The organism is Thiocapsa roseopersicina (assembly GCF_900106925.1).
GTDB classification, from domain to species: Bacteria; Pseudomonadota; Gammaproteobacteria; order Chromatiales; family Chromatiaceae; genus Thiocapsa; species Thiocapsa roseopersicina.
The window spans coordinates 1-56,658 of record NZ_FNNZ01000014.1; the positions used below are offsets into that span (position 1 = coordinate 1).

Here is a 56,658-nt window from a genome sequence, read left to right on the forward strand (position 1 = left end):
TGTTGTTCAAGCACCCCGAGGGAGGCCCACCGCTCTCCCTCATACAAGTTGACGATTTAAGAGGAAAAACCCATCAGGGAAGGTGGCCGTACTCACGTTGCGCCCGCCGACGATGGCCAGGGCGTTGTCCATCACCAGGGTCTTGTTGTGCATGCGGTGATTGAGCCGCCTGAAGTTCGTGAGGAACTCCAACCCCCGCGCACCACGCTGGGCAAAGGGGTTGACCATGCGGATCTCGATGTTCGGGTGGGCATCCAATGCGGCGAGGACCGGATCCCGGCCCTTGAAGCTGATGTCGTCGAGCAGCACGCGCACACGCACCCCGCGGTCGGCGGCATGCACCAGACGCTCGGCCAGCAGCCGGCCGGTGGCGTCGGGCTCCCATATGAAGTACTGCATGTCGAGCGTCTTCTCGGCAAGCTCCGCGAACGCGGCGCGCGCGGTAAAGGCAATTTTCCCGCTGCGGATGATCGCGAAGCCGGACTCGCCGGGGTGGCGCGCGGCGGCCTTGTCAACGTAGCGACCGAGCGCGGTGCCGGCGTGGTCCTGGAAGGCTTTGGACGCGGTGCGGGGGTAGTCCTTCGGCACGCCGGCACAGCCGGCGAAGAGGATGCCCGTCAGGCCCAGACAGAGAGCAACCGCACGCAGGCGCTTACCTGGACCGGTGCAATGGTGAGGAGCATCGTTGTAACGGTGCGGCGTGTGCGTTGCGCGCATGGCTCGGGCTCCGGGTGCTGGGGTGGCAGCCGATCGTATGCGTGCGGCGGCGGCCTCGGATCGGGAAGCAGCAGACCGTGGCCGAGGCGACCTCGGAAGCGAGCCCGTGCGAGGTCGACCTCGCACGGGCTCACGCGCCACACGCGGCTCGCCAGTGGTTCGGAACCGCGGCAATCGACGACGCCGAAAAGGCTAGTTGCGCCGGGCCGTGCGTCGTGAAACCCCGGCTACGCTGACCGGCGTGAGCGGCCGCCCGACCACAGCTTCGGCCGTCGGGATGAGACTGTGCATCCCGGGAATCGCAAGCCGATCTCCCACTTCGGATCCAGCAATCAGAACGATGCTGGCCGCCAGAACGATGCTAAACCGCTTCGATCGGGTCATTGTGCACCTCCTGTCATGAAATTCGTCGGAAGGTCGGCTGAGTCCTGAAGATTCGTCAGGTCGACCTTCGCGGCGTTGGTCGGGTTGGTGAAGACGAAATCGGTCGGCGCGACCTCGGCTCCGGTCTTCCAGTTGCGAATCTGGATACTGTACTGAGGCTGGCCGGTCATGCCCTTGGTGGTAATGATATAGCGGCAGGGATAGGGATGATCCCCTTGCGCGATCCAGATCTGCCAGTCGACCTCGTTGCTCCGAAACGCCAGAGAATCGCACTCGACACCGCCGACCACGCCGCTTCCCAGATCCTTGGCGTCGACCACGTTCTCCATCACCTCGTCGTAAACGTTCGACAAGAGGATGTCTGCCCCGGGGAGAGGCCGATCGTATTTCACCCTCAGCTCGTCGATCAGGTGATCGACCGTGCCGGGCACGGCGACCTGAGCGTAGAGGTTCTTGTTCTTGCCGAGCACGGTCAGCGTTTCACCGTCAAAGAGCATCTCCACATCGGCAAAGCCCCCGGCGCGCCTCGCATGAACCTTGTCCGGCCGGTTCAGTGCGATCGTTCCCGAGCTCGCCAGGGCGAGCTTCTGGTCCTCCTTGGTGATGACCTCGAGGATGGCGTCGTAGTCGAATGAAATCGCCTGCTGAGCTGCCAGATAATCGGACATGGCCTTGACCAGCCGCTTGGCATTGGCCGCATCCGCGCCGAGCCTGACGAGCTCGACCCGGCGGTTGAGTGCCTGGCCCTCGGCCGTGTCGTTACTGGCGACCGGCTGACTCTCGCCGGCACCGGCCGTGTCGAGTCGGGTCGCGTCGATTCCCCGTCCGACCAACGCCGCCTTGATGGCGTTGGCGCGCTCGAGCGAGAGCGTCTCGTTATAGACCGCATCGCCCGTCGCATCGGTATGGCCGACGATCCTCAGGCTCCAATCCGGGAACTGGTTGAGCGTGGTTTCAATATCGTCGAGCAGCGACAGCGTGTCGGGCTGGATGGTCGCCTTGTCGACATCGAAGTGGATGCCATAGAGGTCATAGCGCTGCTTCGTCTGAAGCGCCTGCTCCATGGCCTCCCGTCCATACTGGGCCGCAAGATCCTCGGCGGTCTCCGCCAACGCAGGACGCGGTGCTATGAAGACCAGGGCAAGGGCAAGTGCGCCGCAAACGGCCCAAACCCCACTCCCGACTAGCCGCTTGATGGACGCGAAACACATTGAGTGACTGATTGACTGCATGGTGCACCTCCGTCTGTTGGAAGAGCGGGCAATGGAAAGACCAAGCGGTTCACACCCTGCATGCGCACCCACGCCCCCGGGGTGTCGAGCACGCGGCCGTCGGCTTGGGCCCCGGGTGCCGGGGTTGCCGCCGCGCGGATACGCGCGGCGGCGGCCGGCCTCGGATCGGGACGCGGCAAGCCGTGGCCGAGGCAACCTTGGCTCGCACACCGGGGCCGCCGGGATCGGGCACCGGCGCGCGGTCCCTTCAACCCGCGTCAGCGCGGCTCCAGCGAGACGGCAAGCGCGTCGGTGAAGGTCACGAGCACCGTGTCACCTTGCTTGAGCTCGTCGAGGAGGTGCCGCAGCGAAGGATCCTTCACCGAGACCTCCCGGACGCGCCCCTCGGGGTCACGGAAGTGGATCGTCTTCTTGTACGGATCGACGTCGAGAATCTCGACGATCGAGCGCATCTGGCGAGCGGCTGTTCCCGGCGTGGCCCCTTCCTCGACCGAGACGCTGCGTTGGCGTTCAGGCGCCGACTCGTCCCCCTCGTGGGCCACGACATCGATCGCCACGCTCCGATAATACTTGACGTTGATTGCATCTCCGGGCTTGACCTGGTCGAGATTCGCGACGCGATCGCCGGCCCGCACGACGATCAGGTTGCCCTCCGGACCCTTGAGGGTAACGTAGCGGCTGGACTGGTCGACCGCCTCGACGGTCGCCGTCGTCTCGATCAGCTCCGCCCCGGCCATGCCCGGCGGGGGTTCTTCGATGTCCGCCCACACGGGCAAGGCTACGGCCAGAACGACGGCTGCAATGAGTGGCTTCAGGGTGTTCATCTCGTCTCTCTCCTTGGTTATCGAAGTGTCTGGGGTGACCAGACGGGTTGCGACGCAACAACAGGGACCGGCCAATCAGCCTGTCCCTTGAAGCCGGTCGGCCTCCAACAACATCAAGGCCCATGAATACGGATGGCCAGTGTGGGGGTCGCCGAGCATAGGCGGTCTGCGCGACCCACCGTGACCTGGAGCGGGCAGGCCACTTGCCACCGACTTGCCGGACAGTCCTTTGCTCAGTCCGGGCGAGAGGGCCGCGCGGGAAAGGGGGTGCGACACCGCACCGTTAGATGTCGACGGCTTGGTCGGCGGCGCACCCCGACGTCTCTGCTGCTTCCAGTCCCGTTTGTCCTTAGGGGGTACGCATCTTGGTCTCGGCAGTCCTGACGGGTGTCGCGGTGGCCCTGCCGGTCATCCCGCAGCAGATCCATCCTTACGGGTTTCTCCTGGAGTCAGCGGGGCCTCCAGGTCTGTGCGGGCGCGGATCAGGGCATTGCCAAGCCTCGACGCCCCGGCGCTCGGGACAACCAATGGCGTAGACGAAGAGGCAATGCTTCGACAAATCCTTAGTCAAAAGGTAGTACATTCCCGCGCTTTTTCCATCAGTACAAATACGGCCGGCATCGCCCCCGCGGGTTGGCGGGCGCTTAATTGGGATCAGGACGTCACTTGACGTCGAGCTTCTTGAAACGCGATCGTCGATGCCCCGCGGCGCTGGATGATCGTTTCTACCGGCCCGGATCCGGCAATCGAGGCTGGCCATCAGGCTTTGCTGCCTGCTGCATGGGTGGGGTCACCACGCGGGTCGAGCGATTGTCCAACCGGGCGTAACCCGTGCGTCATCCCCCTGCATCCACCTTCCCGCTGTCGGCCACTGGCCCCTCCGGCCGCTCATACACCCAGGCGAGAAGCAGCTTGTAGCCGAGCACTAGGACCACCGCGCCCACGAAGAGTCCAATGATGCCGGAGGTGATGAAGCCGCCAATGGCGCCCATGAAGATCACCGCCATGGGCACCTCCACGCCGCGGCCGAGCAGGATGGGCTTCAGCACGTTGTCCAGGCTGCCCACGACGAGGCTCCAGACAAGGAAGAGCACCGCCGGCACCGGGTCGGCCGTCGCGAAGACGTAGATCAGGATCGGCAGGGTGATGGGAAAGATGCCGATCTGCACCGTGCTGAGCAGCAGACACAGCAGCGCCCAGAGCCCGGCAGCGGGGATCCCCATCACCATGAAACCGATCCCCGCCAGGATGGCCTGGATCAAAGCCACCCCCAGGATGCCCTTGGTGACGCTGCGCACGGTGGCCTCCGAGAGCTTGGCGAACTCCTCGCCCTTCTCGCCGGCCAGTCGCACGGCGACCGCCCGAGCGAATTCCACCGAAGCGTCCGAATGGGCCAGCAGCGCGCCGGCGATGATGATGGCGATGATGAACTGCAGGACGCCGAATCCGGCCCCGGCGGCCGTGGACAGCAGCCAGCCTCCCGCCGCCTTGAGCTGGGGCGCGAGCTTGACCGCCGTCCCGGCCAGATTCTGAGACGCCTGGACCCAGAAGGCGCTGAGGCGCTCACCGATCAGAGGCCAGCCCTGCACCGACTCGGGCGGCGGCGGCACCGCGAGGGTGCCTTCCTGCAGGCCCTTGGCGAGACCCTGGGCCCCGTCCAACAGGGTGCCGCTCAGCATCACCGCCGGGACAAGCAGCACCAGGAGATCGAGCACCGCCAGCAGGGTGGCCGCGGTTGTAGCGCGTCCGCCGAGCCAGACACGCAGCTTGAGATAGCCGGGGTACTGCGCCACCGCGATGATGATCCCCCAGACGATGGGGATGACGAATGGCTGGACGATGCTGAAGCACCAGGCCGCCAGCAGCAACAGGATGCCGATACGGACGGTGGCCTCGAGCGCATTGGCCACAAACTCTCTTTGCCGGGGCACGTGGATCTCCTCCTCGAGGACGTTGGGGCCAGTGCGGCCAGGCAATGCCGCGTTCTTTAGCGGGTGGGAATCCCGTCCGGGGTGGACGACGATCTCGACACCCAAAAACCGACGAGGCCGAGACGATCCGCAGATCGCCCGGCCCCGAACCTTGGTGCGAGCTGGCCCGACCGATTACTTGGGGGTCACGCCATCGACGGTGACTTCTACCCGTCGGTTCGGCTGATAACACTCGATGAGCGCCTCTCTGCTCGTGGAGCCGGCGCATTCCGCCTCGCTGACCTTCAGGTTGGTCTTGCCGAAGCCTTGAGTCCGAATCCGGTCGTTCGGGACGCCATCGGAGACGAGTTGATTCGCGACCGAGTTGGCACGCCGCTCCGACAGATCCTGGTTAAAGGAAGCCGAGCCGATCGGGTCAGTATGACCGTCGACCTGAACGCCGGTGTAATTGACCGTGTCCAGTTCCCGCGCCAGGGTGTTGACATTGCTGACGCCGGTCGGGGACAGGGTATCCTTGTTGAATCCGAACAGCGCATCGGCCGACAGCTCGTACTTACGGGTTACCGGCTTGGCGACCCCCCGGGTACCGATCGCGATGGAGACGCCCGCGGTTACGATCCAGTCGCCGAAGTCGGACTCGTTCCTGATGATCGGCCCAGGTGTACGCGGCGAATGGGGCGATGTACCAACGGTCATCAAAGCTTGGAAGGACCTGGTCCGTTCCATACTCCATTCCCTGGGCGGTGACGACGATCGGGCTTGCGACCAGCACGGCAGAGAGCGCGGCGAGTGAGAAGGTCTTCATGCAAGATCTCCCCCTGGAAAGATACCGAAAGTACAAGGATGCTCGGCCGGCCCCATTCTCCGATGAATTGATCGATCGCGCGTTTTCGCCACGCCACACCAACCTGCAAGTGCAAAAATAGCACATGTCTCGTGTTTGCAAAGAGCACCGTAGGAATTCGCGAGCCCTGAACGGCTCCCGACCTGGAACGACGCGAAGGATCAACGGCCTAATCCGACGAACGGTAGCTTCTTGATGTCAAAAGCCCAAAAAAATCCGCCTCATCAACAGCGGGCAACCGGTCCGCAGTGTTGCGAATAGCCTACGCTTTGGCAATCGGCTTACCGACAGCGAAGCCATAACCGACGCCATCGTCCGTTCCCCTGTCCTGATCGGCCCAGGTGTACTCTGCTTCGATCCCGGGTTTAACCTCAACCAATTGGAAGCCGTCCGCTTCCGTGGCACGCATTAAGATGCGCGCTGCCGGGTCTATAATCGGGCCAGCACCAGCCGCCGCAACGATCCGCAGGAGGTTGTGATGTCCGCAGCGTCGGACGAGCGACGGTATCTCGTCGGGCGCCGAACCGAGGGTTAGCGCGGGACGCCGTCAAGGCTTCGGGAGATAGGGCACTAACTGCTCCACGGCCGCTGCATCGTCGAACTCGGTCCCGCCGACGGCACGGAGGATCACCCTGCCTTCCGGGTCGATCACGAAGCTGGTGGGAAGGCCCTTCACACCCCAGTCCTGCGCGGCGCGTGAATCGGTGTCGAGCAGGAGCGGAAAGGTCGGCGCCGGATCCAGCTGACCGGTGAAGGCGAAGACGGTGTCCATGTCCTCGCCGACGGCCACCGCGAGGACCGTCAGACCGCGCTCCTTGAACTGCTGATACAACCGCTCCATGGACGGCATCTCGCGACGGCACGGCGGGCACCAGGTGGCCCAGAAGTTCACCAGAACCAAGCGGCCTTTGAGGTCGGCAAGGTCGTGCTCGACCCCGTCGATATCCTCCAGGCGCAACGGCGGCGCCGGTGCGGGATCCTCGATCAACGTGAGTCGGTGGCTCAGGGGCGGCAGATCGGCGGCGCCGCCGGTGCCGACGGCTCCGACGGTGCCGAAGCAGAGGAAAAGGGCCGGCAAAACCGACAGGCCTGCGCGGATCCGGTCAATCGGTGCAACGAACATCGTCGAGTCTCCCCTCGTAAGTCTGGTCCGCGATCGTCCAACGAGCAATCAGATCGAAGCGACTGCCGGGCGGCAGCCCCATGGCCAACATGCCTTGATTCCACTCCCCGGGCGCATAGGACTGCTCCGAGGGAAACTGGGCCCAGCGGAAGGCGAGACGCGCCGAATCGGGCACGCCACGCGCAGCCCATTGCGCCAGCCAGTCGTCCAACGGCGGAAGGGGCCGGACCTCTTCGTCGTGGTGAATCGACCATTCGGACAGGCGAAAGTCGAGCTCGCCCGGCGCCGTGTCGTTGCGCAGCACGGTCATGTAGACGCAGGCATCCGCGAAGACATCCGCATCGGCCAGGTCGAAACCGCGGGCGACATAGAAGGCGCGGACCTGGTCGGGCAGGAGTTGGGTGAGCGAGAGGCCTACGCCGTGGGCTTGGGTTTCGTAGGTGGCTGCGCCTGTTTCGGGATCGCTACGGACGGGCTCCGCGCTGATCGGGGAACCGCCGAGGACAGCAACGACGGCGGCGGCCGCAGCGGCGCAACGGAAGGACAGGCGGCAGGAATGCGTGCCGTTCGGACCGGTTTGGGGGGTGAATCGCACAGGCTAACGCTCTCCGTATTCGGGCCGATCGGCCCGGTGTGGCTGCGGCGCAACCCGGCGTCGAGTCCGCCGGCGGGACGGTCTGCGGCGGACCGAAAGAAGCAGGCGCCGCATCATCGCGGAGTCGTCCGTCGCACTCGTCGGCCGTCCGGGAAGTATACTGACCGCTCGTCGAACCTCGAACAACCCCGCCGTCGAGCCTTCATCTGCATCGGAGCACGTTGGACATGCCCACAGCCCGTATCCCTCATCGGGCCGCCAAGCCACCTGTCGAGCCGATTCCCGAGCCGATCGCCGAGAAGGCCCCCAAGCAGGCCCTGCTCGAGCATCTGGCGCTCATCGCCCGCGGTCTCGCCAGCGCCGCACGCCTGGAGCTGCTGGATTTCCTGGCGCAGGGCGAACGCAACGTCGAGGATCTGGCGCGGGCCGCAGGTCTCTCGATCGCGAACACCTCCAAGCATCTGCAGCAGCTCAAGGGCGCGGGTCTCGTGACCCCGCGACGCGACGGCAAACACATCTACTACGCGCTGGCGGACGAGCGGGTGCTGGATGCGGTCGCCACGCTGCGTCTGCTCGCCGAGACCCATCAAGAGGCTGTCGCCGAGCTGATCGCGAGCTACCTCAAGCAGCGCGATGCACTGGAGCCGATCCCGGCGGACGAGCTGCTGGCCCGCGTCCGCGACGGGCTGGTGACGGTCGTCGACGTCCGCCCCCCGCAGGAGTATGCCCAAGGGCATCTGGTAGGTGCACTGAACGTCCCGCTCGATCAGCTGGAGAGCCGACTCGGCGAGTTGCCGCAAGACCGCGAGGTGGTCGCCTACTGCCGGGGGCCCTGGTGCGTCCTGTCCTTTGAAGCCGTGGCGCGCCTGCGCGAAGCCGGGTTTCAGGCAAGACGACTGCAGGACGGCCTGCCCGAGTGGCGACGGGCCGGATTGCCGGTCGACGGAGCCTGAGAGCCCATTGGCGTCATTGCCGCCGGAAAGAACGCATCCAATTACGCGGTCGTCATCTGCATGACGATTCGAAACGGAGCCTCTCGACGGTATGACTTCCGAACCCTACCCCATTCACGGCGCCGGTCTCGGCCTGCGGCGTTCTTTTTTGGCCGCCTTGGCCGAGATGCCTGGCTGAGGAGGTCGTGCTCTGGTGTGGCGTCTTCGACACCGCGCTCTATGTCGAGCGCGGCGAGCAACGCTTCGGCCCTTACTCCCCGGTCGGTGGTCCGATTCCTCGACCCGGACGGTCGGCTGCGTTCGGGGCCGACAGAGACGGCGCGGCGTTGCTCACCCGACCCGTCATAACTCGTTCGCGCGCGGCGACGGGTCAACCGCTGCGAAGCCCTCGTGGAACGCAACACTGCCTCGCGGCATCGTCCCGTCGAAGGACACTGCGAAGACGACCTCCGGCGGGACGCATCCGAGAACGAGCTGCGGGCAGTTCTCGAACCCGAACCTCCTGTCATAATCCGGACGCGTCGCCCTGCCCGCTCCGTGCGGGATCAATTGAGCATCGGACCCGACTTGATCGGCTCCGAACCGCCGCCCGCATGTTCAGCGAAGGCTTGCACCAGGTCCGAGAGCTCCAGATCACCGTACCGAACCAGTGCACGGGCGAGCTGGCGCCGACGAATGCGCTGCGTGCGCGCATCGATGAGCTCAAGATAAGCAGCCGCGGCTGCACGATCGTCGCGGAGCATGGGCGAAGGGTCGGCTGCATCATCGGGCCAGAGGACCAATGCTGCCGTGCGGATTCCCAAGACAACCCGACGTGCAGCGGGATCCCTTCGTCCCTTCGCGAGTCGATCGATCTCCACCAATCGGGTCAGAGCATCGGCGAATGCTCCTGTCGGATCGGCAATGCGTCGTTGCAAACCATGCAGGAGCGCTGTCTCGCGGGCGGAGGGCACCAGAATCGAACCCTTGCGCTCGATGACGGCGAGCAGTGCATCGACCAGCTCGGGTCGCGGATCGAGTCCGCGGGTGTCCAGAAATCCGAACTGATCGACCAAGCCGCTCTCGGTCTCGACATGGCACGACCACTGGTACGGTATGGGTTCGAAGTGGCGTGACCCGGCCATGGCCGGTGGCGGGACTTCCAGAATGCCGAACCGCAGGTAGTGGCGCGGGAAGGCGATGTCACGCGGGCGGGCAGGTTTGGGGGGCTGGCGAGCAGTCATGATCCTTGGGCTCCGGTCCGTTGTTCGGGGGTGGCGCGCCCGCCTCGATCCGAGGCGTTTTCGCTCGGCAGGCGTGCGCGATGAACCTAGAGTGAACCCATGACGCGACAGGTCTTGTCGCATCTCCGATAGGTAGGTGAGCCTGGGTGGCGAGTGGCAATCAGCTAGCTCAGGGCGTTCGCTTTGCTCACCCCGTAAACCTACAGACGTCGGCTGCTCCGGCGACCGCGCTTGTGCCAAAGGCATCCGTAGAGAAGCCCGTTGCCGATCATAAGCGCGAGGCCGAGCAGGATTTGGGTTCCGCGGGTCAGGCCGGGGGGGTAGATCAGAGGCATGATGTAATGGTCGATGAAACCGCCGCTGTAGCCGCCCTCTCCTGCTGCGAGTCGCCATTGGATCTCAAGCGGCGTTAGCGGACAGATAAAGCCGCCAAGCACGATAAGGATACCCCAGAGGAGACACGGCAGATGCAGGTACGCCACCGCTGGCCAGCGCAACGTCAAGAACCCGCCGAAGGCGACGAAGGCGATGAAGAAGGCGTGCAGCAGGACGAGGCTATCGGCGACGAGGCTCGGGTTCATGAGACCGCGGCTCGCTTGAGGGTCACGGGGCAGACGCCGACGGGCTGACCTTTCAACGCCGCCAGAGGAGCTGATCGACGTATCGCTTCACGAGACGGTGCCCGGGCGTATCGATCGTGGTGAACTCGAGGTTGGTGCGGTGGAATCCCTCGCTCGGCTGGGTTCGCAGGACCCGCGCATAGACCTCGGTCGCCGGATCGGCACCGAATTCGGGTACGAAGGTCAGGATCACCTCCGAATAGGGCGGCAGAATCAGAGGCAGATCGGCGTTCATCCCGTAATAGCTCAGATCGTTTGCCTTGCCCATGAAGCGCTGTGACAGGATGCACTTGGACTCGACCCGACGGAAGGCGATCGGAAAGTCAACCAGAACGCGCGGCGAGCGACGGATCTCGACCTGCGGAACCACCAGTCGCTCCGGCCCTTTGACGGCGAGCAGCTCGTAGAGGGTGATCTCGCGCGCCTTGCCCTTCACGAAGAGCGAGTTGGCGCTGCCGATGTCGATGTAGTCGCGCGCGGACGCATAGCTGGCATCGCTGAGCAGCACCTGCCCCCGCAGGCTGTAGCCCTCCATGCGGGCCGTCAGATTGACCGTGTCGCCGATCACGGTGTACTCGTTGTAGACCCGCGAGCCGAAGCTGCCCGCCATCACGCTGCCGCTGTTGACGGCGATACCGGCATAGATGTTGGGCTCTCCGATCAGTTGGCTTTCGCGGTTGAGCTCGAGCATCGCCTGCTGCATCTCGACCGCACAGGAAAGCGCACTCTTGAGGTGATCGTCGCGACGGACCGGCGCGCCGAAGAGCGCCATCACGGCGTCGCCCATGAACTTGTCGACGACGCCCCCGTGACGGTGGACCAGCTCCACCATCCGCGCGAAGTACCGATTGAGCAGCCTGATGATGGTGTGAGGGGGTTGGGACTCGGTCAGCGCCGTGAAGCCGCGAATATCGGCAATCAAAATGGTCGCCTCGACCGCTTCGATCGGCTGAGATTCAAGCAAAAAGGCATCGAGCAGCGGGTTGAGCCGCTCGACCATCGCCTCTTGTTGTCGGTTCGGTGCCTCGGTGTCGTAGACCTGTTGCGCCAGACCGGAGATACCCGCAACCAACGACTGTCTGTCTCTGTGCTGCATTGGACGAGACTGCCTCTAGATCCCTGTTGACAAGCATGGCACAGGTTGGACGAAGGTGGAGCAGAAAAACCCTGCGGCCATCGAGAGTGATTGACGTTTTTCATGGGACAAATGGTGCGAGCGGAGCAAGCTGCTCCTTTTTCGGGGACGTCTCGCCGTGTCCTCGTCATGCCATGCACCGACCTCAGGAGACACCCCCGGATGGATCGTTTCACCCGTATCTACAGTATCGCAATCGGCGTCGTCGTCATCGGCGCCCTGGCCGTTTGGATTGCCTCGGCCTGGAAGCCGCAGGTTTGGGAGCTCGATCAAGTCCTCGAAGCAGATCCGCTGGTTTCGTCCTACCCCTATCGTTTCCGGGTGGTCTCGTTCGAAAACGGCGTCGCGACGATCTCGACACCGCGCTCCTTCGACGTACCGGCCTACCGTTTCCTCGCCATCATCCACCCGAATTTGACCAACAAGGCGGACAATGATCCGCAGGTGATCGCCGCACAACAGGAGCTGATCGATCACCAAAAGCGTGCCCAAGGTCTGATTCTGGCGCAAGCGCAGGTCGAATCCGTTGAATGGCAGCTCGATACCCAGTGGCTCGCGGCGCGCGGAATTTCCGTCTCGCCCACGCCTTGAGACTGCCGTCTATACCAAGCGCGCGTGGGTTCTTCGGTAAGCAGGGTGCGTCTCGCGCGTCGGGACGAGGCGTAGCGGCCCCTAAGGCGAGGAGGCGCAACGTCGGCCCGGCGTGCGCGGGGCATGCAATGCGGCGTAAAACCCACGGCACACGGGATGCCCTGCTTCCTCCCCGGCGTGTCCCGCTCCGGAGCCGATCGGCGGGACCGCTCTGTTGTCGCGGCGTCCGTCGATCGTCACTTCCCCTTCCGGCCGATGGGCGTACCGGGCGAGAGCCGCTATACTCTCGGCCTCGCAGTCAGTCGGGCCGTTGTGGGGTCCTTCTGGATGGAGCGGAGCCGCAGGGGAATCTATCCCGGATTCGGGTAGTCGAACCTCGATGTCCCTTCGGAAGTCGACCCTCAGCCTGGAGCATCCGATGCACGGCAATATCCCCGAACAAGACCCTCTTGTCGCAAACGTTGGCCTACGTCGGCGCCGGGTTTACAACCTGTTGGGCTGGCTATGCTTCGGATTGGGCTTTCTCGGGATGGTGTTGCCGCTGATGCCGACGACGGTATTCTGGATCTGTGCGACCTGGCTGTGGCTGCGCAGCTCGCCTAAACGGGTGCGCTTCTTGGTCGAGCACCCACGGTTCGGCGAGTCGATTCGTGGCTTTCTCGAGCGCGGCGAGATGTGCCGAACCGGCAAGACCGCGGCCATCGGCAGCATGGCGATCAGTTGGTCGGTCTGGTACGGACTCGCCACCCCCGGGCATGTGCTGGCGCTGTCGGTGGCAGCCATTCTGGGCCTGGTGGCACTGTGGATCGGAACACGGCCAGAAGGCCACAAGCCGCAGACCCAGGTGCGGGTCAGTTTGGATCTCGGCGGGTTCTCGCGCGCGCAAAGTCCCGCGAAATCGCCGGGGAATCCGCCGAGTTGAGCCGCGTCCAGCCCTGTCGGTGACGCGGCTTACTCGGCCTCTCTGCCCCTTCAATCAGCTCTTTTCAGTCCCTTCGGTCAATCCCCGCGATCAATCCCCGCAATCAATCATAGATCAGCTCGGACCAACGTCCCTCGTCGATCATCTTCTCCTTGACCGCCTTCCAGTCTTCGGACGACCCTACCCGGTCGGCCATAACCTTGTCGAAGACCGCTGCAATTTTGCCCAGTCCCGAGAGGAAGACATGCGTCGTGGGCTCGTTGATGAGGTGAAATGCCTCGTCGGCGTTGTCGGACAGGCCGCGCTCCAGCGCCTGCGAAGACGTCATCATCGGACGCGTGCCGAGCGCCCTGAATGCCTTGAAGGTCTTCTCGTCGTAATAGTTGGCGAGATCGCTGGTCTCGTCGTTGGTATACATGAGGTCCAGTCCGCTGCGGCCGCCGTAATACAGCCGGACCTGCCCCTTCCAGTCGCCGCGCCGCTCGTAGATCAACTGTGCGAAGGCCCGAAACGGGGCGATGCCGGTCCCGGTCCCGATCATGAGGAGGTTGGCGCGGTTGTCCAACGGCATCTTGAAAGGACTGAGATAGGGGCCGCTGATGGTCAGCGGGGCACCCGGCTTCGCATCGCACAAATAGTTCGAGGCAATACCCGGATAGCGTTCTCCGCTGACCTCGTCGATATAGAAGCAGCGACGGACCAGAAGATCGAGTGCAACACCGGAGTCGAGCGGGATGCTGCGCGCGTTGGCAATCGAGTAGCGCCGGACATGGTAGGGATTTCCGAACGGATGCGGTCCCGGCACCACCACGCCAATGCTTTGGCCTTCGACGAATTGAAACGCCGGGTCGACCACCTGCAGGGTGATATGGCGGACCTCTTCCGAGCTCTCGGGGGTGATTCGCCTGGAATCCTTGATGAATGCCTGAGTCGTCGGACCCAAATCGGCCGTGGCTTCACTCATGGTTTACGCGCTCCTTATACTCTTGCGGGCTCCACCGGAGCCGAGACGAAATGGATGTGATGACTCGCCGTCGAACGAGCGACGACGAATCTGAAAAAGAACTGCGCTTATTCAGGTGCCGCAGGAGGCTCCGTCCGAGCGCCGTTCGCAGCTTCCGCTGCCGCAGGAGCACCCGCCGTCGTTGCGGCGGAAGGGCCCGAGCTCAGGATGACGGACTGCGAAAGCCGCATAGAGGCGCTCCACCATGACCCAGGCCGCGAGCACCAGAAAGATGATCAGCGAGGCCAAGAGCACCTTAGCCATGCGAGCCTCCGAGTCCTGCGAAGCCCATGAAGGCGAGCGACAGAAGCCCAGCCAGCATGAGGCTCATGGCCGCGCCCTGGCTGACGCTCGGCACGCGGGCAAGCTCAAGCTTCTCGCGCAGACCGGCCATCAGCATCAAGGCCAGCATGAAGCCGCCGCCCGCGCCGAGTGCGTAGACCAGGCTCTGGACGAAGTCGTATTCCTTCGCGGTCTGAAAGAGCGCGAGCCCAAGAATCGCGCAGTTGGTCGTGATCAAGGGTAGGAAGATACCGAGCGACCGAAAGAGCGCGGGGCTGTAGCGCTTGACCAGCATCTCCACGAGCTGCACGGCCGAGGCGATGACGGCGATGTAGCAGATCAGCCGAAGGAACAGCAGGTCCAATTCGGTCAGCAGCCAATTGATGCCGTAAGCGCTGACCGAGCTCACGAGCATCACGAAAATGACCGCGAGACCCATGTTCCAGGCGGTCTCCTTCTTGGCGGAGACGCCGAGGAAGGGACAGATCCCGAGAAAAAGCGCCAGCACGAAGTTGTTGACGACGGCGGCATTCAGAAAGATTAGATAGAGCGACTCATCCTGCATTCGCGGCGACCCCGGATTGTTGCATGGCCTTGCGCTCCTTACGCAGACGCAGCCAGTTGAAGAGCAGCAGCCAGGTCCCGAGCACGAAGAAACCGCCCGGCGGCAGGACCATGATCACCCAGGGTTGAAAGCTCTCGCCGAAGAGCGGAACGCCGAAGAGACTCCCGTTGCCGAGGATCTCGCGCACGGTGCCGAGCGACAGCAGTGCCAAGGTGAAGCCGGCACCCATCCCGAGACTGTTGATCAGGGTGGTATGCAGGCGCTGCTTGGAGGCGTAGGCCTCGGCACGTCCGAGGATGACGCAATTGACCACGATGAGCTGGATGAAGGCACCGAGCGCCGCGTAGAGCTCGAGACTGATCGCCTGGATCCCGTAGTCGACGACGGTCACGAAGGTCGCAATGATGACGATATAGCTCGCAATCCGCACCTGCTTGGGGATCCAGTTGCGCAGCAAGGACACCAGCACGCCCGAGCCGACCAGCACGAAGGTGGTGGCCAAACCCATGCCGAGTGCGTTGATGGAGGTATTGGTCACCGCCAGCACCGGACACATGCCGAGCAACATCACGAAGACCGGGTTTTCCTTCCACAGGCCGCGAATGAAGGTGTCCGCGGTGAGCGTCTCCTGCGGATTCAGAGCGAGCGTGGGCGGGCGGACGCTCGCGCTCCGGTTGGGCGATTCAGCCATGCAAAAGCCTCCGGGTTACTTGGGTTGCGACAGGTTCGCCAGGTCGCGCTGGATGGCGGGAACAGCCCGCTCCGCGGCCTGATTGGCCGCCCTCCCCATCGCGCGCGAGGAGATGGTTGCCCCTGTGATGGCGTCGATCTGCCAAGGTTCGGTCTTGGTCCCGTGCTTCACGGTCACGATGGGGTTCGCAAGCGCCGTACCCTCGGCGTTGAGCCCGGCATCGAGCGCCTCGAAGTTCCTCAGGAATTCAGGGTCGAGGTCGAGCTTGTCGCCGAATCCGGGCGTCTCGTTCGATTTCAGCACCTTACTGCCGACGATGCATCGGCACTCGGGATCATAGGCAAACATCACCTGAACCGGACCTGCATAGCCCGCACCGACGCCGATGAAGGCCAAACCCTTGAGCCGGTTCTCGGCATCATAGGCCGCATAGACCGGGTCGCCGCTGACGCCCGCCCCCGCCGGCACCAGCTGCCCTTCGGCCGTGACGAGGAAATCGCGCTTGGCGACGGCCCCGGGCAGGACCCGAAAGACCGCCTTTTCGGTCAGGATGCGCTGCTTCTCGGCGATGATCGGCTGCGTGTACTGCTCGACGAGGACCACGAGCAGACCCGAGATCATGGCGATCCCGCCGAGTGTGCGGAGCATGGCCCAGGACGGTGTGGCTTCGGGCTGAAGCGGCGCCCGGGGTTGAACGTGCGCGTCGTTGCTCATCGGCTCACTCGTCCCCGGCCCTTTCCGACCGTTCCGTAGACCCGTGGCTGGGTCCAGCTCATGATCAAGGGTCCAAGCGCGTTGGCCAACAGGATCGCATACATGATCCCTTCGACCAGGCCACCGAACAGTCGGATGAAGACCGTCAAGGACCCGATGAAGAGCCCGTAGATGATGACGCCGCTGGTGGTGACCGGCGAGGCCACCATGTCACTCGCCATGAACCAGGCCCCGAGCATGAGTCCGCCCGAGAAGAGCACGAACCAGGGGCTCGGATAGAGGCTGGCGTCCATCAGCCAGAAGGGCAGCGCGGTCAAGGCCGCACCCGCCATCACCGCGACCGGGATGCGCCAGTCCAACATGCGTTTCGCGGCCAGCCAGAGACCGCAGATCAGGATGAGGAGTGCCGAGGTCTCCCCGGCCGAGCCGGCGATCATCCCGGTAAAGACATCGGTCACCGGCAGCTCGATGTGCTGGAACTTCTGCAGGGCCAACGGTGTGGCACCTGTCCAGGCATCAAGCTGAAGTCCGGCGATCCAATCCGTGACCGGAACCGGCTGCATAAAAGGCACCGTCAGGGTCGAGGGGATCAACTCGGCGAAACGACCCGGCGCGAAGGCCGGGGTCCAGGCCGTGATCGCCACCGGAAAGGCGGCCTGCACGAAGGCGCGCCCGACCAGCGCCGGATTCATGACGTTGTAGCCCAGTCCGCCGAACAGCGCCTTACCCAGCGCCACGCCGACGAAGGCGGCCACGGCAGCCATCCAGAGCGGAAAGCCCGGCGGCAGCGTCAGCCCGAGCAGGATGCCCGTGATGACCACGGACCAGTCCGAAACGGTGCTGCCCCGCTCGCTCATGCGCGAGAAAAACCATTCGGTCGCAATCGCTACGCCGGTGGTGGTGAGGAGCAGCAGCAGCGCGCTGAGCCCGAATTGAAAGACCGCGAAGGCACAGATCGGCAAGAGCGCAAAGACCACATTGCGCATGATGCGGTCGACGCTGATCGCCCGCTTCAGGTGCGGTGAGGTTCTGATTTCGATCGGCTTAGCCATTTTTGTCCCGATTGATGGATTTGGCGATCCGGAAATACTGCGTCAGCGGAATGTTCGACGGACACACGTAGGCACAGCAGCCACATTCGAAGCACTGGTTCAGGTTGAACTCGCTGGCCATCCGATCGTACTGACGCGCCAGCGCCAGCTCGCCGAGCATCGAGGGATTGAGCGAGATCGGACATGCCTTCAGGCATTCGCCGCACTTGATGCAGGGATAGACCTTACGCCGCGCCAGATCCGGATCCTCGCGCTCCAAGGCCACCACGCCGGACACCGCCTTGGTGACCGGAACGTCGAGCGAGGCGACGGCCATGCCCATCATGGGACCGCCGAGGATCACCTCGCCGACCCGGTCTGCCGCGAGCCCGACCTGTCCGAGCAGGAACCGCAAGGGGGTGCCGATCGGAACCATGAAGTTGCCCGGGTTAGCAACGGCCGGACCGCTCACGGTGACGACGCGCTCGATCAGGCCCCTGCCCTTGGGCAGAAGGTCGCCCATCTGGGCGAGTGTGCCGACGTTGTAGACCGCCACGCCGATATCCGCCGGCAGCCCGCCGACCGGAACCTCTTTGCGCAGGATGCTCTTGATGAGCATCTTCTCCGCGCCTTGCGGATACTTGGTCTCCACGGCCTCCGCGGTGATGGGCAGATCCTTCGGGATGACCGCCCGCAGATGAGCAACCGCATCGAGCTTGTTGTCCTCCACACCGATGATGGCCCGTTTGGCACCGGTCGCCTTGAGCGCGAGCTTGATGCCGCGGATCAGGGCGTCGCTCTGCTCGAGCATGATCCGATGGTCGCAGGTCAGGTATGGCTCGCACTCGCAGCCGTTGACGATAACCGTCTCGATGACCTTCCCCGCGGGGGGCTTCATCTTCACGTGGCTCGGGAAGGCCCCGCCACCCAGTCCGACCAGCCCGGCATCCTGCACGGCCGCGACGATCTCGTCGGGCGTCATGGCGTCGAGGTCGCGCTCCAGGTCGTAAAGGACCTCTTGGCTCGCGGCCTCGTAGACCTTGAGAAAGATCGCTTGAGTCTTGGGGCCGTCGGCGGTGGGTGTCAGTGCGATGGCCCTGATCACCCCGGTCGCCGGGGCATGCATGGGCACAGACAAGAAACCCTCGGCGCGAGCAATCGGCTCGCCGCGCACGACCTCCTGGCCGACCTTGACCAAAGGAACGGCCGGCACCCCTTTATGCTGGGCGAGCGGGATGACCAGCTCGGGCGCAAAGGGGAGCCGCCGAATCGGCTTGTCCGCTGTCAGATCCTTGTGCTCGACCGGGTAGATGCCGTGATCGAAGGTCGGATGACGCTTGAAGATGCTGAGAAGAGCCATGCGTGACTGCTGCGTTGGATTGGGATCGGGACGACGCGCCGCACCAGACCTGAAAGGTCGAGCGCACCGCGCCGCGGCGCTGGATTCACCCGCTCCTATTGGTACTTCGCAGCCCGCTTGAGCAGCTTCTCCAGTCCGGCCTCCGCCGGGTTCCAGGCGGTGCCCGGGTGGATGCAGCCGGCGGTGCACTTCTCGGCGGCCTTGACGATGTCCTGATAGGAGCCGCCTTTGGGATCAATCACCTCGACCTTCTTATCCGCGTTGTACTTGAAGACCTTGGGGTTGATGGTGATGCACTCGTCGCAGGCGGTGCACTCCGGGGTCTCGACCCAGACGGGCTCCCAATCGGTCACCGCGCCGTTGCCCGAGCCGTTGCTGCCGGCCGCCGCGGCACCGTTGCCGCCGCCCGAGAAGGACGCGAGCGCCCCCACGTCGCCGCCGGCCATGGCCAGCAGACTGCTGGTCAGCTTCTGTGCCATTTCGGCCTTGGCCTGGTTGCGCACCTGCTCGACGTCAACCTTATTGAGGTGTCCGCAGATCCCGCGCAGCTGTGTCCAGAAAGCGCGCCGCTCTTCGCAGGAGGTCACCAGCTCTTGAGAGACCAGGACCCGCATCAGGCGGTTCTTGGCGTCCACGCCCCAGACGTAGGGGAAGTGTCCGATGCGAGCATCCTCGTCCATCTCCAGGAACTCGGCCATGGGGATCATGGCGTCGTTCCAGGTCTCCGGCGGGGCCTTCCGGAAGTGTTTACGGAAACGTCCCTCGGTCATCGCAAAGTCCGCGAAGGTGAATGGGACGGTCATCTCGGCCGGCTCGCCCTTCTCGTCGGTGTACTTCAACGTCCAGCTGATCCAGTCCTGATCGATGTTCGGATTGCCCTCGATGGAGCAGCATTCCTCGAAGCTGGTGCCGGCATCCGGGTCGAAGCGGAACAGCGGATAGGCACGCGACTCGATCGCCATGCGGCTTTGATGGGTGGACATCTCGTCGCCGATGCCGTGCTCGGGCTGGCAGCTGGTGTAGATGTTGAACAGCGCCGGGTGACGGGCGTTGAGCCCGTCGATGAAGCCTTCGAGCAGGTGCGTGAGATTGCCGGCCGCACCGTTGAGCACGAAGCTGGTGCGATGGGCCATGCCGATGAGTCCCATCTCCTTGCGGATCTCGGTCTTGCCCTTGGCGGTCTTGCCATAGGGGGCCATGTCGGCGACCTGGCCGATGAAGCCCGAGGTGCAGGACTGACCGCCCGTGTTGGAGTAGACCTGGGTGTCGAGCACCATGATCTTCACCGGATGGCCGGACATGAGCGCGCGCGAGAGGTTCTGGAAGCCGATGTCGTACATGGCCCCGTCGCCGCCGACCGCGACGACCGGCGGACACAGCAGCCATTCCTCGTCGGAGAAGTCCTTCCAGCCGAAGTAGGTCAGGGCCTCGCCATGCTCGGCCGGGTTGTAGCCGCGCTCCAGCTCCAGGCGCGCCATGCGGATCGCCTTGAAGCCCTCGCCCATCTTGCGCATGTGGCCTTCGAAGAGACCGAGCGCCATCGAGGGAGAGTCCTGGAAGAGGTGATTCGACCAGGGGAAGGGATAAGGGTTGAAGGGGAAGGTCGCGCCCCAGACCGAGGAGCAGCCCGTCGAGTTGACGATACCCATGGCCGAGCGCGGCTGGGTGGCGGTGTACTGGGCCTTGAGATGACGCAGCTTATCGAGCAGACCCGTCACCCAGGTCAGCCACTCGGGATCGACCGGCTCGGCGCTGCGATCCAGGTCCAGCTCGGCGGACAAATCGGACAGCCGCAGGTCCGCGTCCTTGTGCGCGTTGACGGCCTTGCTGATGGCAGCGGTGTTGGTCAGGTCGATCTTGGAGGCGAGCTTCAACCGGACATGGGTCTCCAGCCGGTTGATCAGATCGTCGAGCTCGGCCAGATGACGCTTCACACGGGTCTGCATCAACGCGGCGACGGTCGCCGTGAAGAGGTGAATGACCGTCTTCTCGCCGCAGCCCATGCAGGAGCCGTCGCCCGAGACCATCGACTGGTAGTTGGACTTGTCGAGCAGCAGGGTCTCCAGGGCGCCGATCTTGTCGTCCAGGTCATCGATGCGGATGAAGTCCGGATCCGTGGTCGGCAGGTCGAGCCAGAAGTCCCACTTGGCGCGCATCTCCTCGATCGTCTGCGTCGTCTGGGGCTCGGAGATCAGCGCGCCGTCGTCGCAGACCTCGATGCACTCGTTGCACCCCTTGCAGGTGTAGGGGTTGACGGTGATGCTGAAGAGTCCGCCGCTGCCCTTCTGCTTCTTTTCGCGGTTGCTCCAATAGGGCTTGGTCACGGCAAACTGATAGTCGCCGAGCGCCTGCATCACGAGGCCGAATTCCTGCTCCATGACGGCCTTCTGCTCGGGCTCGCCCTGATAGGCGGCCAGCGTCTCGAGCACCGCGCGGTCCATCAGCGCGCGCATGTCGGGGGCATCCCCGGCCGCATCGATGAGCTTGCGCAGACGTTTTTCGACGCTGCGGGTCTCGCGGCGCAGATGCTGTGTCGGCATCCCGCGCTCGACTTTGGCGATGGCGGCGGCGAAGACGTCCGAGATCTTGTTCACCAGACCAGGGATGGCGCTGTCCGGACAGACCGAGAAACAGTTGCCGCACGCGGTGCAGTTCTCGGGCACGTATTTGGGATAGGTGAAACGGATCTGGGTCATGTCGCGATAGACGCCGCTCGAAGCCGGCATCAGAGACAGCGCCATGTGCGGATCGGCGAGGTTGTCGCTGCCGCGACCGCTGGCGTAGAAGGCGCCGGTCTGCTCCCAGAAGCGATGCACGTCCGTGATGCCGCCGTCGCCCTCGGGCAGCTGTTTGAGCATGATCGGCAGCCCCGTCTCCTTGCGGGGCAGGAGCTGACCGCTGATCATCGGCTTGTCCACGATCTCGACGATCTCGTCGAAGCCGCGGCGCACGATGCGCAGGTTGTCCTGCACGACACGCTCGCCCTTGGCGCCGAACTTGTGGCGGATCTGCTCCTCCATGGCGGAGAAGAGTCCGGCCTCGTCGAGTCCGGCGCGCTCCATCAGGGGCGAGGCGGCGAAGAAGGCACCTTGGAAGGTATTGCCCTGCATGCGGATCTGCAGCTCCGGATCGGACGCCTCTTCGCGGGCGATCTTGAAGCCATCGATGTAGTAGACGCGGATCTCATGCTCGACGATGTATTTGCGTGCGGCCGGCGGGAAGCTCGCCCAGACCTGCTCGGGGTTGTCGAGGCTCGACTGGACGATGAAGCGCCCTCCCCGATCCAGCCCGGCGAGCGGATTGGAGTGGGTGAAGACGTTCGGATCCGGGCTCAGGACCACGTCGACATAGGTGTATTCGCAGTTGAGCCGGATCGGCTCGGGTGCGGCCGAGAGGAAATAGGTGGTCGGTTGACCCTTCTTCTCCGAGCCGTACTTAGGATTGGCACGGATGTCGAAGCCGAGCAGGTCATAAAGGGTCATCGCCAGGTTCTTGCCCGTCGTGACCGCGCCCCAGCCGCCGACCGAGTGCATCCGCACCGTGATGGCGCCCTTGGGCAGAAGGTTGGGGTTTTCGCTGCCGCGCAGTGCGAGCTCGCCGATGTGCGGATAGGCGTCCTTGAGGGCCTGGATGCGGATCTCGTCCTTGGGATCGAAGGGTTTGCGGATGAAATCGACCGAAAGATAGAAGAACTTACGGTGCGCAGCGCCCGGCAGCATGTTCTCGATCGCGGCGATCAGGCCCTCCGGCTGAAGATCGCGCGAGCCCAAACCGTAGCAGCCCGAATAGAGCCGCGGCATGTCGCCCTGACGGTAGACCGCGTAGTCCGGATAAGGCATGCGCTCGCCCTTCTCGACGCTGCCGTTCTCCAGGCATTTGGTGAGGGCGGCGCGCACCTCGCGCATGACGGGCAGATCCTCGGCCAGGGGCTGATCCGTGCGCTCCAGCACCGCCACGCCCTTCCTGCCCTTGAGCATCTGCCCGATCAGATCGCCCGGGAACGGGCGATACATGGTCAGATTGACGACGCCGACCTTGAGCTTGCGCGTCTCGCGCAGATAGTCCGCGACCGCCTCGGCCTGGGTAATCATGCTGCCTTGGCCGAGGATGATGTAATCGGCATCCTCCGTGCGGTACCCGCCGACGCGCTGATAGCGCCGCCCGGTCAGCGCATGGAACTCGTCCATCACCTGATCGGCAATCGGCTCGATATGGTCGAAGAAGTAAGGGCGCTGGGCGGCGACGGCCTGCATGTAGGCGTCTTGGTTTTGCACGGAGCCCGAGGTGACCGGGTTGTCGACGTCCCAGACCATGGGAACGCGGCGGCGGGTCGGTCCGTAGACCAATTTTTGGGCCGGGGTCGGGCAGGTGATGATGTCATCCGGACGACCGCAGAACTCGGCGATCAAAGCGCGCTCGGGCACCAGCAGCGGCTCGATGAGATGGGTGGTCAGAAAGCCGTCCTGACCGACCGCGGCGGGGGTGAGGGTCAACTCGGCGATCTTGCGCGCGATCAGGTTGAGATCCGCCGCCTCTTGGGCGCTCTTGCCGTAAACCTGGGTGAAGCCCGTATCGTCGATGCAGTGATAGTCGTCGTGCGCGCAGTGGACGTTCAGGCTCGACTTGGTGATGGCGCGCGAGCCGATATTCAGGACATAGGGCAGACGCTTGCCCACGGCCGCGTAAAGCGACTCGTGCATGAAGGCCACGCCCTGGGCAGAGGAGAAGTTGACGGCGCGCAGGCCGGTCATGGACATGCCGGCGGTGACGGCCGCAGCGGCATGCTCGGATTCGGGCTCGACGAAGATCAGCGGGTTTCCCGACACGTTGAGGTGGCCTTTCGCGACCTCCTCGGCCCAATACTCACCCATCTGGGTCGACGGCGTAATGGGATAGGCGCCGGCCGCATCGGAGGCTTCGCGCTCGCACATGATGACGGCGGTGTTGCCGTCCATCGCCATCCGTGTGCCGGGATACTTGACCTGCTTCTCGTCCTTATTTCCGAACATGGGCTTTCCGAACATGGGGCTTCTCTGTGGTTGACCCGGCGGCCCGGCCACCGGCGATAAGCCGGGGCTCGAGGGCGCGACAGGGTGGATGCTTCGATTCTTCGAACGACCGATTTCGGGGGGTGCCGATTGCAGCAGACGACACTCCCGGACCAAGGCGTCAAGCCAGCGGCAATGCCTCTTTGCGGACCACCTTTCTGGCGTCCTTCCCTTTGATGATCCGACCGTCCGGTTCGAGCCAAACGATGGCGCCGGTCGGACAGCGCTCGATTGCGACCTTCGAGGCGATCGCGTTTTTGGTGTAATCCACGACGGCCAGGTTGTCGCGAATCTCGATCAAACCCTCGGGGGAATCCTGCGCACAGCGTCCGCACGCTGTGCAGACGACATCGCATTCATGCTCGCCCTCGTCTCCCGGGTCCAGGTTCTTGCACGCCACCCACAAACGATGGCTGATGGCATGCAGGCTGAAGAGATCCTTCGGACAGACCGTGACGCAATCGCCGCAGGCGGTGCACTTGGAGGCATCGACGATCGGCAGACCGTGGCGATCGAGTCGGATCGCATCGAAGTCACAGACCTCGGCGCAATCGCCCATTCCCAGACAGCCCCAGGAGCAACCCTTGCCGCCGCCGGAAACCAAGGCGGCCGCGCGGCAGGATTCGACACCGCCGTAGGAGGCCCGCATGAAGGCGACATGGGCCCCGCCGGCACAGGCCAGCCGTGCCACGCGCTTCTCGTCGGCACCGAGGTCGACGCCCAGAAAATCCGCGATGAGCTTGTTCATCGCGGGCGAGTTGACTGTACAGCGGCCGGGCGCGATCTCGCCCTTGACCAGCATCTCGGCGAACGGTCGACAGCCCGCGGTACCGCAGGCACCGCAGTTCGCGCGCGGCAGCAGGTCTTCGACCTGATCGATGCGCGGGTCTTCGTAGACGTAAAGCCGCCGGTTCGCCAGGATCAAGATCGTGGCGAGCAGCAGGCCGAGAGCGGCCATGAAACCGACAGCGGTGAAGATGGATGCCATAAACTGCTCGATCAGGCAAAGGTCGGACGGAGATCCGGAGGTGAGCCGTGCGCAGATTCGAATCTGCGACGCGATCGTTCGGTCGTGCCGCATCGCCTGAACGCGAGCACGGATTGACTGCCGTCCCATAAGACTGTGCGAATTTTACGGAATTATGATCTATTAATTTTCATAATTCTGTAAATCGTTACTATTGGATATCAACAGAAGGCTTTGATCCAGATGTTTTTTTTGATCCAGCGCATGGAAGTGGCGAACTCTTTGGAACGCCCGCCTCGGCGGCCTAGTTCATCCCCCCGCCCCAAAACGGCACCCGGCACGCAGCTCCATCCCGGCGCGGTTTTACTCCACGCGCTCGATTACGTCCGTGACCAGACCGGTCTGCAGCGCGTCGGATAGCGAGATGAGAAGAATCTTGTTGTTGGGCACGGAGGCGGCGGCGATGGCGACATCCGGATCGATGCCCATCTCGCGCAGATAGAGGAAGGCGTCGGCGACATAGAGCTGACCGCCCTCGTGGCTGCTGAAGCGCCTCGGAACCTTGCTCTGATGGATCCCCAGCTTCGCATCGGGCGTGACGTAGCGTTCTGCGCCACCCGCGAGGACATCGATGCAGGCCGAAGTGCAGGCCTGATCGACCGCGGTGCGCAGACCCATGGTACGCAGGTAGCGTCCGAGCTTGCGCGCCTCGAAGACCGAGCCTCCGGGGCTGTTGATCACCAGACCGACGGCCCGCCCGCGGCGTAGCTCGCCGATGGTCTTCTCCGCGAATCCGTCGGCGATCTCGGCGCCGTCGATGCGCAGCCAATGCATCCGCAAGGTCCCATTCGGCTCGAACCGAACCAAGGTCGAGGCCATTCCGGTCGCGTCGGAGACTTGCCGACAGGACTCGGTCGCGAAGTCGAGGAGTGCCGATCCGCGCGAGTCGTACTCGACGACCAGCTGATTGGACCGCTCGATGATCGCATCGACCCGAAATCCGTACTTGTCGGCGGCGGCAATCACCGCCGAATCGGTCACGGCGACGTCGAGATTCTGTCCGACGCGCAGAAGATGGCATGCGGCGACCCTGCTCAACCAATCGCCCCGGCTCATGCCCTGCGGAGGACGGGTCGAGCCGGGAATCGTATCGCGGCGCCCGCTGTCGGCTTGATCGGAGGCCTGTCCGGACATCGGCTCGGTCATCTGTCCGGGAACGGCGCAGCCGACGAGGACGCCGAACGAGACACCCAGGAGGACGCGCGCGAGCGTTCGGACCATCGGGCTGTCGTGCCCCCCTCCCATCAGGCCCGGATCTCGATCCCCCGGGCGAGGAGATAGGACTTCACGGCCTGAATCGGCACCTCGCGCCGGTGAAAGATCCCCGCAGCCAGCGCAGCCTCGACGTCCGTCGCCGCGAACACCTCCGCGAAGTGCTCGACACAGCCGGCACCGCTCGAGGCGATGACCGGGATACCGACCGCCGACCTCACGGCCTGAACCAGCTCGAGATCGAAGCCTGCACCCGTGCCGTCGCGGTCGATCGAGTTGAGCAGGATCTCGCCGGCCCCCAGGATCTCGCAGACCCGCGCAAGCTCCACGGCGTCGACGTCGCGACCCTCGCGTCCGCCCTTGACCGTGCATTGAAACCAACAGTACTGCTCGCCCTCTGGTCCCGGCGTGCCGGTCGCGACCGTGTGATGGTGCGTCTCCTCGGGGGAGCGGACATAAACGCGACGCGGATCGATGGAGATGACCACCGCCTGGTTCCCGTAGACACCGGCGATTTGCTCGATGGCCGTGCTGCCGTCCTTGGCTCCGCGTTGCAGATAGCCTTCGACGGCCTCGACCGCATCCGAGCCGATCGAGATCTTGTCGGCCCCGGAGCGGAAATAAGCGTCGGCCACGTCCAATGCGGAATAGTCCTTGCCGGCGGCATCGCGAAAGGCACGGATGCCTCCGCCGATGGTGAGCGGCACGAAGACGCGCTCGGAGGTCCGTTCGAGGACCTCGAGCATCGGCTGGTCCGCCAGCGGGAAATCGCGGAAGGCCGTGATGTTGAGGAAGGTGATCTCGTCGGCACCCTCTTCGTAATAGCGCCGAGCCAGCTCGACCGGTTTGCCGAGATTGCGGACCTCGCCGGCCTCGCGCACGTCGTATTGATCGCCTTTGGTCACGACCAGATCACCGGCGTCGTTGGTGCGCACGTCCAGACAGGCAATGATGCGCTTGGCCAGATGCGTCGGGCTGCGATCGGTCGACGGGGTCGTCGTGGCGAGCGGCTGCTCGGCGCCGGCAAGAAAGCGTCGCAGCAGACGCAACCCGGCGTTTGCGCTCTTCTCGGGATGAAACTGAACGGCGGAGATCCGCCCGCGCTCGACGGCGCTCAGAAACGACCGACCGTAGTCCGTCTTGGCGAGATGCCAGTCCCGGTTCTCGGCGGTCGGATCGGCATAGTAGGAATGGACAAAGTAGAGCTTTTCCCCTGCGTAGTCGGCGAACAACGGGGAGTCGCGCTCCACGCGCACGTCGTTCCATCCCATGTGCGGGACGGCGAGCTCGCCCGCGTCGAAGCGGCGTATCCTGCCCGGGATGACCCCGAGCCCGGGCACGTCGGGGGACTCGTCGCTTCCTTCGAAGAGCGCCTGCAGACCGATACAGATCCCGAGATAGGGCCGACCCGCGGCAAGATACTCGCGCAGGGGATCCAAGTAGCCCAGCGTCTGCAGTCGCTGCATCGCTGCCCCGAAGGAGCCGACGCCGGGGAAGATGAGCCGCTCCGCCTTGAGGATGTCCGCCGGGTGCTCGATCTCGGTCAATGAGAATCCCAGGGAATGGATGGCATTGCGGAGGCTACGCACATTGCCGGCGCCGTAGTCGAGCAGGGAGATCATGGGTCGGAATCCGAGGCTTTCGTGTTGATGCCGGGGCCGCGGATCGCTGGACCCGCGGACGAAACCGTTATCTTAGCGCTATCGGGCAGTCGGATTCAGATTTCTCGATCCGAGGTGTCGAGCAGGATCCCCTCGGCCGCCACCACACGCGCCAGCGCGACCTCCATCATGGCACGTGCCTGTGCGGTCGCCGCGTGGAGATAGGCGTGCAGGGCCGCGTCCTCGGCGTTGCGATCCTCGCATTCGGCGCTGTAGCTCTCGAAGGCGTTAAGGGAGAGCACCAGATCCACCAGATGATGTGGGCACTCGCAGCGCACGCTCGGCGAGGCGGTGGCGATCCGCAGCAGATCCGCGTCGGCGAATCGCCGCGGCGGGATCGGCAAGGACAGGTCGAGGGCTGGCTCCTCTGCGGTCCGTGCCGGCGCCCTCGCGAATTGGCCCATGCACCATTGGCGAAGCTCCTGCAGATCGACCGGTGCGCGCTTAGGAATCAGCCTGCGGGCATCGAGCCGCTCGATCGTGGCCCGGGTGGCAAAGTTGTAGACGAGGATCGCTCGGGTCGCACCGCATTGCGCAACCAACTCGCCGATCTCGCGCACTTGGTCGCCTTGGATCGAGGGGTATTCGAGTACGGCGACGTCCGGCGTGATCGCCGCACGCCCTGCAGCGAGAAACGCGCGACGCGAGTCGTAGAGCCCCACAAGATCGATATTTCCCTGCATCGGCGGCTCTCGCCTGAAGCGCTCGGCGAGCGACGACCCGATCACCAACACCCGGCACGGGCGCTCCGGTGCACCCGCAGGCTCGGGCAGATCCGTTCCGCGGATCCGCTCGCGCAGTTGATCGAGGCTCAGGTTCGCGACACTGCTGATCGCATCGCCCCGATCGACCAAGCGCTTGATGAGGGTTAAGCGACTCACGTCGTCCGGCCCGTAGAGACGCGTGCCGGACTCCGAACGAAGCGGCGCGACGACGCTGTAGCGGCGCTCCCAGACGCGCAGTGTATCGGCGGGAACCCCGGTCAACCGCGATACGGCGCCGATGCGATAGGTGTGACCCGGTAAGGCGGCATCCTGGTCGGTCAATGCGGTCTCCTTTATGGTGATGATCTGTTCATGTTTTGTTTATGTTTTCGCCTTGACAAGGATGAGAGGTGCCGCTAATGTTGACCCATAAGGTTGGACATTAATCGTTCACTTTCAGCCCTGACCCCACATAGAGATCTCGTCGGAGGCGGCGATCCGGTGCGGAGCGAGCCCGACCGTAAGTGCATAGTGGGAGTGTGCGCGCCGCCGTCCAAGTCTTGTCCATGCTTGACGCGAACGTGACTGCGGCCGGATTGCGATGAATCGGCCGATTCGAGTCTTATTCCATGTCGACAGCCAGGAGAAAACGCCATGCAGCTTCAGCAGACCCGAACCCTCCGCAACACCTTTGACGTGGACATGCCGCTTCACCCGGAGACCCGCTCGTGCGAGGACGTCGCGTCACTGGTCGAACGTTTTCTGAGGAGTATCGATGCCCATCGGCGAGACTCGCGGGACTTGGCGCCCGGCGATGTGCTTCAAGCACTCTCGATCGTCACCGCAGTGCAGATGGCCAAGGGCGAGGCGACCGAACGCTATGGATCCGGCCTGCAGATCGAGTTGCGCGGCCTGTCGGTCGAGGCTGCGACGGCACGTATTTAAACCGCATCTCACCGAGGTCAAGGACACCTTCTAAGGCAAACGCAAAATGAAAATGACGCATGTCGCTCGACGCGATTTAGACGACGGCGTTCCACCCGGTTCGTCCGGCCTGCTCGGGCGTTCCGTCGGGTGCGTCTCGTCGGACCTTTCGAGACAGTCGGGAGGTTTCCGCTGCAGCCGAAACCCTGCCGCTCACACTGAAAATCGACACCCGTCCGACGAATCTGAAGTAGCATTGCAGCCCTGTCGACGCCGACCTTCGGCTCAACCTCCAAGCCATCACTCTTCGGGGACTGTATGCAACGGACCTCCACCGCCCTCGTGCTTGCTGCGACACTCGCATCGCCGATGATCTCGCCCGTCGCCGGCGCCGACGAGACCCTGCATCTCTATAACTGGAGCGATTACGTCGCCGAGGACACGCTCTCGGGCTTCGAGTCCGCAACCGGGATCAAGCCGCGCTTGGATGTCTACGACTCCAACGAGGTCCTCGAGGCGAAGCTCTTCGCCGGCAGCAGCGGCTACGACCTGGTCTTTCCCACCGCACGACCCTTTGCCGCGCGCCACATCGCGGCCGACCTCTATCTGCCGCTGGACAAGTCCAAGCTCCCGGGTCTGGACCAGCTCGACCCGGCGATCATGAGCCAACTGGCAAGCATCGATCCCGACAACGCCCACCTGGTGCCCTACATGTGGGGAACCTCCGGCCTGGGGATCAATCGCGACAAGGTCCAGGCCGCATTGGGCGAGACGGCCGACCTCGACACCTGGGCACTGGTCTTCGATCCCGAGACCGCAGCCAAGCTCGGCGCATGCGGGATCAGTCTGCTCGACGACCCCACCGAGGTCTATTCCGCCGCCCTCGCCTACCTGGGCAAGGATCCGAACAGTCTTGAGAAGGCCGATCTCGACGCCGCCTCGGCACTGATCAAGGCGATCCATCCGCATGTACGCTATTTCCACTCCTCGCAGTACATGAGCGACCTGGCCAACGGCGATCTCTGTGTCGCCATGGGCTACTCCGGCGATGTCTTTCAGGCACAGTCGCGTGCCGAAGAGGCCGACAAGGGCGTGGTCGTCGACTATGTCATCCCGCGCGAAGGCGCGGCGGTCTGGACCGACGTCATGGCGATCCCGAAGGACGCCCCCAACCCGGCGGCGGCGCATGCCTTCATCGCCTTCATGCTGCAGCCGGCCGCCATCGCGGCGGTCTCCAACGCCGTCTACTACGCCAACCCCAACCTCGCGGCCACGCCGCTCCTGGACGAAGCCGTTCGGGAGGATCCGGCGATCTATCCGCCGGCCGAGGTCAAGGCGCGTCTCTTCGTGCCCTCGGAGCGCAGCGACCGGGAGATCCGCGATCTCAACCGTCTCTGGACGCGCCTGAAGGCGAATCGCTGACCGGGATCGGAGTCCTCGCCGATGGCCACGCTTGCCGAGCGCCGTTCGCTCGAGCCTTGGCAGGATCCCAAGGCCGTACCCTACCTGCGTATCGACCGGGTCACCAAGAAGTTCGGTGACGTCTACGCGGTCGACGACGTGAGTCTCGACATCTTCCAGGGCGAGTTCTTCTCGCTGCTCGGCAGCTCGGGCTGCGGCAAGTCCACGCTGCTGCGCATGCTCGCCGGGCTCGAGTATCCGAGCAGCGGACGCATCTACATCGACGGCGTGGACGTCACGGACGTGCCGGCCTACTCGCGGCCGGTGAACATGATGTTCCAGTCCTACGCCCTCTTCCCGCACATGAGCGTGGAGCAGAACATCGAGTTCGGGCTGAAGCAGGATCGGCTGTCGAGGCACGAGCGCGGCGAGCGTGTCGGCGAGATGCTGGATCTGCTGAAGATCACAGAGCTGCGCAAACGTCGGCCCGATCAGCTCTCGGGCGGACAGCGCCAGCGCGTCGCACTTGCGCGCAGTCTGGCCAAACACCCGAAGCTCCTGCTGCTCGACGAGCCGCTCGGTGCACTCGACAAGCGCCTGCGCGAGAACACCCAGTTCGAGCTGGTCAACCTGCAGGAGCGTCTCGGCATCACCTTCGTGACCGTCACGCACGATCAGGAAGAAGCCATGACCATGTCCACGCGGATCGCCGTCATGGACGCAGGTCAGATCATGCAGGTCGACACCCCGACCGCCATCTACGAGTTCCCGACCTGTCGCCTGGTGGCCGAATTCATCGGCTCGATCAACCTGTTCGAAGGCAAGGTCGTTGCCACCGAGGGCAACGAGGTGCTGGTCGAGACCCGCGTCGGACGACCCATGCGCATGCGCAGCTTCCATCCGATGGTGCTCGGCACCCCGGTCACGGTCGCGGTACGACCGGAGAAGATGCGGCTCTGTGCCGACTTCCGAGACGACGGGGTCAATCAGCTCAAAGGGCGGGTGGAGGACATCGCCTATCTCGGAGACGTGTCCATCTATCGCATCCGCGTCGGCGACGGGGCCTTGGTCGAGATGACGCTCACCAACGTCCAACCGCGCACCGAGCAGGCGCTCACCTGGGAGCAAGAGGTCGCCATCGAGTGGTCGCCGACCAGCGGCGTGGTCCTGACCGAATAGCCCGCAGCCCCATCGAGCACCATGCCCGCACCGCCCCCGAATCGCGCCAAACACGCGCATCGCACGAGCCGACTGGTCAACATCGGCATCCCCTACCTGTGGCTGGGGCTTTTCTTCCTGCTGCCCTTCGCGATCGTGCTGCAGATCAGTCTGGCCGAGCCGGCGCTCGCGCAACCGCCCTACACCGCACTCTGGCAATGGGTCGACGAAGGTCTGCTGCGCATCGAGATCAATCTGCGCAACTTCATGATGGTCGCGGAGGACGATCTCTATCTGAGCGCGCTGCTCAACTCGCTCCAGGTCGCCTTCATCTGCACCCTGCTCTGCCTGCTGTTGGGTTATCCGATGGCCTACGCCATCGCGACCGCACCCGAGCGTTGGCGGATCATCCTGTTGATGCTGATCGTTCTACCCTTCTGGACCTCCTTTCTGATCCGTGTCTACGCCTGGATCGGGATCCTCAAGTCCAACGGGCTGCTCAACGATCTTCTGATCTGGCTCGGCCTGATCGACACCCCCTTGGCGATCCTGCACACCAATACGGCCATCTATATCGGCGTCGTCTACTCCTATCTGCCCTTCATGATCCTGCCGCTCTACGCCAATCTCACACGGCTGGATCTGAGCCTGCTCGAGGCCGCGGCGGATCTGGGCTGCCGACCCATGCGGGCCTTCCTGCGGGTCACCCTGCCGCTCTCGATGGCCGGTATCGTCGCCGGCAGCATGTTGGTGTTCATCCCGGTCGTGGGCGAGTTCGTGATCCCGGACCTACTCGGCGGACCCGAGAGCCTGATGGTCGGTAAGCTGCTCTGGACCGAATTCTTCTCCAACAAGGATTGGCCCCTCGCCTCGGCGCTCGCGATCCTGCTGCTCGCCCTGCTGGTGGTGCCCTTCGTCATGATGCAGCGTCTGCAACAGCGCATGGAGGGAAGCCGTCCATGAGGCGTCGACGCTGGCCGCTGCTGACGGTACTCGCCTTTGGCTATGCCTTTTTGTATGTGCCGATCCTGCTGCTGATCATCTATTCGTTCAACGAGTCGCGCTTGGTGACCGTTTGGACCGGATTCTCGACCAAGTGGTACGTCGAGCTCTTTCGCAACCAGCAGCTGCTCGATGCCGCCTGGCTGAGCGTGCGCATCGCCGCCGTAAACGCGACCCTGGCCGTGGTGCTCGGAACGCTTGCCGCCAACGCCTTGGTGCGCCATCGCCACTTTCGCGGACGCACCGGATTCGAGCTGCTGCTCACCGCCCCGCTGGTGATGCCGGATGTCATCATCGGTCTTTCGCTGCTGCTGCTCTTCGTGGCGATGCAGCACACGATCGGCTGGCCCGACGGTCGCGGCTTCACGACCATCACGATCGCCCATGTCACCTTCAGCATGGCCTATGTCGCAGTCGTGGTGCGCGCGCGCCTCTCCCAGATGGACCGCTCGCTCGAAGAAGCGGCCATGGATCTGGGCGCCCGTCCGCTGCGGGTCTATCTGACGATCACGCTCCCGCTGATCGCCCCCGCGCTGCTCTCGGGTTGGTTGCTCGCCTTTACGCTCTCGCTCGACGATCTGGTCATCGCCAGCTTCGTCGCCGGTCCGGGTTCGACGACCCTGCCGATGGTGATCTATTCGAGCGTGCGGATGGGCGTCTCCCCGCAGATCAACGCGCTTGCGACCATCATTGTCGCGGTCGTCACGCTGGCGGTCGTGATCGCGGGAATCTCGATGCGCCGAGGTCCAGAGGCGCGGTGAGTGGGTGTCCTCCGGGGGCCGTGCTGGAAATCCGGTGCCGGAAATGCCGTCGGCTTCAAGTCACCCGGAGCGCCCGCGCGGCGGCGTGCAGATGCGTCGGCTCAAGCAGATCCGGACAGGCCCGTCGGCGAATTGATTCAGGATAAGGATCGATCCCGTCGGCCGGCCTATGGTATCGCCCGCACTCACAGGTCTCTCGAGGGGTCGAGACCTTGGCTCGGCTGGAGGGGTTGAGCTGGATGGGTCGATCCGGAGCGGGTGCAGGGCAAGACGATCGGGACGTGCGCGTCATGCCGCCCGGACGAAGGTTTGATCACGACGGCCAGACGGATCCGTCTGAAGAGGCGCCTCCTGCGCGACGCCCTTCAGCGACTCCTCGAATCCATCGGCCGCAGTCGAGGAGGTCATGATGAATCGGCATACGCGTCACGCCACCGGCTCGCTGCCCGTCGGCCACGCTCGGTCGGATCGGCTCGAGAGCCCCGTCGCGTCGCGAGAAACCCAGACGTCGAGGACACTCGAGCGTCCCGAGCAGACCCCGCTGGTGTGGCGGGACGAATGGTGCATGGACATCCCCGCATTGGACGCCGACCACCGTCGGCTGGTCATCCTGGTGAATGCGTTGCTCGCCAGCCGACCCCGCTCGGAGCGGGATCCCGCCGGAATCGGCGATGATCGGGAGCCTGACGCCGCCGACAGCGAGCCCCTCGCGCGTTTCGAGGCCCTCTTGGATCACCTGAGGCATCATTTCAAACGCGAGGAAGCGATTATGCTGTCGATCGATTACGACGATTTTCAGACCCACAAATGCGAGCACAGCCTGCAGTTGGCGGAGCTCACGGAGCTTCGCCGGCAGGCGGTGCGCGATCACGGCAACGCCTTCAGCCATGAGTCGCTGCAGTGGGTCAAACGCTGGTGCTTCGATCATTTCGTTGCCGAGGACCAGCGCCTTGCCCGCGCCTACGCGGAGGTGACGCGTCCCTGAGGTGCCTACGGAACCGATCAGTGACCGGTTTGTAATTTAAACCGCGCCGGTTGCAGCGGCGGTCAAGTCTGCCGGGGCCGATCCCATCCAAAAGCATTGCATACCGGGCTGGGCGCGGCTAACCCGGCTGCTCGCCGAGCCGCCCGTTCGGCCCGCCTGAAACGCGTGCGATCATGCGCTTGAGCCAAAGGCTCTCGGGGAGCAAGACCAGATAGACGATGCCGAGGATCACGAGCTGGTACCAGAAGCTCGTCAACCAGACCGGGGTCACGCCTGTCGCAAGCCAATTCTCCGCCAGGCGCTGCAGGTTGAAGAAGCTGAAATAGGCCAAAAAGGCAAGCGATAGGCGGCCGGAGCTGCGCTGTCGCGGCGAGAGCGCCACCAGCGGAATCGCGATGACGGTGAGAACGAGGATCGCCAGTGGCGCGGCCAACCGGTGCTCGAGCTCGGCACGGTCGGGAAGCTCGGGCGACGCCAAGAGGTCGAGAGAGGGCGTGGTGGAACGCTTGGAGATCACTCCCTGAGCGGCGCCGGACGCCCGGATGCGAATCCGATACTCCTCGAACTCGCCGATCATGAAGACCGCCGAACCCGGATCGCCGTCGAAGCGGTGCCCGCTCGACAGGGTGACGATATGGTCGCCCGTACCCTCCTCGATCCGATGTTGCCCGTCCCGACTCACCACCAGACGGGCTGCGTCCTCGCGACGGTCGAGGATAAAGACATCGCCGAGCGACTGTTGTCGGTCGATGTCGCCGATATAGAGCACCAGCTCCCCGCCTTGCTCGAGATAGAACCGACCCGGTTGAAGCCCCGCGATTTGTGCCGCCTGCTCCTTCTGCTGCATCCGGATCTGATGGATCCCGGCTGCCGCCCAAGGCTGCAGAACCAGGGAGATCCAAGCGGTGACCAAGGCGACCGGCACGGCAAGGAGGAGCAATGCCCGAAACACCCGTTGCGGACCGATGCCGCAGGCACTCATCGCGATCAACTCGCTGTCGCGCGAGAAACGGCTCAAGGTCACCAGCAGCGCCAGGAAAAAGGCCGGAGGCAGCAGGTTCGGCATGTCGCGTACGACCTGGAAACCGAGAAACTTGATCACCAAATGAGCGCTCAACGCCCCGACGTTCACCTCCTCGAGCGTGCGCAAAAAAAGCATGCTCGCAACCACCAGCACCAGGATCGCCACGATGGCGGAGAAGACCTTGGCCGCTTCCGAGAGCAGATAGCGATCGACGATTCCGAGCATGTCCTTCTCTAAGATGATGTCCGGGAAAGCATCGACCAAGACGTAGGGGCGACTTTAGTCGCCCGGTAAGCATTGGCGACACGCACGGCCGGGATGCTCATTCCCGGAAATCGCCTAAGGAGTCGTCCAGAGGCCATTGAGGATCATCGGGCCGGATGCTCCGAATCCTCCACCGCCTTGGACGCGACCTCGAAGGTGTCGCTGGAGAGCTCCTCGGCCGCGAGGATGCGCTCGATCTCGGCGCGCATCAGCGCCTGACGGCCCGCGTCGTAGCGGCGCCACCGGATGAGCGCCTTGAGAAGCCGTGCCGCGATCTGCGGATTCAGCGGATCCAGCTCCAGCACCCGGTCTGCGAGGAATCGATAGCCGCTGCCGTCGCGGGCGTGGAATCGTGCCGGATTGGCCGTGCAGAAGGCACCGACGAGGCTACGCACCCGATTCGGATTGCGCAGCGAAAAGTCCGGGTGCAGCAGCAGGCCGGTCACCGCGCCTAAGGTTCCTTCGCGGCTGCTGGTCGCCTGGACACTGAACCATTTATCGATCACCAGCGGCTCTTTGGACCATCGTCGGTAAAACGCATCCAGTGCGCGCGGGCCTTCCTCGCCGCCGTGGTTCACGAGCAGACGCAGCGCGGCGATGGCGTCCGTCATGTTTCCGGCATCGGCAAACTGTGTGCGACACAGCGCGAGGCCCTGTGCGTTGCCCGCGGCCATCAGATAGCCCAAGGCGAGGTTCTTGAGCGCTCGCCGGCCGATCGCTTCGGGTGTCGGCGCATAGGGCTCGGTGTCGGCGTTGTCCCGATAGACGCGCAACAGCTCCTCGGCGAGCCGCTCGCCGAGGATATGTTGGAGCGCCGTGCGTGCCCGGTGAATCCCCTCCACATCGACGGTCTCCATCTGATCGCCGAGAGACGACTCGGAGGGCAGCGTCAGCACCTCGGCCAGCAACTCCCTATCGGTATCCGGGTCCGTCAGGGCGCCGCAAAAGGCGTCGACGAAAGGCGCCGGAACCTCGGCCGCAGGATCCGTCGTCATCGTCGAGAGGACACGCTGCATTAGGATCCGCGCGGCATTCCAGCGGGAGTAACCATCGCTGTCGTGACGCAATAGAAAGAGCAGGTCCTCGTCGTCGTAGTCGAACCTCGGCTGCACCGGAGCGGAAAATCCGCGCAGAAGAGAAGGCACCGGCCGAATGGGAATATCCACGAAGCACAGACGCGTCTCCCAATCGCGCAGCTCCAGGACGCGCGTCCCCGGATCACCTGCGTTCGGCTCGCCCTCGAGGCGCAGCGCCAGCTCCCGTCCGTCCGGATCCAGGAGTGCGATCGCAAACGGAAGATGCAGCGGGTCCTTCTCGGGCTCGCCCGGCGTCGGTGCGATCTCTTGGCGAATCAGGAGGCTGTAGGTCGCGTGCTCGGCATCATAGTGAGCCTCGATGTGCAGACAAGGGGTCCCGGCTTGGGAGTACCAGCGACGGAACTGCATGAGGTCGCGCCCGCTCGCATCCTCCATGCAGGCGACGAAATCATCCGTCGTCACGGCGTGGCCGTCATAGCGCGTGAAATACAGATCGGTGGCCTTGCGGAACAGCTCCGGGCCGAGCAAAGTCGCCTGCATCCGCACCAGCTCCGCACCCTTGTTGTAGACGGTCGCGGTGTAGAAATTATTGATCTCGACATAGGAATCGGGCCGCACCGGATGCGCCATCGGACCGCTGTCCTCAGGGAACTGATGGGCCTGAAGCAGGCGCACGTCGGCGACACGCTTCACGCCGCGCGAGCCGACATCGGCCGAGAACTCCTGATCGCGATAGACGGTGAAGCCTTCCTTGAGACTGAGCTGAAACCAGTCACGGCAGGTGATGCGGTTGCCGCTCCAGTTGTGGAAATATTCGTGCGCGATGACGCCCTCGATGCCCTGAAAATCCTCGTCCGTAGCGGTGTCGGCGCGCGCCAGCACGAACTTGTCGTTGAAGACGTTGAGGCCCTTGTTCTCCATGGCGCCCATGTTGAAATGACTCACCGCCACGATCATGTAGACGTCCAGATCGTATTCCCGACCGAAGCGCTCCTCGTCCCACCGCATCGCCTTCTTCAGCGACTGCATCGCATGGTCGCAGCGGTCCAGGTTGTGCGGCTCCACGAAGATCTGCAGGACGACATCGCGGCCGGATGCCGTCGTGAAGCGATCCTCGATCGCACTCAGGTCCCCTGCAATCAAGGCGAAGAGGTAGCTGGGTTTGGGAAAGGGATCCTCCCAGGAGACCAGGTGTCGGCCGTCGTCGAGCAGGCGCTCCTCGATCCGATTGCCGTTGGACAGGAGCACCGGGAAGCGTTCTCGGTCGGCGACGAGGGTGGTCCGATAGCGGGCCATGACATCGGGGCGGTCCAGGAAGTAGGTGACGCGCCGGAACCCCTCCGCCTCGCACTGCGTGCAGAGCATGTCGCCGGATTGGTAAAGCCCTTCGAGAGCGGTGTTGAGGTTGGGATGGATGCGCACACGCGTGTCGAGCCGGAAACGGTCCGGAACCCGCTGCAGCGTGAGCGAATCGGGTTCCACGCGGTACTCGGCAGGCGAGAGTCTGTGACCGTCGATCGCGACCTCCTCCAGATCCAGCTGCTCGCCGTCGAGCCTGAGTGTGCCGTCGCCGCGGGTCGCCGCCGGATTGCGGCGCACCTGCAAGGTAGCCTCGACGCGGGTGCGATCCGGATCCAGATCGAATCTGAGCTCGACATGATCGATCAGGAACTCGGGCGGACGATAGTCTCTGCGGTGGAGCGGGTGCGGCGTGTCGCGGTACATGATGATCCTGCTCCAGGTTCAAGGTCGGGTTGACGGCCGGCACCCCGGACGGCGAAGCTTCGCCATCATCTCCAAACCGTCGTTGAACGTCCACCGTCTGCAAGGTGAAGACCGCGATGCCTCATATCACCATGTACACCACGATGATTTGTCCCTACTGCTCGCGCGCACGCCATTTGCTCCAGCGCAAGGGCGTCGACTTCGAGGAGATCTCGGTCGAGGGCGACCGCGAGCAGATGGCGATCATGCGCCGGCGCAGTCGCCGGCAGACGGTGCCTCAGATCTTCATCGACGACCGCCATATCGGCGGTTACGACGATCTCGCGATGCTCGATGCACGCGGCGAGCTTGATCCTTTGCTCGTTCCGGTCGATGCGCGAGGCGCCGATGAGTGAAGGCAGCGGCTCGCCGGAAAGCGTTCGTCTGGATAAATGGCTCTGGGCGGCACGCTTCTTCAAGACCCGCCACCTCGCCGTCGAGGCCATCAACGGCGGCAAGATCAAGGTCAACGCCCTGCGCGCCAAACCGGCGCGGGCGATCGCGATCGGAAACCGTATCGAGATCCATAAAGGCGGTCTCGTCTGGGACATCGAGGTCCTCGGCCTGAACAAGCAACGCCGCTCGGCCACCGAAGCGGCCTTGCTCTACCGCGAGGACGAGGCGAGTCTACTCAAACGCCAGGAGATCGTGCGCGAGCGCCGCGACACAGGTGTCGGTGCGGGCGACACCTCCGGGCGACCCACCAAGCGCGATCGCCGCCTGATTCAGCGCTTCAAGATTCCTACCGATTCAGGGAGTTGAAAGCCACTTGGACAGCGATGCCTTTCGTCGAACCTATCGCGCCATCAACGAGCGCTACTGCGCCTACGAAAAAGGCATCCTAACCAATCAGTGCAGCTGCTCGGAGGCCGAGAAGTTCTGTATCGCCGAGCGCGAGGGCGTGCATTGCGGCTCCGACGAGGCACAGGAAACCTGCATCGCCCTGCTCGATCTCCTGCGCCGGCAGGCCAGGTTCGCACTCAAGACCGACGACCGGCAGCGCGCGCTGCCCCATGCGAAGGCGATGCGCCTGCAGATCGGCGGGCTACGTGGCATCGCCGTCGCACTCGATCCCGAAGCGCCCGCCCCCGCCGAGATCGCCGACGTGCGCGAACTGATCCTCGCCGCCATCGCACGTTTCGGCGCCCTCGAGCACCTGCCCTTTCCGCAGATCATGCAGCAGATCGCGGCCTATCGAGCGCTCCGAAGGCGGCGGGGATCCGACTTTCCCCGATAGAAACCAAACAATCAGAAAAGATGGGTTTCGCTGCGCTCTACCCATCCGATGGCGCTCTAACCAAGCGCTCCGAGACGGCGCGTTCCGGCTCACCCGTCCCGAGCAGAAGCACATGCGTTCCGACAGGCGTACGATCGAAGAGCTCGATCAGCTCCGGGTCGTGCATGCGGATGCAGCCGTGCGAGCGCGCGACGCCCATCGGCTCGCTCTCCGGACAGCCATGGATGTAGATGAACCGTCTCAAGGTATCGACGCAGCCGCCGCGGTTGCGGCCCGACTCGCACCCGGTCAACCAGAGGATCCGGGTCAGGATCCAATCGCGGCCTGGATGCTGCGCGGCGAACGCACTGTCATAGATCTCGCCGGTCGCCCGACGCCCGCGGAAGACGGTCCCGATCGGGCATCCCTCGCCGATACGAATCCGCACCCGATGCAGCCCCCGGGGCGTGCAGCCGCTGCCGTGCTGCTCACCTACACCCTTCAGCCCGGTCGAAACCCGATACTCGCCCAGTCTTCGCGCACCCTCGTACAGCCCGAGGGCCTGGCGGTCGATATCGATCAGGATGTGTCTGGAGCGCCACCACATGTCTTCGTTGCGCCGCACCATCTTCACCAACGACTGAACGGATGACGCGCCAGGTTCGAGTTGTAATAGCGCGGATCGTCCGACACCTCTGCCCCTGCCCAATCCGGCCGCTCGAAGGACTCGTCCTCGGACGCCAGCTCGATCTCCGCGAGCACCAGTCCTGCGTTCTCGCCGGCGAAAACATCGACCTCCCAGAGATGGCCGCCGCACCGCACCCGATGGCGCACCTTGTCGATGACCGGCAGACTGCTCAAGCTCTCCAGCATGGTCCGAGCGTCCTCGATCGGGATCTCGTACTCGAACTCGGAGCGGGTCACGCCCGTCGTCCTGCCCTTGATCGTCAGGAAGCCGCGATCCCCCTTCGCTCTTACCCGAACCGTGGCACGGCCCGCCTCCGCCAGATAGCCTTGGAGAATCGGCTCGCGGTCCTCGATGGCATCGCGCCAAGATGCGTTCTTCACCAGAAACTTACGCTCGATTTCAAGGCCCATAAACCGTGCCCGGAGTGGAAATATAAAACTCATCAGGTTCGCATGTGCCGAGCAACCATAAGCCTTTTAGTCGGCGCGGTTTAATACGGACAAGCGTGCGTAGGGTGGACAAGCGCAGCGCAGTCCACCAGCACCGGCGCGAGGTTCGGTGGACTTCGCTCTCGCTTGTCCACCCTACCGGCGGGGGATGACCCCATTGACCCTCCTCAAAATTCCTGAATCGCGTCAGCTCCGAAGAACCATGGTCAGCCGCACATTCGCACAGGCCAACAGCCCCGAACGCCGCGCCGAAGACGCGATTCAGCAACGCTCGAACAAGGCCATCGACTCGACATGGGCCGTCTGCGGAAACATATCCATGACCCCCGCCGAAACAAGCCGATAACCAAGCGCATTCACGAGACGATCGGCGTCGCGCGCAAGGGTCGTCGGATAGCAGGACACATAGAGCACCCTCTCCACCCCGAGCCGCGGCAGCCAGTCGAGCACGGCGAGCGCGCCGCTGCGGGGCGGGTCCAGCAGAGCCTTGGTGAAGCCCTCGCGCGACCAGGGCTCCTGATCGAGCGCGCCATATAGATCAGCCGTATAGAAACGTGCGTTCCCGATCTTGTTCAACTCTGCGTTCGCCTGCGCGCGCGCCACCAATCCGGCATCGCCTTCCACCCCGACAACCGCCTCGGCCTGACGGGCGAGCGGCAAGGTGAAGTTACCCACGCCGCAGAAGAGGTCCAAAACCCGTTCATCGGCCTGGACATCCAGGAGTGCGAGCGCCTGGTCGAGCATCGATCGATTCAGCTCCAGGTTGACTTGGGTGAAGTCGGTCGGCTCGAACTCGATCCGAAGATCGTAGCGCGGCAGCTCGTAATGCAGGGTGATCCCCTGACCGGGCAGCGGCCGGATGCTCTCAGGTCCGGCCTCCTGAAGATAGATGTGGAAACCCTCGCTCTCGCCGAGCGCCTCGAGCACGCCCAAGTCGGCAGCACTCGGCGGAGTCAAGGCGCGGAACACCAAGACCGGCGGTGTGTCGCCCATCGCCACCTCGATCTGGGGCACCTGCTCGCGGATGCTCAGGGCATCCACCGCGGCACCGATCGCCTGCAGATGCGCCCCGACACTCGGGTGGAGCACCTCGCAGCGGCCGATGTCGGTGATGAAGGCATTGCCCCGCTCGCGAAAACCCACCAGTGTTCGGCCTTTCTTCGCCACATAGCGCACACCGAGCCGCGCCTTGCGGCGGTACCCCCAAGCGCCCGCCGTCAAGGGCGCAAGCCAGGTCTGCGGGGTCACCTTCCCGATGCGCGAGAGCACATCCGCAAGGCTGTCCCGCTTGGCGCGAATCTGGGCACCCGCCTCCATATGCTGCAGGCTGCAACCCCCGCAGACACCGAAGTGGCTGCATTTGGGCACCACGCGCTCCGGCGACGGCCTCAACACCTCGACGACGACACCTTCGTCGAAGCGACGCTGGATGCGCGTATACCGGAAACGCACCCGCTCACCCGCCAGTGCACCGTCGATAAAGACCGCCTTGCCGTCGAAGTGCGCCAATCCGCGACCCTCGTGCGTGAGGCCCTCGATCTCGGCCTCGACAGGCTCCTGCGGAAGTGGTTTGCGTTTTCTCGACACGGCTTCCGTCCTCGACACTCAAGCTGTAAACCGAAAACCCGGGGTCCGTTCTAGGCAGGAAAGACCCCGGTCGACAGATAACGATCGCCGCGGTCACAGACGATCGCCACGATGACCGCGTCATGCACCTCCCGGGAGAGTCTCAAGGCGGCGGCGATACAACCGCCGGACGAAACCCCCGCGAAGATCCCTTCCCTTGCGGCCAACTCGCGGGCGGTCTGCTCTGCGAGATCTTGAGTGACATCGATGATGCGATCCACGCCGGCAGGATCGAAAATTTTCGGCAGATAGGCCTCGGGCCACCTGCGAATCCCCGGAATGCTGGAACCTTCCTCGGGTTGGACACCGACGATCCGGATCGCCGGATTCTGCTCCTTAAGATAACGCCCCGTCCCCATGATGGTCCCGGTCGTACCCATTGCGCTGACAAAATGCGTGACCTGCCCGTCGGTATCGCGCCAGATCTCCGGACCTGTCGACTCGTAGTGAGCGGCCGGATTGTCCGGATTCGAGAACTGATCGAGCCGTATCCCCTCCCCGCGCGCCTCCATCGCGTTGGCCAGATCGATTGCCGCCTCCATGCTCCCGGCCTTGGGCGTCAGGATGATCTCGGCGCCGAAGCTGCGCATGACGCCACGCCGCTCGGCGCTCATGTGCTCGGGCATGATCAGTACCATCCGATAGCCCTTGATCGCCGCCGCCATGGCGAGCGCGATGCCCGTGTTGCCGCTGGTCGCCTCGATGAGCGTGTCGCCGGGTTTGATCGTCCCGCGCTCCTCGGCACGACGGATCATGTTCACGGCCGGTCGGTCCTTGACCGATCCAGCGGGATTGTTGCCCTCGAGCTTCGCTAGAACGAGGTTGTCGCTGTCGCCGGGAAGGCGCTGTAGTCTGACGAGCGGCGTACGGCCGACGAAATCTTCGATCGTTGGATAGGACATCTTCTCTGCTCACATCGGCATCGCGCCGCGGGACGAGGTTGGCTATATTCATTCTGCACCAGCATCGAACATCGACCAAGCGGCAACGCCACTCGGCCGTCTCTGTCTGGACGTTGCGGGCCGATTACCTTTAGAGTGTCGGATTCGTGGCGACCTTTTCCGGACGGCGATACGCATGATCGATCAACGCTCAAAGCTTGACGGCTTGCCGGCTCGAGACGACGGCGCCACACTCGCGAGCGCGGGTGGAGACGCCGATCTCGCTCGCGAGTTGCTCGACGTCTTGCTGGCGGGGTTGCCCGCCGAGATCGAGGAGCTTCGGGCCTGCATTGAGGAGGGCGACTGGAGCGCACTGGCCGAGCACGCGCATCAGGTGCGCGGGGCAACCCGATATTGCGGCGTCCCGGCGTTGGACGAAGCGATCGAAGCGTTGGAACGCACGGCACGGCGGGGCGATCCGGTGCTCGTATCGGGCGATTTCGACGCTGTCGAGTCGCAAGCAAGACGTCTCGTCGAAGCGTTGCGCGGTTGACGGGCGCCCGCCGGCAGAGGCATGCCATGGGCGGAGTCGCGCTCCGATCAAGGGATGACGCCGTTCCGGAACATTCCGACGTTTTTTGACGGTATCCGATGCCGTATCGAGCTGTCACAGTCATCGGCGCAGCACTTCACGCGCGACCTCAACGACCTTGCGGCGAGGCATCACGTCACAAAGCCGCTGCGTAGCGTCAAGAAACAGCATATACACTCGATGCGTTCAATTGCAGCGTCTCGATTCCCAGTTTGGCGCAAAATTTGCCTTCAGAGCCTTATCCGTTCGATCAAGTCGATAATCGCCCGATCCGAGGTCGATCATGTTTCCGGAAGAACTCTCCGCGAGGTTGCTGAAGAGCGTGACTGTGGTCGATCCGAACGCAAGAGAGCAAGGGGTTCCCAGAGACGACGACCCACGCCAGACGACCCGAAAACTTTCCGATCAAGCTCTGGCGGTTGCAGAGAGTCTCAGAACATCTACGATCGCCGCATCCGTCTTGACCGGAGTCGTCCGTGTTGTCGATGCCGTGATCGTTGCATCGCTCGGCGCACTGACGTTGGTGTCGTCGGCCGGCGCAGTCGCCGTGCATCCCGTTGCGGTTTTGGCGATCCTCGCAGGCGTCGTTTTGGTCACGCTGGTGTTTCAGGCGGCGGACTGTTATCAAGTCTCCGTCATGCGTACGCTGCTGCCGCAGCTGACGCGTATCATGATCGCCCTCTCCCTGATTTTCGGAGCCTTCTTCGCGGCCCCGCTCCTGCTCGATTACACACCCGCACTCCCATCGGATTGGCTCGGGGTCTGGTTTACCGTGACGCTCTTCGCGCTGCTCGGTATGCGCATCGGACTCGCCTTTCTGCTGCGTCACTGGACCAGGGCCGGCCGTTTGGAGCACCGCGCGGTCATCGTGGGCGGAGGCGAGGCGGCCGCCGATCTCATTCGGGATATCCAAAAGCAACCGAGCTACGCAATTCGCATCTGCGGGATCTTCGACGACCGCAAGAACGACCGATCGCCGGCCATCGTCGCGGGATACCCGAAACTCGGCAGCGTCGCCGATTTGGTCGAGTTTGCACGCATCGCCCACGTCGACATGCTGATCGTGACGATCCCGATCAATGCGGAGCGGCGTCTGCTTGAGTTTCTTAAACAGCTCTGGGTACTGCCGGTCGATATCCGGCTTTCGGCACACACCGCCAGTCTGGATTTTCGCGATCGCGCCTCCTCGTTCATCGGGGGCGTGCCCTTTGTCGACGTAGTGGACAAGCCGGTCGCGGACTGGGATGCGATCGTCAAGCGGACCCTGGACCTGCTGGTCGCCAGTGCCGCTTTGCTCCTCTTGTCCCCCGTCATGCTTGCGACGGCGCTCGCGATCCGGCTGGACAGTCCGGGGCCCATACTCTTCCGGCAGAAACGCTATGGGTTCAACAACGAGGTCATCGAGGTCTTCAAATTCCGGTCGATGTATCACCACCTGTCCGATCCGCTCGCCAAGCGCGTCGTCACCAAGGGCGATTCACGGATCACCCGGGTCGGGCGCTTCATCCGCAAGGCATCAATCGACGAGCTCCCGCAGCTTTTCAACGTCTTGAGCGGCGAGCTGTCGCTTGTCGGTCCGCGCCCTCATGCGGTGAACGCACATACCAACGAACGTCTCTGGGAACAGGTTGTAGACGGCTATTTCGCCCGCCACAAGGTCAAACCGGGCATCACCGGATGGGCGCAGGTCAACGGCTGGCGGGGCGAGGTCGACACGCCCGAAAAAATTCACAAGCGAGTCGAGTACGATATCTACTACATCGAGAACTGGTCGATCCTGTTCGACCTCTACATCATGCTCAGAACGCCTTTCGCACTCTTCAACACCGAAAACGCCTATTGACTTTGCCCCCGGGATCGACCGGAAACCGAAGTCAAGAGCCGGAGGCGCGCCTTCTACGGCGCCGATTCAGGGGTTGGCTCGGCTCACCCCGGCCAACCCCTATCACCATCGATCCCGTCTTCAGGGCCGACTCGCCTCGGTCGTATTCACCGCCTGTAGTGTCTTGGCCAATCCCGCCACTGCCGCACCGATATTGCTAAGCTCAGCGGGCAAGATCAGCGTGGTCCCGGACTGAGCGATGCGTCCGAACTCGCGCACGTACTGCTCGGCAATGCGCAGACTCACGGCATCCTTCCCGCCGGGCTTCTGGATAGCCGCAGCGATCCGTTCGATTCCGATCGCGGTCGCCTCGGCGAGCATCTGAATCTCGCGCGCCTTGCCCTCGGCCTCGTTGATTTGCTTTTCCTTCTCGGCTTCCGAGAGATTGATGACCTGGATCTTCTGGCCCTCGGAGATATTGATCTTCTCTTGGCGCTCGCCCTCCGAGCGCGCCACCACCGCGCGGCGCTCGCGCTCGGCACGCATCTGCTGCTCGAGTGCGTCCGTGATGGTGCCCGGCATCACGATGTCCGCGATCTCGTAGCGCATGACCTTCACACCCCAGGGTTGCGCGGCATCGTCGAGTGCGCTCACAACCTCTTCGTTCAGCCTGCTGCGCTCCTCGAAGGTCCGGTCCAGCTCGATCTGACCGATGATGGAGCGAAGCGTCGTCTGCGCCAGACTCATGGATGCGAATCGATAGTCCGTGATGCCGTAGCTCGCTGACTGGGGATCGATTACCTGAAGGTAGAGGACGCCGTCCACGCTCACGGCGATGTTGTCCTTGGTGATGCACTGCTGCTTGGGGACATCGAGCGCCTCCTCCTTCAGGGTATGCCGGTAGGCGACCCGATCCACGAAAGGGATCAGGATGTGGAATCCGGCATCCAGGGTGCGCGAATAGCGCCCCAACCGCTCGATGATATAGGCCGATCGCTGGGGAACGATCTGCGCCGTCTTGGCCAACGCGATCACGATCACCGCCACCGCGACGAGCGAAATCAGGGTGCTGATGCTGAGGTACATGTCATCCATCGTGCCGTTTCTCCCCTAAGTAACGTGTCAGATATAAGTTGAGCACCGAATCCGATCGTTGTCGTTGTCGTTGTCGTTGTCGTTGTCGTAATCGGATTCCGGACGACAACGACAACGACAAATTCTGCGTCGGCGTGCTCAAGACTTACGGCGTAAAGGATGCCAATTCTCGCAAATCGCCTAACCCCCTGCCGGAAGCCGCGCTCGCGGATACTGCGAACCGTCGGTCGACGCGGGTTCGACGAGACAGCAAGATCGCTCTCTCCGTACCGACACGCCTCCTGCCTGGACTCAAGATTTGCGCGTGCTCGGAGGCTTTGAGCTGACGATCAGGACAAGTCCTCGCCGGCCGGTGAGCCAGACCGGATCGCCCGCATGGATGGGATCCGGTGACTCGGCATTCCAGCGCACACCGTTCAGGGTCACCACACCCGCACCCTGCAGGAAATCGGTCTGTGCCCGTGCCCGCGTACCCTCGGGCAGCACTTCGCTGCCGCCCCCACCAGTCTCGACCTGCCCCCGGAACCAGGGCTTGAGGCGATGACGTGCGAGCAACAAAAGCCCGGCACCCAGCACACCGAACAGCAGGATCTGGGCGGGCGGATCGATCGGGACATCGATAAAGAGCAGCAGTCCGATCAGCAGCGCGGCGATACCGAAGAAGACGGCAATCACGCCGGGGAGCGCGAGCTCGGACAAGATCAGCAGGACACCGATCAGGGTCCAAAGGGAGGCAGGGGTAAAGGTCCAGTCGATCATGGAAAGGCTCGTGCCGATCGCTCCATCCGTCACCGTGATCAGCCCGAACTCTAACACCCCAACGGCCGCGTAGCATACGTCGATGCCCTCCGGAAAATCTGACGATTTCGTAACAGTCCGTAAGTCTTCACATTAAAAGACCTAAAGGGCGTCTCCCGCGATGTCTGTAGAGCAGCACAAGGCTGCGCCAACTCGAATGGAGTCTTTACCCTGCCGGACGCGCTTTAGAATGCTTGCTCGATCGCCCCCATGCGAAGACCATAGCCCTGAAGTCGGCCGTTTTCACGCCTGGAGTACCCGGGACCGGAAGCGAATCCCGCATCACGAGGATATGACGCATGTTCGAATCGACAAAGGTGGGGCGTTCGGTCAGCAAGGACGACTTCAAAGAGCAACAGGAGGACTTGCGCACCCAGCTGCTCTTGGCTCAACGCGACCTGAAGGACTCCGATATCCCGGTCGTCGTTCTCATCTCGGGCGTCGAGGCGGCAGGCAAGGGCGAGGTGGTGAACCGACTCAACGAATGGTTGGATACGCGCGGCGTTCAAACCTTCGCCTTCTGGGACGAGACCGACGAGGAGCGCGCACGTCCGCGCTACTGGCGCTTTTGGCGCTCCATGCCGCCCCGCGGGGAGATCTCGATCCTCTTCGGTGGCTGGTATCAGACCCCGATCGAGCATCGCTTCCAGGGGCATTGCAGCGACGCGGAGCTCGACGGGGAGCTCAACCGCATCGTCGACTTCGAGCACATGCTCATCCAAGACGGCGCACTCATCCTGAAGTTCTGGTTCCACATGTCCGAAGAGGACCAGAAGGCACGTCTAAAGGAGCTCTCCCGCGACGACAAGAGTCGCTGGAAGATGCTCCCCGACAAGAGCAAATTCTCCGAGCAGTACGCCGCGTTCGAGCAGGTTGCAGAGCGGGTCATCCGCCACACCGATCGCGGTGACTGCCCCTGGTATCTGGTGGAGGCCGAGGACAGGCGCTACCGCGATCTCACCGTCGGAAAGACCCTGCTGCACGCCATCCGTTCGCGTCTGCGCGAGACCCCGCCGGACGAGCCAAAGACCAGCGGCGGCAGTCCGGAGCTGCCGAGCGGCGCGAATGCCCAGATCACGCTCCTGGATCAACTGGACCTCTCGCTTGCCTTGGACAAGGACACCTACAAGGCGGAGATGAAGCGCCTGCAGACCGAGATCAACGAGCTGGCCTGGAGTGCCTACAACCAGAAGCGATCGACCGTCCTGGTGTTCGAGGGTGTGGATGCCGGCGGCAAGGGCGGCGCGATCCGTCGGATCACGACCGCCGTCGATGCACGCCTCTATCGCGCCATCCCGGTCGCCGCGCCGACCGACGAGGAGAAGTCACACCACTATCTATGGCGTTTCTGGCGTCACATCCCGCGGGCGGGCTACATTACACTCTACGATCGATCCTGGTACGGACGTGTCCTGGTCGAGCGGGTGGAGGGTTTTGCCGGCGATGCCGAATGGCGCCGCGCCTACTCGGAGATCAATCGCTTTGAGGAGCAGTTGGTGGACAGCGGCGTCATCCTGCTCAAATTCTGGATCCACATCAGTCAAGACGAGCAGTTGCGGCGCTTCAAGGATCGCGAGAGTGTCCCGTACAAGCAATACAAGATCACCGACGACGACTGGCGCAACCGCGAGAAATGGCCGCAATACAAGGACGCGATCAACGAGATGGTGGTGCGCACCAGCACCAAACATGCGGCTTGGACACTGGTGGAGGGCAACGACAAACCCTACGCTCGGATCAAGGTGCTCAAGACGGTGTGCGACACCGTTCGGGAGGCGCTCAAACACGCCCCCGAACCGACGTCCGGTTATCTGCCCTGCGGCGAGAAACGCCCCGAGCAGACGAAGCCCGAGCAGACGAAGAAGGCGTCGAACGGCAAATCCGAGTCTTGAGAGGGATGCCTTAGGCGATGGAGAACAGTCGGAAGTAATTCTCGCGCGTGACCGCGGCGATCTCCGCCGGATCCATCCCGCGCAGCTCGGCGATACGGCTCGCGACATGGGCGACCATCTTGGGCTCGTTGGGTTTGCCGCGATGGGGCATGGGTGCAAGGTAGGGCGAATCGGTTTCGATGAGCAGGCGATCGAGCGGGACGCGGCGCGCGACGTCGCGCAGCTCCTCGGCGTTTTTGAAGGTGACGATCCCGGAAAACGAGACATAAAAACCCAGATCCATGCCGGCCTTCGCCATCTCCCAATTCTCGGTGAAGCAGTGCAGCACCCCGCCGACGGCATCGGCACCCTCCTCCCGCAAGATCTCGATCGTATCCTCGCGGGCATCGCGCGTGTGGATGATCAGCGGCTTGCCGCAGGCGCGTGCCGCGGCAATGTGGACGCGGAAACGCTCGCGCTGCCGAGCTGGATCGAGATCGCGATGGAAATAGTCCAGTCCGGTCTCCCCGATCGCGACGTTTCGCGGATCCGCCGCCAGCGACACCAGGGTCTCCACGGTCGGCTCCTCGCCGTGCTCCTGGTTCGGATGCACACCGACCGAAACGGCGACCTGCGCGAAGGGATCGACCAAGCGTCGCATGTCCGGATAGTGCTCCAGATCGATCGAGACGCAGAGCATGTGCGTGACGCCCGCGTCGGCGGTCGCCTGCATGAGCCCGGAGAAGTCGCCCTCGTAGCGGCGAAGATCCACGCGATCGAGGTGACAATGGGAATCGACGAGCATTCACTCTCCTAGAGGGTTTGGCCTACATGGTGTGTGTCGGGCGATCCGAGTTGAGCGCGCCGACGAGATAGTCCTCGATCTTGCGGCGTGCCATGCCCTTGTCCTGGTCGCTGAACTGCACGCCGACCCCGATCGCACGGCTGCCCTCGGCACCCGGCGGCGTTACCCAGACCACCTTGCCCGCAACCGGGATGCGGTCGGTCTCCTCCATCAACTGCAGCAGCAGAAAGATCTCGTCGCCGAGCTGGTAGCGTTTCGTCGTCGGGATGAAGAGCCCGCCGTTTTTCACGAACGGCATGAAGGCAGCATAGAGCGCACCCTTGTCCTTTATCGCGAAGCTGAGGATACGCTGCTGTCCCGCGAGGGACCCGGTGGACGCGCCCGGTATCGCCATGGTTCAAGATCTCCTGAGGGCTTGCCCCGCACCGACGCGGAGCCATTCGATCGACAAGGATTCCAGCACCAGTTGGGGGTTTGCCCTGGTTTCCACCAGAGCACGGGCACGCAGGACGCGTTGCAGAAGCCGATGCAGCGCAGCGGGCTCCAGACGCCGAGCGAGCGTGCGCAGGGCTTCGCGTTGATCCGGATTATCGAGCCGGACCGGATGCTCGCTTGCTGCCAGACGCACCAGATCGACCAGCCATCCGGCCAACCAATCCAAGCATAGTCGTGGCCCGAGGCCGTTCCAAGCCGCCGCCTCTATGAGCGGGTCGCGCTCGCCGCGCGCGATCGCGAGAAACCCGGCGATGCGCTCGCGGCGCTGCTCGAGCCGCGCGTCGTCGAGCTCGTCCAAAGCACACAGCGGTCCACCGTGCGCCAGGCAGAGGCGCAATGCGGCGGTCTCCTCCGGGATCCGTCCGGACAGCCACGCCAGGGCATCCGCCGTGGATGGCGTCGGGATACGGATCTGCCCGCAGCGGCTGCGGATGGTCGCCGGTAGGCGTCCGGGCTGCTCCGTCACCAGGACGATGAGCGCAGCACCGGGCGGCTCCTCGAGTGTCTTGAGCAGGGCGTTCGCCGCCGCCGCGTTGAGATGATCCGCAGGATCCACGAGGGTGACCTTCCACGCGGCGCGGCTCGGGGTCAGTGCACCCCGCTCCACCAACGCGCGGATTGCCGCCACCGGGATCTCTTCGGATTTCGCCTCGGGATCCGGGCCGACACGCAACAGATCGGGATGGCTCTCGGCGGCGATCAGGGCGCAATCCGCGCAGCGTCCGCAGGCGAGTCCGTCCGCCGTCGGCGCACCGCACAGCATCGAGCGGGCCAGCAGCTCGACGAGATGGCGCTTGCCGATGCCGCGTGGACCGCTGAACAAGAGGCCATGCGCGAGTCGCCCGTCTCGGCGCGCCTGATCCAAGCGCACCCAATCCTCCGCAAGCCAGGGCAAAGGCGCATCGAATGCGAGCGGTGTCGGGCCGGTCACGGTGCGGACCCGGCGCCGGACTCAATCCCGGCGTCGCGCCGCCGGGTCTCGACGAGGTCACGCAACGCTTGGCCCGCCTGCTCGCCGACGACGCTCAAGGGCGCAGCCGCATCGATCCGACGATAGCGCGCCGGGCTCGCGTGCGCCCGCTCGAGATAGACCGCGCGCACCGCATCGAAGAAGTGCAGGGTCTCCGACTCGAATCGATCGGCGGCCCCGCGACCGCGTGCGCGCGCGAGCCCGAGCGCCGGCTCGAGATCGAACAGGAGGGTCAGATCCGGGCGCAAGTCGCCCTGAACCAGTGTCTCGAGCACTGCGATGCGCTCCGGATTCAACCCACGCCCTCCCCCTTGATAGGCATAGGTCGCGTCGGTAAAGCGATCGCAAAGCACCCAGGCGCCGGAATCGAGTGCTGGACGGATCGTCTTGGCCAGATGCTCGGCGCGTGCCGCGAACATGAGGAGCAGCTCGGCGATCTCGTCCATCCCGGTGTTGGCCGAATCGAGCAGCAGGGCGCGGATCCGCTCGGCGATCGGCGAGCCTCCGGGCTCGCGCGTCGTCACGACCGCGATCCCCAGCGAGGACAGGAGCGCCGAGAGCCGGGCGATGTGCGTGGACTTCCCCGCACCCTCGATACCTTCGAGAGTAATCAAGCAGCCTCGCTCCGGTTTCGGACTCACCGCGGTCGACAGGCTCATGGCTCACCCAGAATATAGCGGCGAACCGCTCGATTGTGCGCGTCGAGCGTGTCCGAGAAGACATGCGTGCCGTCGCCGCGCGAGACGAAATAGAGGCTATCCCCGTCGGCGGGGTTGAGGACCGCATGAATGGCTGCGCGCCCGGGCAAGGCGATGGGTGTCGGCGGCAGGCCGTCGATGACATAGGTGTTGTAGGCGGTAGCCTCGCGTAGATCGGCGCGCCCGATTCGACCCGCGTAACGATCGCCCATGCCGTAGATGACAGTAGGATCGGTTTGCAGGCGCATCCCCTTGCGCAGTCGGCGCACGAAGACACCCGCGATCTCCGGGCGTTCGTGAGCCGCGCCCGTCTCCTTCTCGACGATCGAGGCGAGGATCAGGGCCTCGTAAGGGCTGCCGATCGGCAGCCCGTCACTGCGCTCCGCCCACTCTTCGGCCAAGACCTGCTCCATGCGCTCGAAGGCACGTTGCAGGACCGACAGGCGCGGAGTGTCGCGCGGGAAGCGGTAGGTGTCCGGGAAAAGACGCCCTTCCGGATGCTCCCCGGGACGGCCGAGCTTGGCCATCAGGTCCTCGTCGGACAGATTCGACAGGTCTCCGCTGAATCGATCCTGAGCCTCGATCGCCTCGACGGCTTGCCGAAAGGTCCAGCCCTCGACCAGGGTGACGGGATGCTGCACGACCTGGCCGGAGGTGATACGCGCCAAGGCATCGACCGGCGTCATCCCGGCGGTCAGCTCGAACTCGCCGGCCTTGATCCGGGCCTGATCACCTTGCCGGTAGGCCAAGGCGATGAAGTAATAGGGGTGTTGCAGAATGCCTTCGTCGGTCATCCGACGCGCCAAGGCGCGCAGCGAGGTCCCGCGAGGAATATCGAGGATCCTGCTCTCCTCGGCCAACGGCAACGGCGCCTTGATGAAGGCGCCGTAGTCGAGCCAGAGACCGGTGCCGATCGCACCTGCTGCGAGCACCAGAACGAGTAGGACGCGTGCGATCATGGATCCGACCATTCAGGTGTATGCGCCGTTCGACGGACGGCGCTCAAGAGATCAAGCGGCAGACGTTCGGGGTCGAGCAGCCGATCCGCAAGACGGGAAACCGGCCAGACGCCGATCCGCGCGTTCGTCAGGAAGAGTCCGACCGCCTCCTCGATCATCCTTCGCGTGACCGGTCGCTCGACACAGGCGATCCCGGCCCGCGAGGCCGCCTCGATTGCGACCGCACGCACCGTTCCGGCAAGGCCGCTACGCGTCACCGAGGGTGTGGCGAGCGCGACACCGTCCCAGACAAACAGATTCGTCATCGTCCCGCCCACGAAGGAACCGGCCTCGTCGCACATCAGACCCTCGGCGATCTCCGGGTCATCCCATTCCCGCCGGGCAAGCACCGCGTCCAAGCGGTTGAGATGTTTGATCCCGGCCAGATGCGAATTCACGGATGCGGGGGTTTCGCAAAATCGAATTGCGACACCGCCGTCTATCCATGGATCGCTACTCGGGGACGATGCATAGGACAGCAGGATGCGCCGGGGGTGCGGAGTGGCGGGAGGGCGGTAACCGCGACCGCCGACGCCGCGGGTGAGGATCAGCTTCAGAAGGCCGTGATCGAGCTCGGTGCCGATCCGGACTGCCTCGTCACGCAACATCGATGGAGACGGCCTCGGAAGCCCCAGCCGATCGGCGCCGAGCGCGAGACGCGCCATATGGCGGTCCCACAGACAGGGCATGCCGTCGCGGATCAGAATCGTCTCGAATAGACCGTCGCCGTAATGCAGTCCGCGATCCCCGACGGAGATCCGGTCGTGCTCGCGCCCATCCACCAGGACGCGCTGAATCACTGCCCCCGCGACGCCCTCTTCATCCGACGGATCGGCAATCGGAGACGAAGGCGACGAGCCGACCAAACGACGTCGACCGGCCCCGAAGGCAACCCTAAAGTCGACGAAAGGCCAGGGTGCCGTTGGTGCCGCCGAATCCGAACGAGTTGGTCAATGCGACATCGATGCGCATCTCTCGAGCGGTATTGGGAACATAGTCGAGATCGCAGTCCGGATCCGGCGTCTCGTAGTTGATGGTCGGCGGTGCAGTCTGATCGCGAAGAGCGAGGATCGTGAAGATCGCCTCGGCACCCCCGGCCGCGCCCAACATATGCCCGGTCATGGATTTGGTCGAGCTCACAGGGATCTCGTAGGCGCGCTGGCCGAACGCACGTTTGATGGCCATGGTTTCGGCCACGTCGCCGGCCGGCGTCGAGGTTCCGTGCGCGTTGATGTAGTGCACCTGTTCCTTGTCGAGACCGGCATCCGCGAGGGCGAGCAGCATGCAGTCGCAGGCACCTTCGCCGTTCTCCGACGGCGCGGTCATGTGATAGGCATCGGAGTTCATGCCGACGCCGACCAGCTCGGCATAGATGGTGGCACCGCGCGCCTTGGCGCGCTCGTACTCCTCGAGCACCACGACGCCTGCACCGTCGCTGAGGACGAAGCCGTCGCGATCGCGATCGAACGGCCGGCTGGCCGCCTCGGGCGCATCGTTGCGGGTGGAGAGCGCACGGGCCGCGGCAAAGCCTCCGAGTCCGACCGGCGAGGTCGCCATCTCGGCGCCGCCCGCGATCATGACATCCACGTAGCCGTGGCGGATCATGATCGCCGCCTCGCCGATGTTATGGGTCGCCGTGCTGCACGCGGAAACGATGGAATAGTTCGGCCCCTTGAGTCCGAACTTAATCGAGAGATTACCGGCGACCATGTTGATGATGTTGGCCGGCACGAAGAAGGGCGAGATCCGACGCGGTCCCTTGGTCCGATAGGCCTCGTAGTTGTTCTCGATGCCCGTAATCCCGCCGATCCCCGACCCGATCGCCACACCGATGCGGCGACGGTTGGAGTCATCGATCTCGAGCCCGGCGTCGGCGATCGCCTGACAGCCGGCAGCCATGCCGTAATGGATGAACTTATCCATCTTTTTGGCTTCTTTTTCAGAGATGTAATCGCTGATTTCGAAGCCGTAGATCGGGCCACCGAAGCGAGTGCTGAACGGCTCGATATCGAAATGGGTGATGGGTTTGATCCCGCTTTTGCCGGCGAGGATGTTGTCCCAGGAGGACTTGACGTCCAAACCGACCGGCGCCACGAGGCCCAAACCGGTGACCACTACCCTTCTGCCTGACATTGCCTACCCCTTTCGTTCGAAACGCGATATTCGACGCTCGCCGCCGCACCGGCATCCAGCTGCGGCCGACGGCCTTCGAGCCTCGGAGCACCCGACCCGGGTGCCGGACACCTGCCTAGGCTTGGTGCTGATTGATGTAGTTGATGGCCTGTTGGACGGTGGTGATCTTCTCCGCGTCCTCGTCCGGAATCTCGGTTTCGAACTCTTCTTCGAGGGCCATGACCAATTCAACCGTGTCGAGTGAGTCCGCGCCCAGATCGTCGACGAAGGACGCCTCCGAGGTCACTTCCTCTTCCTTGACGCCAAGTTGCTCGACAACGATTTTGCGGACTCGATCTTCAACGCTGCTCATGGGACTGATTCCTCCGGATGAATAAAGGTGGCCCTCGCTGGACCAGGCGGTATTCTAGTGACAATCGACGGCCGATGAAAGCTGCATCAGCCCTCGACAAAAAGCACAAGGATCTGATTTAGCTGACCTTAATCATATCGACGACAACGACTTTCATGCCATGTGCATGCCGCCGTTCACGTGTAGGGTCTCGCCGGTGATGTAGGCCGCCGCGGGCGAGGCCAAAAAGACCACGGCGCCGGCGATCTCCTCGGGCTGTCCAAGCCTGCCCAGCGGGATGCTTCCGATCAACGCCTGGCGCTGCGCATCGGGCAAGGCGCGAGTCATGTCGGTATCGATGAAACCCGGGGCCACGCAGTTGACCGTGATCGCGCGTGATCCGACCTCGCGCGCCAACGCCTTGGTGAAGCCCATCATGCCTGCCTTGGCAGCCGCATAGTTGGTCTGACCGGCATTG

The 56,658-nt window shown here is 63.9% G+C and carries 54 protein-coding genes (1 of these 54 only partly in view); 15 read left to right on the forward strand and 39 right to left on the reverse strand.

Going from position 1 to position 56,658, the window contains the following annotated elements; genetic code table 11:
- Positions 1 to 39: 39 nt before the first annotated feature.
- The 7 genes from BLV04_RS14780 to BLV04_RS14815 all read right to left on the reverse strand — a co-directional run bounded on the left by BLV04_RS14780 (position 40) and on the right by BLV04_RS14815 (position 7,650).
- Entirely contained in the window at positions 40 to 717 is a 678-nt protein-coding gene (locus BLV04_RS14780; protein WP_093033653.1) for a phospholipase D-like domain-containing protein, read from the reverse strand.
- A gap of 380 nt (positions 718 to 1,097) precedes the next feature.
- On the reverse strand, positions 1,098 to 2,333 hold the full coding sequence (locus BLV04_RS14790) for a DUF2092 domain-containing protein (RefSeq protein WP_245731902.1): 1,236 nt from the start codon (positions 2,331 to 2,333) through the stop codon (positions 1,098 to 1,100).
- A gap of 257 nt (positions 2,334 to 2,590) precedes the next feature.
- A complete protein-coding gene (locus BLV04_RS14795) occupies positions 2,591 to 3,157 on the reverse strand; it encodes a hypothetical protein (protein WP_093033663.1) in 567 nt (188 codons plus the stop codon).
- Positions 3,158 to 3,993: 836 nt separating this feature from the next.
- Positions 3,994 to 5,088 carry an AI-2E family transporter gene (locus BLV04_RS14800; protein ID WP_093033666.1) on the reverse strand — a complete coding sequence of 365 codons (1,095 nt, stop codon included), beginning with the start codon at positions 5,086 to 5,088 and terminating at the stop codon, positions 3,994 to 3,996.
- 174 nt (positions 5,089 to 5,262) lie between these two features.
- A complete protein-coding gene (locus tag BLV04_RS14805; RefSeq protein WP_093033669.1) occupies positions 5,263 to 5,814 on the reverse strand; it encodes an OmpA family protein in 552 nt (183 codons plus the stop codon).
- Positions 5,815 to 6,479: 665 nt separating this feature from the next.
- A complete protein-coding gene (locus tag BLV04_RS14810; protein WP_093033672.1) occupies positions 6,480 to 7,055 on the reverse strand; it encodes a TlpA family protein disulfide reductase in 576 nt (191 codons plus the stop codon).
- Entirely contained in the window at positions 7,036 to 7,650 is a 615-nt protein-coding gene (locus BLV04_RS14815; protein WP_093033675.1) for a hypothetical protein, read from the reverse strand. Before BLV04_RS14815 ends, BLV04_RS14810 begins: the two co-directional genes overlap by 20 nt.
- 227 nt (positions 7,651 to 7,877) lie before the next feature.
- Here BLV04_RS14815 and BLV04_RS14820 point away from each other — a divergent pair, with 227 nt between their 5' ends.
- A complete protein-coding gene (locus tag BLV04_RS14820) occupies positions 7,878 to 8,603 on the forward strand; it encodes an ArsR/SmtB family transcription factor (protein WP_093033678.1) in 726 nt (241 codons plus the stop codon).
- Between the two features lie 545 nt (positions 8,604 to 9,148).
- Here BLV04_RS14820 and BLV04_RS14830 read toward each other — a convergent pair.
- From BLV04_RS14830 to BLV04_RS14840, 3 genes are all read right to left on the reverse strand, one after another.
- A complete protein-coding gene (locus BLV04_RS14830; RefSeq protein ID WP_175534644.1) occupies positions 9,149 to 9,826 on the reverse strand; it encodes a DUF2779 domain-containing protein in 678 nt (225 codons plus the stop codon).
- Positions 9,827 to 10,026: 200 nt separating this feature from the next.
- The gene (locus tag BLV04_RS14835; RefSeq protein WP_093033684.1) at positions 10,027 to 10,407 is read right to left on the reverse strand and encodes a DUF2784 domain-containing protein; all 381 of its coding nucleotides are present in this window, start codon (positions 10,405 to 10,407) and stop codon (positions 10,027 to 10,029) included.
- A 52-nt stretch (positions 10,408 to 10,459) separates the two neighbouring features.
- Positions 10,460 to 11,542 (reverse strand): adenylate/guanylate cyclase domain-containing protein, encoded by a 1,083-nt coding sequence (locus BLV04_RS14840; RefSeq protein ID WP_093033687.1) that lies wholly within the window; start codon positions 11,540 to 11,542, stop codon positions 10,460 to 10,462.
- 201 nt (positions 11,543 to 11,743) lie between these two features.
- Here BLV04_RS14840 and BLV04_RS14845 point away from each other — a divergent pair, with 201 nt between their 5' ends.
- Positions 11,744 to 12,172 (forward strand): hypothetical protein, encoded by a 429-nt coding sequence (locus BLV04_RS14845; protein ID WP_093033690.1) that lies wholly within the window; start codon positions 11,744 to 11,746, stop codon positions 12,170 to 12,172.
- Positions 12,173 to 12,551: 379 nt separating this feature from the next.
- A complete protein-coding gene (locus BLV04_RS14850) occupies positions 12,552 to 13,094 on the forward strand; it encodes a YbaN family protein (RefSeq protein WP_245731903.1) in 543 nt (180 codons plus the stop codon).
- Between the two features lie 103 nt (positions 13,095 to 13,197).
- On the opposite strand, the gene BLV04_RS14855 is transcribed toward BLV04_RS14850, so the two are convergent.
- From BLV04_RS14855 to BLV04_RS14910, 12 genes are all read right to left on the reverse strand, one after another.
- Positions 13,198 to 14,058, reverse strand: a complete 861-nt coding sequence (locus BLV04_RS14855; protein ID WP_093033693.1) for a ferredoxin reductase domain-containing protein — start codon at positions 14,056 to 14,058, stop codon at positions 13,198 to 13,200.
- Between the two features lie 111 nt (positions 14,059 to 14,169).
- Positions 14,170 to 14,361 (reverse strand): hypothetical protein, encoded by a 192-nt coding sequence (locus tag BLV04_RS14860; protein WP_093033696.1) that lies wholly within the window; start codon positions 14,359 to 14,361, stop codon positions 14,170 to 14,172.
- Complete coding sequence (locus tag BLV04_RS14865; RefSeq protein ID WP_093033699.1) at positions 14,354 to 14,944, reverse strand: electron transport complex protein RnfA; 591 nt, start codon at positions 14,942 to 14,944, stop codon at positions 14,354 to 14,356. Before BLV04_RS14865 ends, BLV04_RS14860 begins: the two co-directional genes overlap by 8 nt.
- Positions 14,934 to 15,635 carry an electron transport complex subunit RsxE gene (gene rsxE / locus BLV04_RS14870; protein ID WP_093033702.1) on the reverse strand — a complete coding sequence of 234 codons (702 nt, stop codon included), beginning with the start codon at positions 15,633 to 15,635 and terminating at the stop codon, positions 14,934 to 14,936. The genes BLV04_RS14865 and rsxE overlap by 11 nt, the downstream gene beginning before the upstream one ends.
- 15 nt (positions 15,636 to 15,650) lie before the next feature.
- Positions 15,651 to 16,349 (reverse strand): RnfABCDGE type electron transport complex subunit G, encoded by a 699-nt coding sequence (locus tag BLV04_RS14875; RefSeq protein ID WP_093033705.1) that lies wholly within the window; start codon positions 16,347 to 16,349, stop codon positions 15,651 to 15,653.
- Positions 16,346 to 17,401, reverse strand: coding sequence for an RnfABCDGE type electron transport complex subunit D (locus tag BLV04_RS14880; protein WP_093033708.1), 1,056 nt, complete (start codon positions 17,399 to 17,401; stop codon positions 16,346 to 16,348). Before BLV04_RS14880 ends, BLV04_RS14875 begins: the two co-directional genes overlap by 4 nt.
- Complete coding sequence (rsxC, locus tag BLV04_RS14885) at positions 17,394 to 18,740, reverse strand: electron transport complex subunit RsxC (protein ID WP_093033711.1); 1,347 nt, start codon at positions 18,738 to 18,740, stop codon at positions 17,394 to 17,396. The genes BLV04_RS14880 and rsxC overlap by 8 nt, the downstream gene beginning before the upstream one ends.
- Positions 18,741 to 18,835: 95 nt before the next feature.
- Complete coding sequence (locus BLV04_RS14890) at positions 18,836 to 23,749, reverse strand: 2-oxoacid:acceptor oxidoreductase family protein (RefSeq protein WP_093033989.1); 4,914 nt, start codon at positions 23,747 to 23,749, stop codon at positions 18,836 to 18,838.
- 160 nt (positions 23,750 to 23,909) lie between these two features.
- Complete coding sequence (locus BLV04_RS14895; protein WP_093033714.1) at positions 23,910 to 24,776, reverse strand: RnfABCDGE type electron transport complex subunit B; 867 nt, start codon at positions 24,774 to 24,776, stop codon at positions 23,910 to 23,912.
- Between the two features lie 342 nt (positions 24,777 to 25,118).
- On the reverse strand, positions 25,119 to 26,036 hold the full coding sequence (locus BLV04_RS14900; RefSeq protein WP_245731904.1) for a COG3904 family protein: 918 nt from the start codon (positions 26,034 to 26,036) through the stop codon (positions 25,119 to 25,121).
- Between the two features lie 23 nt (positions 26,037 to 26,059).
- Entirely contained in the window at positions 26,060 to 27,649 is a 1,590-nt protein-coding gene (gene hisF, locus BLV04_RS14905) for an imidazole glycerol phosphate synthase subunit HisF (protein WP_093033723.1), read from the reverse strand.
- 95 nt (positions 27,650 to 27,744) lie between these two features.
- Positions 27,745 to 28,734 (reverse strand): MerR family transcriptional regulator, encoded by a 990-nt coding sequence (locus tag BLV04_RS14910; protein WP_093033726.1) that lies wholly within the window; start codon positions 28,732 to 28,734, stop codon positions 27,745 to 27,747.
- A gap of 312 nt (positions 28,735 to 29,046) precedes the next feature.
- Between BLV04_RS14910 and BLV04_RS14915 the strand changes: the two genes are divergently transcribed.
- From BLV04_RS14915 to BLV04_RS14940, 6 genes are all read left to right on the forward strand, one after another.
- On the forward strand, positions 29,047 to 29,337 hold the full coding sequence (locus BLV04_RS14915; RefSeq protein WP_093033729.1) for a hypothetical protein: 291 nt from the start codon (positions 29,047 to 29,049) through the stop codon (positions 29,335 to 29,337).
- A gap of 297 nt (positions 29,338 to 29,634) precedes the next feature.
- A complete protein-coding gene (locus BLV04_RS14920) occupies positions 29,635 to 30,738 on the forward strand; it encodes a polyamine ABC transporter substrate-binding protein (RefSeq protein WP_093033732.1) in 1,104 nt (367 codons plus the stop codon).
- 21 nt (positions 30,739 to 30,759) lie between these two features.
- On the forward strand, positions 30,760 to 31,896 hold the full coding sequence (locus BLV04_RS14925) for an ABC transporter ATP-binding protein (protein ID WP_093033735.1): 1,137 nt from the start codon (positions 30,760 to 30,762) through the stop codon (positions 31,894 to 31,896).
- Between the two features lie 21 nt (positions 31,897 to 31,917).
- On the forward strand, positions 31,918 to 32,838 hold the full coding sequence (locus BLV04_RS14930; protein ID WP_093033738.1) for an ABC transporter permease subunit: 921 nt from the start codon (positions 31,918 to 31,920) through the stop codon (positions 32,836 to 32,838).
- Positions 32,835 to 33,638: an ABC transporter permease subunit gene (locus BLV04_RS14935; protein WP_093033741.1), complete on the forward strand. Its 804-nt coding sequence runs from the start codon at positions 32,835 to 32,837 to the stop codon at positions 33,636 to 33,638. The genes BLV04_RS14930 and BLV04_RS14935 overlap by 4 nt, the downstream gene beginning before the upstream one ends.
- A 406-nt stretch (positions 33,639 to 34,044) precedes the next feature.
- Entirely contained in the window at positions 34,045 to 34,623 is a 579-nt protein-coding gene (locus BLV04_RS14940; RefSeq protein WP_093033744.1) for a bacteriohemerythrin, read from the forward strand.
- Between the two features lie 118 nt (positions 34,624 to 34,741).
- Here the strand turns inward: BLV04_RS14940 and lptF are convergent, their stop codons facing one another.
- Both lptF and pepN read right to left on the reverse strand, forming a co-directional pair.
- The gene (gene lptF / locus BLV04_RS14945) at positions 34,742 to 35,872 is read right to left on the reverse strand and encodes an LPS export ABC transporter permease LptF (protein ID WP_093033992.1); all 1,131 of its coding nucleotides are present in this window, start codon (positions 35,870 to 35,872) and stop codon (positions 34,742 to 34,744) included.
- 143 nt (positions 35,873 to 36,015) lie between these two features.
- A complete protein-coding gene (gene pepN / locus BLV04_RS14950; RefSeq protein ID WP_093033747.1) occupies positions 36,016 to 38,673 on the reverse strand; it encodes an aminopeptidase N in 2,658 nt (885 codons plus the stop codon).
- A gap of 116 nt (positions 38,674 to 38,789) precedes the next feature.
- Between pepN and grxC the strand changes: the two genes are divergently transcribed.
- From grxC to BLV04_RS14965, 3 genes are read left to right on the forward strand one after another with little or no spacing between them, the layout of a single operon-like run.
- Positions 38,790 to 39,068, forward strand: a complete 279-nt coding sequence (gene grxC, locus BLV04_RS14955; protein ID WP_093033749.1) for a glutaredoxin 3 — start codon at positions 38,790 to 38,792, stop codon at positions 39,066 to 39,068.
- Entirely contained in the window at positions 39,061 to 39,474 is a 414-nt protein-coding gene (locus BLV04_RS14960; protein ID WP_093033995.1) for an RNA-binding S4 domain-containing protein, read from the forward strand. The genes grxC and BLV04_RS14960 overlap by 8 nt, the downstream gene beginning before the upstream one ends.
- A gap of 7 nt (positions 39,475 to 39,481) precedes the next feature.
- On the forward strand, positions 39,482 to 39,949 hold the full coding sequence (locus BLV04_RS14965; RefSeq protein WP_093033752.1) for a hypothetical protein: 468 nt from the start codon (positions 39,482 to 39,484) through the stop codon (positions 39,947 to 39,949).
- Positions 39,950 to 39,986: 37 nt separating this feature from the next.
- On the opposite strand, the gene BLV04_RS14970 is transcribed toward BLV04_RS14965, so the two are convergent.
- From BLV04_RS14970 to cysM, 4 genes are all read right to left on the reverse strand, one after another.
- On the reverse strand, positions 39,987 to 40,556 hold the full coding sequence (locus BLV04_RS14970; protein WP_245731905.1) for a L,D-transpeptidase: 570 nt from the start codon (positions 40,554 to 40,556) through the stop codon (positions 39,987 to 39,989).
- Between the two features lie 2 nt (positions 40,557 to 40,558).
- Complete coding sequence (locus BLV04_RS14975) at positions 40,559 to 41,026, reverse strand: CYTH domain-containing protein (protein WP_093033755.1); 468 nt, start codon at positions 41,024 to 41,026, stop codon at positions 40,559 to 40,561.
- A 300-nt stretch (positions 41,027 to 41,326) separates the two neighbouring features.
- Positions 41,327 to 42,652 carry a 23S rRNA (uracil(1939)-C(5))-methyltransferase RlmD gene (gene rlmD / locus BLV04_RS14980; protein ID WP_093033758.1) on the reverse strand — a complete coding sequence of 442 codons (1,326 nt, stop codon included), beginning with the start codon at positions 42,650 to 42,652 and terminating at the stop codon, positions 41,327 to 41,329.
- Positions 42,653 to 42,702: 50 nt separating this feature from the next.
- Positions 42,703 to 43,593, reverse strand: coding sequence for a cysteine synthase CysM (gene cysM, locus BLV04_RS14985; protein WP_093033761.1), 891 nt, complete (start codon positions 43,591 to 43,593; stop codon positions 42,703 to 42,705).
- Positions 43,594 to 43,768: 175 nt separating this feature from the next.
- Between cysM and BLV04_RS14990 the strand changes: the two genes are divergently transcribed.
- Together BLV04_RS14990 and BLV04_RS14995 are read left to right on the forward strand one after the other, a co-directional pair.
- Positions 43,769 to 44,125, forward strand: coding sequence for an Hpt domain-containing protein (locus BLV04_RS14990; RefSeq protein ID WP_093033764.1), 357 nt, complete (start codon positions 43,769 to 43,771; stop codon positions 44,123 to 44,125).
- Between the two features lie 499 nt (positions 44,126 to 44,624).
- On the forward strand, positions 44,625 to 46,007 hold the full coding sequence (locus BLV04_RS14995) for an undecaprenyl-phosphate glucose phosphotransferase (protein ID WP_245731906.1): 1,383 nt from the start codon (positions 44,625 to 44,627) through the stop codon (positions 46,005 to 46,007).
- Between the two features lie 120 nt (positions 46,008 to 46,127).
- On the opposite strand, the gene BLV04_RS15000 is transcribed toward BLV04_RS14995, so the two are convergent.
- Positions 46,128 to 47,081, reverse strand: a complete 954-nt coding sequence (locus tag BLV04_RS15000; RefSeq protein WP_093033770.1) for an SPFH domain-containing protein — start codon at positions 47,079 to 47,081, stop codon at positions 46,128 to 46,130.
- 291 nt (positions 47,082 to 47,372) lie between these two features.
- Positions 47,373 to 47,840, reverse strand: a complete 468-nt coding sequence (locus BLV04_RS15005; RefSeq protein ID WP_093033773.1) for an NfeD family protein — start codon at positions 47,838 to 47,840, stop codon at positions 47,373 to 47,375.
- Positions 47,841 to 48,178: 338 nt separating this feature from the next.
- Between BLV04_RS15005 and pap the strand changes: the two genes are divergently transcribed.
- Positions 48,179 to 49,771, forward strand: coding sequence for a polyphosphate:AMP phosphotransferase (gene pap / locus BLV04_RS15010; protein ID WP_093033776.1), 1,593 nt, complete (start codon positions 48,179 to 48,181; stop codon positions 49,769 to 49,771).
- A gap of 10 nt (positions 49,772 to 49,781) precedes the next feature.
- Here pap and BLV04_RS15015 read toward each other — a convergent pair whose 3' ends face one another.
- From BLV04_RS15015 to fabG, 9 genes are all read right to left on the reverse strand, one after another.
- A complete protein-coding gene (locus BLV04_RS15015) occupies positions 49,782 to 50,555 on the reverse strand; it encodes a TatD family hydrolase (protein WP_093033778.1) in 774 nt (257 codons plus the stop codon).
- Positions 50,556 to 50,577: 22 nt separating this feature from the next.
- Positions 50,578 to 50,949: a PilZ domain-containing protein gene (locus tag BLV04_RS15020; RefSeq protein WP_093033780.1), complete on the reverse strand. Its 372-nt coding sequence runs from the start codon at positions 50,947 to 50,949 to the stop codon at positions 50,578 to 50,580.
- Positions 50,950 to 50,952: 3 nt separating this feature from the next.
- On the reverse strand, positions 50,953 to 51,981 hold the full coding sequence (gene holB / locus BLV04_RS15025) for a DNA polymerase III subunit delta' (protein ID WP_093033782.1): 1,029 nt from the start codon (positions 51,979 to 51,981) through the stop codon (positions 50,953 to 50,955).
- Complete coding sequence (tmk, locus tag BLV04_RS15030) at positions 51,978 to 52,679, reverse strand: dTMP kinase (protein ID WP_093033784.1); 702 nt, start codon at positions 52,677 to 52,679, stop codon at positions 51,978 to 51,980. Before tmk ends, holB begins: the two co-directional genes overlap by 4 nt.
- On the reverse strand, positions 52,676 to 53,677 hold the full coding sequence (gene mltG / locus BLV04_RS15035) for an endolytic transglycosylase MltG (protein ID WP_093033787.1): 1,002 nt from the start codon (positions 53,675 to 53,677) through the stop codon (positions 52,676 to 52,678). The genes tmk and mltG overlap by 4 nt, the downstream gene beginning before the upstream one ends.
- Positions 53,674 to 54,516 carry an aminodeoxychorismate lyase gene (pabC, locus tag BLV04_RS15040; RefSeq protein WP_245731907.1) on the reverse strand — a complete coding sequence of 281 codons (843 nt, stop codon included), beginning with the start codon at positions 54,514 to 54,516 and terminating at the stop codon, positions 53,674 to 53,676. Before pabC ends, mltG begins: the two co-directional genes overlap by 4 nt.
- A gap of 94 nt (positions 54,517 to 54,610) precedes the next feature.
- A complete protein-coding gene (fabF, locus tag BLV04_RS15045) occupies positions 54,611 to 55,849 on the reverse strand; it encodes a beta-ketoacyl-ACP synthase II (protein WP_093033790.1) in 1,239 nt (412 codons plus the stop codon).
- Positions 55,850 to 55,964: 115 nt separating this feature from the next.
- Entirely contained in the window at positions 55,965 to 56,201 is a 237-nt protein-coding gene (gene acpP / locus BLV04_RS15050; RefSeq protein ID WP_007194668.1) for an acyl carrier protein, read from the reverse strand.
- A gap of 153 nt (positions 56,202 to 56,354) precedes the next feature.
- Positions 56,355 to 56,658 carry the final stretch of a 3-oxoacyl-ACP reductase FabG gene (gene fabG, locus BLV04_RS15055; RefSeq protein ID WP_093033793.1) on the reverse strand. Its footprint extends 437 nt past the window's final position, so the window shows 304 of its 741 coding nt (coding positions 438-741); its start codon lies off the right edge, out of view — the gene reads right to left on this strand; its stop codon occupies positions 56,355 to 56,357.

Bases quoted from the DNA above. Each gene is read 5' to 3' on its own strand.
- BLV04_RS14780 (WP_093033653.1), bottom strand. From the start codon at position 717: ATGCGCGCAACGCACACGCCGCACCGTTACAACGATGCTCCTCACCAT.
- BLV04_RS14790 (WP_245731902.1), bottom strand. From the start codon at position 2,333: ATGCAGTCAATCAGTCACTCAATGTGTTTCGCGTCCATCAAGCGGCTA.
- BLV04_RS14795 (WP_093033663.1), bottom strand. From the start codon at position 3,157: ATGAACACCCTGAAGCCACTCATTGCAGCCGTCGTTCTGGCCGTAGCC.
- BLV04_RS14805 (WP_093033669.1), bottom strand. From the start codon at position 5,814: ATGGAACGGACCAGGTCCTTCCAAGCTTTGATGACCGTTGGTACATCG.
- BLV04_RS14810 (WP_093033672.1), bottom strand. From the start codon at position 7,055: ATGTTCGTTGCACCGATTGACCGGATCCGCGCAGGCCTGTCGGTTTTG.
- BLV04_RS14820 (WP_093033678.1), top strand. From the start codon at position 7,878: ATGCCCACAGCCCGTATCCCTCATCGGGCCGCCAAGCCACCTGTCGAG.
- BLV04_RS14830 (WP_175534644.1), bottom strand. From the start codon at position 9,826: ATGACTGCTCGCCAGCCCCCCAAACCTGCCCGCCCGCGTGACATCGCC.
- BLV04_RS14835 (WP_093033684.1), bottom strand. From the start codon at position 10,407: ATGAACCCGAGCCTCGTCGCCGATAGCCTCGTCCTGCTGCACGCCTTC.
- BLV04_RS14840 (WP_093033687.1), bottom strand. From the start codon at position 11,542: ATGCAGCACAGAGACAGACAGTCGTTGGTTGCGGGTATCTCCGGTCTG.
- BLV04_RS14845 (WP_093033690.1), top strand. From the start codon at position 11,744: ATGGATCGTTTCACCCGTATCTACAGTATCGCAATCGGCGTCGTCGTC.
- BLV04_RS14850 (WP_245731903.1), top strand. From the start codon at position 12,552: ATGTCCCTTCGGAAGTCGACCCTCAGCCTGGAGCATCCGATGCACGGC.
- BLV04_RS14855 (WP_093033693.1), bottom strand. From the start codon at position 14,058: ATGAGTGAAGCCACGGCCGATTTGGGTCCGACGACTCAGGCATTCATC.
- BLV04_RS14860 (WP_093033696.1), bottom strand. From the start codon at position 14,361: ATGGCTAAGGTGCTCTTGGCCTCGCTGATCATCTTTCTGGTGCTCGCG.
- BLV04_RS14865 (WP_093033699.1), bottom strand. From the start codon at position 14,944: ATGCAGGATGAGTCGCTCTATCTAATCTTTCTGAATGCCGCCGTCGTC.
- rsxE (WP_093033702.1), bottom strand. From the start codon at position 15,635: ATGGCTGAATCGCCCAACCGGAGCGCGAGCGTCCGCCCGCCCACGCTC.
- BLV04_RS14875 (WP_093033705.1), bottom strand. From the start codon at position 16,349: ATGAGCAACGACGCGCACGTTCAACCCCGGGCGCCGCTTCAGCCCGAA.
- BLV04_RS14880 (WP_093033708.1), bottom strand. From the start codon at position 17,401: ATGGCTAAGCCGATCGAAATCAGAACCTCACCGCACCTGAAGCGGGCG.
- rsxC (WP_093033711.1), bottom strand. From the start codon at position 18,740: ATGGCTCTTCTCAGCATCTTCAAGCGTCATCCGACCTTCGATCACGGC.
- BLV04_RS14890 (WP_093033989.1), bottom strand. From the start codon at position 23,749: ATGTTCGGAAATAAGGACGAGAAGCAGGTCAAGTATCCCGGCACACGG.
- BLV04_RS14895 (WP_093033714.1), bottom strand. From the start codon at position 24,776: ATGGCATCCATCTTCACCGCTGTCGGTTTCATGGCCGCTCTCGGCCTG.
- BLV04_RS14900 (WP_245731904.1), bottom strand. From the start codon at position 26,036: ATGGTCCGAACGCTCGCGCGCGTCCTCCTGGGTGTCTCGTTCGGCGTC.
- hisF (WP_093033723.1), bottom strand. From the start codon at position 27,649: ATGATCTCCCTGCTCGACTACGGCGCCGGCAATGTGCGTAGCCTCCGC.
- BLV04_RS14915 (WP_093033729.1), top strand. From the start codon at position 29,047: ATGCAGCTTCAGCAGACCCGAACCCTCCGCAACACCTTTGACGTGGAC.
- BLV04_RS14920 (WP_093033732.1), top strand. From the start codon at position 29,635: ATGCAACGGACCTCCACCGCCCTCGTGCTTGCTGCGACACTCGCATCG.
- BLV04_RS14925 (WP_093033735.1), top strand. From the start codon at position 30,760: ATGGCCACGCTTGCCGAGCGCCGTTCGCTCGAGCCTTGGCAGGATCCC.
- BLV04_RS14930 (WP_093033738.1), top strand. From the start codon at position 31,918: ATGCCCGCACCGCCCCCGAATCGCGCCAAACACGCGCATCGCACGAGC.
- BLV04_RS14935 (WP_093033741.1), top strand. From the start codon at position 32,835: ATGAGGCGTCGACGCTGGCCGCTGCTGACGGTACTCGCCTTTGGCTAT.
- BLV04_RS14940 (WP_093033744.1), top strand. From the start codon at position 34,045: ATGATGAATCGGCATACGCGTCACGCCACCGGCTCGCTGCCCGTCGGC.
- lptF (WP_093033992.1), bottom strand. From the start codon at position 35,872: ATGCTCGGAATCGTCGATCGCTATCTGCTCTCGGAAGCGGCCAAGGTC.
- pepN (WP_093033747.1), bottom strand. From the start codon at position 38,673: ATGTACCGCGACACGCCGCACCCGCTCCACCGCAGAGACTATCGTCCG.
- grxC (WP_093033749.1), top strand. From the start codon at position 38,790: ATGCCTCATATCACCATGTACACCACGATGATTTGTCCCTACTGCTCG.
- BLV04_RS14960 (WP_093033995.1), top strand. From the start codon at position 39,061: ATGAGTGAAGGCAGCGGCTCGCCGGAAAGCGTTCGTCTGGATAAATGG.
- BLV04_RS14970 (WP_245731905.1), bottom strand. From the start codon at position 40,556: ATGGTGCGGCGCAACGAAGACATGTGGTGGCGCTCCAGACACATCCTG.
- BLV04_RS14975 (WP_093033755.1), bottom strand. From the start codon at position 41,026: ATGGGCCTTGAAATCGAGCGTAAGTTTCTGGTGAAGAACGCATCTTGG.
- cysM (WP_093033761.1), bottom strand. From the start codon at position 43,593: ATGTCCTATCCAACGATCGAAGATTTCGTCGGCCGTACGCCGCTCGTC.
- BLV04_RS14990 (WP_093033764.1), top strand. From the start codon at position 43,769: ATGATCGATCAACGCTCAAAGCTTGACGGCTTGCCGGCTCGAGACGAC.
- BLV04_RS15000 (WP_093033770.1), bottom strand. From the start codon at position 47,081: ATGGATGACATGTACCTCAGCATCAGCACCCTGATTTCGCTCGTCGCG.
- BLV04_RS15005 (WP_093033773.1), bottom strand. From the start codon at position 47,840: ATGATCGACTGGACCTTTACCCCTGCCTCCCTTTGGACCCTGATCGGT.
- pap (WP_093033776.1), top strand. From the start codon at position 48,179: ATGTTCGAATCGACAAAGGTGGGGCGTTCGGTCAGCAAGGACGACTTC.
- BLV04_RS15015 (WP_093033778.1), bottom strand. From the start codon at position 50,555: ATGCTCGTCGATTCCCATTGTCACCTCGATCGCGTGGATCTTCGCCGC.
- BLV04_RS15020 (WP_093033780.1), bottom strand. From the start codon at position 50,949: ATGGCGATACCGGGCGCGTCCACCGGGTCCCTCGCGGGACAGCAGCGT.
- tmk (WP_093033784.1), bottom strand. From the start codon at position 52,679: ATGAGCCTGTCGACCGCGGTGAGTCCGAAACCGGAGCGAGGCTGCTTG.
- mltG (WP_093033787.1), bottom strand. From the start codon at position 53,677: ATGATCGCACGCGTCCTACTCGTTCTGGTGCTCGCAGCAGGTGCGATC.
- fabF (WP_093033790.1), bottom strand. From the start codon at position 55,849: ATGTCAGGCAGAAGGGTAGTGGTCACCGGTTTGGGCCTCGTGGCGCCG.
- acpP (WP_007194668.1), bottom strand. From the start codon at position 56,201: ATGAGCAGCGTTGAAGATCGAGTCCGCAAAATCGTTGTCGAGCAACTT.